51 protein-coding genes and 1 pseudogene (2 of these 52 only partly in view) are annotated in these 57364 nt (G+C 60.5%); 33 read left to right on the top strand and 19 right to left on the bottom strand.

Translation table 11 applies throughout. From position 1 onward, the window contains the following. The 5 genes and pseudogenes from gspM to H8B20_RS28285 all read left to right on the top strand — a co-directional run. Window positions 1-500, top strand: the 3' portion of a protein-coding gene (gspM, locus tag H8B20_RS13560; protein WP_210623408.1) for a type II secretion system protein GspM. Its footprint begins 49 nt before the window's first position; 500 of the gene's 549 nt are visible here — the last part of the coding sequence; its start codon lies off the left edge, out of view; the stop codon is at window positions 498-500. After that, complete coding sequence (gspD, locus tag H8B20_RS13555; protein ID WP_210623407.1) at window positions 497-2863, top strand: type II secretion system secretin GspD; 2367 nt, start codon at window positions 497-499, stop codon at window positions 2861-2863. Before gspM ends, gspD begins: the two co-directional genes overlap by 4 nt. 181 nt (window positions 2864-3044) lie before the next feature. After that, window positions 3045-4451, top strand: a complete 1407-nt coding sequence (gene gspE, locus H8B20_RS13550) for a type II secretion system ATPase GspE (protein WP_210623406.1) — start codon at window positions 3045-3047, stop codon at window positions 4449-4451. Next, window positions 4451-5662, top strand: a complete 1212-nt coding sequence (gene gspF / locus H8B20_RS13545) for a type II secretion system inner membrane protein GspF (RefSeq protein WP_210623405.1) — start codon at window positions 4451-4453, stop codon at window positions 5660-5662. Before gspE ends, gspF begins: the two co-directional genes overlap by 1 nt. A 108-nt stretch (window positions 5663-5770) precedes the next feature. Continuing rightward, a pseudogene (locus H8B20_RS28285) lies at window positions 5771-5908 on the top strand (hypothetical protein); the annotation flags it as partial. Between the two features lie 49 nt (window positions 5909-5957). Here the strand turns inward: H8B20_RS28285 and H8B20_RS13540 are convergent. Further along, window positions 5958-6905 (bottom strand): SphA family protein, encoded by a 948-nt coding sequence (locus tag H8B20_RS13540; protein WP_210623404.1) that lies wholly within the window; start codon window positions 6903-6905, stop codon window positions 5958-5960. A 210-nt stretch (window positions 6906-7115) separates the two neighbouring features. Here H8B20_RS13540 and H8B20_RS13535 point away from each other — a divergent pair, with 210 nt between their 5' ends. The 11 genes from H8B20_RS13535 (at window position 7116) to H8B20_RS13485 (ending at window position 17975) form a co-directional block, all read left to right on the top strand. After that, the gene (locus H8B20_RS13535) at window positions 7116-8213 is read left to right on the top strand and encodes an AraC family transcriptional regulator (protein ID WP_210623403.1); all 1098 of its coding nucleotides are present in this window, start codon (window positions 7116-7118) and stop codon (window positions 8211-8213) included. 182 nt (window positions 8214-8395) lie between these two features. Then, window positions 8396-9283: a Dyp-type peroxidase gene (locus H8B20_RS13530; protein ID WP_210623402.1), complete on the top strand. Its 888-nt coding sequence runs from the start codon at window positions 8396-8398 to the stop codon at window positions 9281-9283. Between the two features lie 19 nt (window positions 9284-9302). Beyond that, window positions 9303-10268, top strand: coding sequence for a Gfo/Idh/MocA family protein (locus H8B20_RS13525; RefSeq protein WP_210623401.1), 966 nt, complete (start codon window positions 9303-9305; stop codon window positions 10266-10268). 186 nt (window positions 10269-10454) lie between these two features. After that, window positions 10455-11207 carry a GntR family transcriptional regulator gene (locus H8B20_RS13520; protein WP_042559452.1) on the top strand — a complete coding sequence of 251 codons (753 nt, stop codon included), beginning with the start codon at window positions 10455-10457 and terminating at the stop codon, window positions 11205-11207. After that, complete coding sequence (locus tag H8B20_RS13515) at window positions 11204-12934, top strand: fumarate reductase/succinate dehydrogenase flavoprotein subunit (RefSeq protein WP_210623400.1); 1731 nt, start codon at window positions 11204-11206, stop codon at window positions 12932-12934. The genes H8B20_RS13520 and H8B20_RS13515 overlap by 4 nt, the downstream gene beginning before the upstream one ends. A gap of 26 nt (window positions 12935-12960) precedes the next feature. Then, complete coding sequence (locus H8B20_RS13510; RefSeq protein ID WP_042559450.1) at window positions 12961-13206, top strand: 4Fe-4S dicluster domain-containing protein; 246 nt, start codon at window positions 12961-12963, stop codon at window positions 13204-13206. Between the two features lie 213 nt (window positions 13207-13419). Further along, on the top strand, window positions 13420-14844 hold the full coding sequence (locus tag H8B20_RS13505; protein ID WP_181818483.1) for an ABC transporter substrate-binding protein: 1425 nt from the start codon (window positions 13420-13422) through the stop codon (window positions 14842-14844). A gap of 266 nt (window positions 14845-15110) precedes the next feature. Further along, entirely contained in the window at window positions 15111-15893 is a 783-nt protein-coding gene (locus H8B20_RS13500; RefSeq protein WP_042559448.1) for an ABC transporter permease, read from the top strand. Then, the gene (locus tag H8B20_RS13495) at window positions 15893-16741 is read left to right on the top strand and encodes an ABC transporter ATP-binding protein (RefSeq protein ID WP_210623399.1); all 849 of its coding nucleotides are present in this window, start codon (window positions 15893-15895) and stop codon (window positions 16739-16741) included. Before H8B20_RS13500 ends, H8B20_RS13495 begins: the two co-directional genes overlap by 1 nt. Then, window positions 16738-17700, top strand: coding sequence for a HEAT repeat domain-containing protein (locus H8B20_RS13490; protein WP_210623398.1), 963 nt, complete (start codon window positions 16738-16740; stop codon window positions 17698-17700). The genes H8B20_RS13495 and H8B20_RS13490 overlap by 4 nt, the downstream gene beginning before the upstream one ends. Then, window positions 17697-17975 carry a DUF971 domain-containing protein gene (locus tag H8B20_RS13485; RefSeq protein ID WP_042559445.1) on the top strand — a complete coding sequence of 93 codons (279 nt, stop codon included), beginning with the start codon at window positions 17697-17699 and terminating at the stop codon, window positions 17973-17975. Before H8B20_RS13490 ends, H8B20_RS13485 begins: the two co-directional genes overlap by 4 nt. 59 nt (window positions 17976-18034) lie before the next feature. On the opposite strand, the gene H8B20_RS13480 is transcribed toward H8B20_RS13485, so the two are convergent. Continuing rightward, complete coding sequence (locus H8B20_RS13480; protein WP_042559444.1) at window positions 18035-18772, bottom strand: TorF family putative porin; 738 nt, start codon at window positions 18770-18772, stop codon at window positions 18035-18037. Between the two features lie 145 nt (window positions 18773-18917). After that, on the bottom strand, window positions 18918-20660 hold the full coding sequence (locus tag H8B20_RS13475) for an amidohydrolase (protein WP_210623397.1): 1743 nt from the start codon (window positions 20658-20660) through the stop codon (window positions 18918-18920). A 103-nt stretch (window positions 20661-20763) separates the two neighbouring features. On the opposite strand from H8B20_RS13475, the gene H8B20_RS13470 reads away from it, so the two are divergent. The 11 genes from H8B20_RS13470 (at window position 20764) to H8B20_RS13420 (ending at window position 35450) form a co-directional block, all read left to right on the top strand. Further along, complete coding sequence (locus H8B20_RS13470) at window positions 20764-21702, top strand: LysR family transcriptional regulator (RefSeq protein ID WP_042559442.1); 939 nt, start codon at window positions 20764-20766, stop codon at window positions 21700-21702. A gap of 208 nt (window positions 21703-21910) precedes the next feature. Next, the gene (gene lexA / locus H8B20_RS13465) at window positions 21911-22528 is read left to right on the top strand and encodes a transcriptional repressor LexA (RefSeq protein ID WP_047301573.1); all 618 of its coding nucleotides are present in this window, start codon (window positions 21911-21913) and stop codon (window positions 22526-22528) included. Then, window positions 22528-23145 (top strand): translesion DNA synthesis-associated protein ImuA, encoded by a 618-nt coding sequence (gene imuA / locus H8B20_RS13460; RefSeq protein ID WP_210623396.1) that lies wholly within the window; start codon window positions 22528-22530, stop codon window positions 23143-23145. The genes lexA and imuA overlap by 1 nt, the downstream gene beginning before the upstream one ends. A gap of 7 nt (window positions 23146-23152) precedes the next feature. Continuing rightward, a complete protein-coding gene (locus tag H8B20_RS13455; protein WP_042559438.1) occupies window positions 23153-24568 on the top strand; it encodes a Y-family DNA polymerase in 1416 nt (471 codons plus the stop codon). Then, window positions 24544-27642 carry an error-prone DNA polymerase gene (locus H8B20_RS13450; RefSeq protein WP_210623395.1) on the top strand — a complete coding sequence of 1033 codons (3099 nt, stop codon included), beginning with the start codon at window positions 24544-24546 and terminating at the stop codon, window positions 27640-27642. Before H8B20_RS13455 ends, H8B20_RS13450 begins: the two co-directional genes overlap by 25 nt. Before the next feature lie 197 nt (window positions 27643-27839). Then, entirely contained in the window at window positions 27840-28526 is a 687-nt protein-coding gene (locus H8B20_RS13445; RefSeq protein ID WP_210623925.1) for a CsgG/HfaB family protein, read from the top strand. Window positions 28527-28555: 29 nt separating this feature from the next. Further along, window positions 28556-28924: a DUF4810 domain-containing protein gene (locus H8B20_RS13440; protein ID WP_047301565.1), complete on the top strand. Its 369-nt coding sequence runs from the start codon at window positions 28556-28558 to the stop codon at window positions 28922-28924. After that, entirely contained in the window at window positions 28921-29580 is a 660-nt protein-coding gene (locus H8B20_RS13435) for a DUF799 domain-containing protein (RefSeq protein ID WP_042559434.1), read from the top strand. Before H8B20_RS13440 ends, H8B20_RS13435 begins: the two co-directional genes overlap by 4 nt. A 271-nt stretch (window positions 29581-29851) precedes the next feature. Beyond that, complete coding sequence (locus H8B20_RS13430) at window positions 29852-30541, top strand: GntR family transcriptional regulator (RefSeq protein WP_210623394.1); 690 nt, start codon at window positions 29852-29854, stop codon at window positions 30539-30541. Between the two features lie 134 nt (window positions 30542-30675). After that, on the top strand, window positions 30676-32787 hold the full coding sequence (locus H8B20_RS13425) for a hybrid sensor histidine kinase/response regulator (protein WP_210623393.1): 2112 nt from the start codon (window positions 30676-30678) through the stop codon (window positions 32785-32787). A gap of 29 nt (window positions 32788-32816) precedes the next feature. Further along, on the top strand, window positions 32817-35450 hold the full coding sequence (locus tag H8B20_RS13420; protein ID WP_210623392.1) for an excinuclease ABC subunit UvrA: 2634 nt from the start codon (window positions 32817-32819) through the stop codon (window positions 35448-35450). Window positions 35451-35704: 254 nt separating this feature from the next. Here the strand turns inward: H8B20_RS13420 and H8B20_RS13415 are convergent, their stop codons facing one another. Genes H8B20_RS13415 through H8B20_RS13390 form a run of 6 tightly spaced genes read right to left on the bottom strand, consistent with a single transcriptional unit; the run spans window position 35705 to window position 41111 of the window. Next, the gene (locus H8B20_RS13415; RefSeq protein WP_210623391.1) at window positions 35705-37627 is read right to left on the bottom strand and encodes a response regulator; all 1923 of its coding nucleotides are present in this window, start codon (window positions 37625-37627) and stop codon (window positions 35705-35707) included. Further along, window positions 37617-38492 (bottom strand): sensor histidine kinase, encoded by an 876-nt coding sequence (locus H8B20_RS13410; protein ID WP_047301556.1) that lies wholly within the window; start codon window positions 38490-38492, stop codon window positions 37617-37619. Before H8B20_RS13410 ends, H8B20_RS13415 begins: the two co-directional genes overlap by 11 nt. Beyond that, entirely contained in the window at window positions 38485-39495 is a 1011-nt protein-coding gene (locus tag H8B20_RS13405) for an ATP-binding protein (RefSeq protein ID WP_210623924.1), read from the bottom strand. Before H8B20_RS13405 ends, H8B20_RS13410 begins: the two co-directional genes overlap by 8 nt. After that, window positions 39492-39896, bottom strand: coding sequence for an anti-sigma regulatory factor (locus tag H8B20_RS13400; protein ID WP_042559428.1), 405 nt, complete (start codon window positions 39894-39896; stop codon window positions 39492-39494). Before H8B20_RS13400 ends, H8B20_RS13405 begins: the two co-directional genes overlap by 4 nt. Continuing rightward, the gene (locus H8B20_RS13395) at window positions 39893-40255 is read right to left on the bottom strand and encodes an STAS domain-containing protein (protein ID WP_042559427.1); all 363 of its coding nucleotides are present in this window, start codon (window positions 40253-40255) and stop codon (window positions 39893-39895) included. Before H8B20_RS13395 ends, H8B20_RS13400 begins: the two co-directional genes overlap by 4 nt. 4 nt (window positions 40256-40259) lie before the next feature. After that, window positions 40260-41111 (bottom strand): STAS domain-containing protein, encoded by an 852-nt coding sequence (locus tag H8B20_RS13390; protein WP_210623390.1) that lies wholly within the window; start codon window positions 41109-41111, stop codon window positions 40260-40262. Window positions 41112-41362: 251 nt separating this feature from the next. Here H8B20_RS13390 and H8B20_RS13385 point away from each other — a divergent pair, with 251 nt between their 5' ends. Further along, window positions 41363-41641, top strand: coding sequence for a hypothetical protein (locus H8B20_RS13385; protein WP_042559425.1), 279 nt, complete (start codon window positions 41363-41365; stop codon window positions 41639-41641). Between the two features lie 63 nt (window positions 41642-41704). On the opposite strand, the gene H8B20_RS13380 is transcribed toward H8B20_RS13385, so the two are convergent. After that, a complete protein-coding gene (locus H8B20_RS13380) occupies window positions 41705-42226 on the bottom strand; it encodes a DUF4142 domain-containing protein (protein WP_042559424.1) in 522 nt (173 codons plus the stop codon). A gap of 205 nt (window positions 42227-42431) precedes the next feature. Between H8B20_RS13380 and H8B20_RS13375 the strand changes: the two genes are divergently transcribed. Together H8B20_RS13375 and H8B20_RS13370 are read left to right on the top strand one after the other, a co-directional pair. After that, window positions 42432-42674 (top strand): DUF465 domain-containing protein, encoded by a 243-nt coding sequence (locus H8B20_RS13375; protein WP_042559423.1) that lies wholly within the window; start codon window positions 42432-42434, stop codon window positions 42672-42674. Window positions 42675-42783: 109 nt separating this feature from the next. Continuing rightward, the gene (locus H8B20_RS13370; RefSeq protein WP_210623389.1) at window positions 42784-42948 is read left to right on the top strand and encodes a hypothetical protein; all 165 of its coding nucleotides are present in this window, start codon (window positions 42784-42786) and stop codon (window positions 42946-42948) included. Between the two features lie 132 nt (window positions 42949-43080). On the opposite strand, the gene H8B20_RS13365 is transcribed toward H8B20_RS13370, so the two are convergent. The 5 genes from H8B20_RS13365 to H8B20_RS13345 all read right to left on the bottom strand — a co-directional run bounded on the left by H8B20_RS13365 (window position 43081) and on the right by H8B20_RS13345 (window position 47596). After that, window positions 43081-44157, bottom strand: a complete 1077-nt coding sequence (locus tag H8B20_RS13365; RefSeq protein ID WP_210623388.1) for an SMP-30/gluconolactonase/LRE family protein — start codon at window positions 44155-44157, stop codon at window positions 43081-43083. After that, complete coding sequence (locus H8B20_RS13360; RefSeq protein WP_210623387.1) at window positions 44154-45299, bottom strand: SRPBCC family protein; 1146 nt, start codon at window positions 45297-45299, stop codon at window positions 44154-44156. Before H8B20_RS13360 ends, H8B20_RS13365 begins: the two co-directional genes overlap by 4 nt. A gap of 123 nt (window positions 45300-45422) precedes the next feature. Continuing rightward, window positions 45423-46286 carry a LysR family transcriptional regulator gene (locus H8B20_RS13355; protein WP_210623386.1) on the bottom strand — a complete coding sequence of 288 codons (864 nt, stop codon included), beginning with the start codon at window positions 46284-46286 and terminating at the stop codon, window positions 45423-45425. Between the two features lie 220 nt (window positions 46287-46506). Then, window positions 46507-46821, bottom strand: a complete 315-nt coding sequence (locus tag H8B20_RS13350) for an SCP2 sterol-binding domain-containing protein (RefSeq protein ID WP_007946492.1) — start codon at window positions 46819-46821, stop codon at window positions 46507-46509. Between the two features lie 64 nt (window positions 46822-46885). Further along, the gene (locus H8B20_RS13345; protein ID WP_042559419.1) at window positions 46886-47596 is read right to left on the bottom strand and encodes a histidine phosphatase family protein; all 711 of its coding nucleotides are present in this window, start codon (window positions 47594-47596) and stop codon (window positions 46886-46888) included. A gap of 204 nt (window positions 47597-47800) precedes the next feature. Here H8B20_RS13345 and sohB point away from each other — a divergent pair, with 204 nt between their 5' ends. Next, on the top strand, window positions 47801-48832 hold the full coding sequence (sohB, locus tag H8B20_RS13340) for a protease SohB (protein WP_042559418.1): 1032 nt from the start codon (window positions 47801-47803) through the stop codon (window positions 48830-48832). A gap of 70 nt (window positions 48833-48902) precedes the next feature. Here sohB and H8B20_RS13335 read toward each other — a convergent pair whose 3' ends face one another. Together H8B20_RS13335 and H8B20_RS13330 are read right to left on the bottom strand one after the other, a co-directional pair. Further along, window positions 48903-49397, bottom strand: coding sequence for a DUF934 domain-containing protein (locus H8B20_RS13335; RefSeq protein WP_042559417.1), 495 nt, complete (start codon window positions 49395-49397; stop codon window positions 48903-48905). Further along, window positions 49381-51039, bottom strand: a complete 1659-nt coding sequence (locus H8B20_RS13330; RefSeq protein ID WP_210623385.1) for a nitrite/sulfite reductase — start codon at window positions 51037-51039, stop codon at window positions 49381-49383. The genes H8B20_RS13335 and H8B20_RS13330 overlap by 17 nt, the downstream gene beginning before the upstream one ends. 524 nt (window positions 51040-51563) lie before the next feature. Between H8B20_RS13330 and H8B20_RS13325 the strand changes: the two genes are divergently transcribed. Beyond that, window positions 51564-52637: an ABC transporter substrate-binding protein gene (locus H8B20_RS13325; protein WP_210623384.1), complete on the top strand. Its 1074-nt coding sequence runs from the start codon at window positions 51564-51566 to the stop codon at window positions 52635-52637. 6 nt (window positions 52638-52643) lie between these two features. Here H8B20_RS13325 and H8B20_RS13320 read toward each other — a convergent pair whose 3' ends face one another. Next, the gene (locus tag H8B20_RS13320) at window positions 52644-52862 is read right to left on the bottom strand and encodes a DUF2970 domain-containing protein (protein WP_042559414.1); all 219 of its coding nucleotides are present in this window, start codon (window positions 52860-52862) and stop codon (window positions 52644-52646) included. 143 nt (window positions 52863-53005) lie between these two features. After that, entirely contained in the window at window positions 53006-56716 is a 3711-nt protein-coding gene (gene metH / locus H8B20_RS13315) for a methionine synthase (protein ID WP_210623383.1), read from the bottom strand. Window positions 56717-56873: 157 nt separating this feature from the next. On the opposite strand from metH, the gene H8B20_RS13310 reads away from it, so the two are divergent. Next, a protein-coding gene (locus tag H8B20_RS13310) for a fatty acid cis/trans isomerase (RefSeq protein ID WP_210623382.1) crosses the window boundary here: on the top strand, window positions 56874-57364 show its 5' end (the start). 1804 nt of this gene lie beyond the right edge of the window; 491 of the gene's 2295 nt are visible here — the first part of the coding sequence; the start codon lies at window positions 56874-56876; the stop codon falls past the right edge of the window.

Raw genomic sequence — 57364 nt, 5'->3', positions numbered from 1 at the left:
ACAGTCAGTTGCAGGCTCGTTGGCAGCCGTTGGCGTTGCGCGAAAAACGCATGGTCAGCGGTATGGCAATTGCGATGATCGGTCTGCTGGTCTGGGTCGCGCTGATCCAGCCACCGCTGAAGAAAATCACTTATTGGCAAAGCGAAACGCCGAAGTTGCGCGCTCAGACGCAAGCGCTGGAGCTGGTGCTGCGCGACGTCAGCGTGCGCCCGGACGGTCAAAGTCTCGGCCAGTCGCTGGAGCAATCCCTGCAAGCGAGCGGTCTGGCCGGACATTATCAATTACAGGCGGCGGATGCCGGTTCATGGCAGTTGACCTTCGACGTCGCGCCGGCCGACGCGGTGCTCGACTGGCTGCTGAGCCAGCCGGCACAACTTTCTCTGCAAGTGGTCGAGGCCCGTTTGCAACGCGCAGACGCGGCCACGACTGAAGTCACTGCCGGCACTTTGTCAGGCACCGTTCGCATGGATCAGGCGCTTGACGCTAAGGAAGCTTCATGATGGGGTCAGGATCCAAACCGACGCGCATGGCGTTGCCGCTGCTGCTGATGGCATTGAGCGCGTGCAGCAACACGTCCACGCCGAAAGATCAGCCACCGTTGCTGGTCGACAGCGAACTCGGCCGGCCGCTGGCCAACACTCAGCGCAGTGGCGATGCGGTGCTCGACCGTGAACGCATGCAGGCGCAAGCCAGGCCTGCGCCGAAGCAGTTGCACAACATCACCGAGCGCAGCCGTGGCGGCGGTGCTGCACGCGGCACTGCGTTGCCGAGCAACCCACTGGGCGATCAACCGGTGACGCTGAATTTCGTCGAGGCGGATATTCAAGCGGTGGTGCGCGCATTGTCGCGGTCAACCGGGCAGCAGTTTCTGGTCGATCCGCGGGTCAAGGGCAACTTGACGCTGGTCTCGGAAGGTCAGGTGCCGGCGCGTCAGGCGTACGACATGTTGCTGTCGGCGTTGCGCATGCAGGGCTTTGCCGTGGTCGATGTCGGTGGTGTTGCGCAAGTGGTTCCGGAGGCCGATGCGAAGCTGCTCGGCGGGCCGATCTACAGCGCCGACAAACCCGTGGGCAACGGCATGCTCACCCGCACCTTTCGCCTGCAATACGAGAACGCGGTGAACCTGATTCCGGTGCTGCGCCCGATTGTGTCGCCGAACAATCCGATCAACGCTTACCCCGGCAACAACACCATTGTCGTCACCGATTACGCCGAGAACCTGACCCGTGTCGCACAGTTGATCGCCGGCATCGATACGCCGAGCGCGATCGACACCGATGTGGTGCAGATCGAGAATGGCATCGCCGCCGACATCGCGCCGATGGTCGCCGACCTGCTCGACGCGCCGGGCAATGACCCGACGCAGAAAATCGCGGTGATTGGCGATCCGCGTTCCAACACCATCATCATCCGCGCCGGCAGCCCGGAGCGTACGGAGCTTGCGCGTAACCTGATCTACAAACTCGATAATGCACAGAGCAATCCGAGCAACCTGCATGTTGTTTATCTGCGCAACGCCCAAGCGGCAAAACTGGCCCAGGCACTGCGCGGTTTGCTCACCGGTGAAAGCGACAGCGGGACCAGCGACAGTGCGCGTTCGGTGCTCAGTGCAATGGGCAGCAATACCGGCAGTTCCGGCGGGCAAAACGGCCAGAGCAGCACGCAAACCAGCGGCACCACGTCGACCACTTCAACGGGCAGCACTGGCGGCAGTTACGCGCAGGGCAGTGGCGGTACCAGTGGCAATGGCGGTGCGCAGGCCAGCGAGCAGAACGTCGCTTTCAGCGCTGGCGGCGTGACGATCCAGGCTGACGCGACCACCAACACCTTGCTGATTTCCGCGCCGGAGCCGTTGTATCGCAGCCTGCGTGAAGTCATCGACTTGCTCGACCAGCGGCGCGCGCAAGTGGTGATCGAAAGCCTGATCGTCGAAGTCGGCGAGGACGATGCCAGTGAATTCGGCGTGCAATGGCAGACCGGCGATCTCGGCGGTAAAGGCGTGATTGGCGGTGCGAACCTCGGTGGTTCGGGTCTCAACACCAATGGCAAGACCAGTATCGACGTGCTGCCGCAGGGCCTGAACCTCGGCTACGTCAACGGCACTGTGGACATCCCCGGCATCGGCAAGATTCTGGATCTTAAAGTCTTGGCTCGGGCCTTGAAGAGCAAGGGCGGCACCAACGTGCTGTCGACGCCGAACCTGCTGACCCTGGACAACGAAGCCGCGAGCATCTTTGTCGGCCAGACCATTCCGTTTGTCAGCGGCAGCTACGTAACCGGGGGCGGCGGTACCAGCAACAATCCGTTCCAGACCGTGACCCGCGAAGAAGTCGGTTTGAAGCTCAACGTGCGCCCGCAAATTTCCGAGGGCGGCACGGTCAAGCTCGACATTTATCAGGAAGTCAGCAGCATCGACGAACGCGCCTCCAACAGTGCGACCTCGGCGGGCATCGTCACCAACAAGCGTGCAATCGACACCAGTATTTTGCTCGACGACGGCCAGATCATGGTGCTTGGCGGCTTGCTGCAGGACGGCTACAGCCAGAGCAATGACGCCGTGCCTTGGCTGTCGACCATTCCCGGACTCGGCGCGTTGTTTCGCAACGAACGCCGGGCGATCACCAAGACCAACCTGATGGTATTCCTGCGCCCGTACATCATTCGCGACAGCGAAGCGGGGCGCAGCATTACCCTCAATCGTTACGATTTCATGCGCCGCGCGCAGGGCGGTTTGCAGCCGGAGCGCAGTTGGGCAATGCCCGATATGCAGGCGCCGCAATTGCCTGCGGCGGAGCAGGGCGTGCCGGCGGTTTTACCGGGATCGGGTCCGCGCGCCAGTATCAAAGCGGTGCCCATCCAATGACTCCGCTATCGCCTCTTGATTCGGAAAACGGACCTGTAGGAGCTGCCGAAGGCTGCGATCTTTTGATCTTGCTCTTCGACGGACCCAAACGGCCAAAGATCAAAAGATCGCAGCCTTCGGCAGCTCCTACAGGGGATCGTATTGCCACGGGGGAGATCATTCGCGTTGGGGAGGGTGGGCGATGAGTGCGTTGCCCTACGCCTGGGCCAAGGCTCAGCGCATTTTGTTACGCGACGGGGTGCTGACGGTGTGTCCATCGACGCCGGGCTGGTCGATCAGTGAAGTGCGGCGGCAGTTTGGCGCGACCACGGTACAGCGCGTGCGCGATGACGAACTCGATGGCTTGCTCGCCGCCGCCTACGCCGATACTGGCAGTGCGGCGGCGGTGGTGGGTGCCGCAGAGAACGAGGTCGATCTCGATCGTCTCATGCAGGACATGCCGGAAATCACTGACCTGCTCGATACCCAGGACGGCGCGCCGGTGATCCGCATGATCAACGCCTTGCTCACGCAAGCGGCGCGGGATGAGGCCAGCGACATTCACATCGAGCCGTTCGAAACCCATTCAGTGGTGCGCTATCGCGTCGACGGTACGCTGCGTGACGTGGTCTCGCCGCGCAAGGCGCTGCACGGTGCGCTGGTGTCGCGGATCAAGATCATGGCCCAGCTCGACATCGCGGAAAAACGTCTGCCGCAGGACGGCCGCATCGCTTTGCGCGTGGCGGGACGGCCGATCGATATTCGTGTTTCCACGGTGCCTACCGGCCACGGCGAGCGGGTGGTGATGCGTCTGCTCGACAAGCAGGCCGGGCGTCTGCACCTCGAAACCCTTGGCATGGACGCGCAGGTGTTGGCCAAGCTCGATCACCTGATCCGTCAGCCCCACGGCATCGTGCTGGTCACCGGGCCTACCGGCAGCGGCAAAACCACCAGCCTTTATGCGGCGCTGGCGCGGCTGGATGCGAGCACCAGCAACATCCTCACCGTGGAGGACCCGGTGGGATACGACCTGCCGGGCATCAGTCAGATTCAGGTCAACGCCAAGATCGACATGACCTTTGCCCTGGCACTGCGGGCGATTTTGCGGCAAGACCCGGACATCATCATGATTGGCGAAATCCGTGATCTGGAAACCGCACAAATCGCCGTGCAGGCGTCGCTCACCGGTCACCTGGTGCTGGCGACATTGCACACCAACGATGCGGTGTCGGCGGTCAACCGCTTGATCGACATGGGCGTCGAGCCGTTTCTGCTGGCGTCTTCAATGCTCGGGGTTTTGGCGCAGCGACTGGTACGACGGCTGTGCAATCAATGCAAGGAAGAAGACCCCACCGCGCCCGGCACCTGGCGCCCGGTCGGGTGCGCAAACTGCAATCAGACCGGTTACAGCGGCCGCACCGGCATCCACGAGTTGTTCTGCATCGACGACGACATCCGCACGCTGATTCACCAAGGGGCAGGGGAGCAGGCCTTGCGTGCGGCGGCCAACAAGGCCGGGATGTTCAGCCTGCGTGAAGACGGTGAACGCTGGATACGCAGCGGCGCCACCGCGCCTGAAGAAATCCTGCGCGTGACACGGGACACCTGATGAATCGTTATCGTTTTGAAGCCGCCGATGCCACTGGCAAGATCGAATCGGGGCACCTGGAGGCCGACAGCCAGACTGCCGCGTTCAGTGCATTACGCGCGCGCGGTTTGACTGCGTTGGCAGTGCACAAGGAGAGCAATGTCGCCCAGCATGGCGGCGGTGGATTGTTCAGTGCGCGGCTGTCGGATAACGACCTGGCGTGGGCCACGCGGCAACTGTCGAGCCTGCTCGGCGCCAGTCTGCCGCTGGAGGCCGCGTTGAGTGCCACGGTCGAGCAGGCCGAGAAAAAACACATCGCCCACACCCTCAGCGCGGTGCGTGCCGATTTGCGCAGCGGCATGCGTCTGGCCGAATCGCTGGCGTCGCGGCCGCGGGACTTTCCCGAGATCTACCGCGCATTGATCGCGGCGGGCGAGGAGTCCGGGGATCTGGCGCAAGTGATGGAGCGGCTCGCCGATTACATCGAGGAGCGCAACAACCTGCGCGGCAAGATACTCACCGCGTTTATCTACCCCGGCGTGGTCGGGCTGGTGTCGATCGGCATTGTGATTTTCCTGCTCAGTTACGTGGTGCCGCAGGTGGTGAGCGCGTTTTCCCAGGCGCGGCAGGATCTGCCGGGCCTGACGCTGGCGATGCTGACGGCCAGTGATTTCATTCGTGCGTGGGGTTGGTTGTGTGCAGCGGTCATGGCCGGGGCGTTCTGGAGTTGGCGTTTGTATTTGCGCAACCCGGCGGCGCGTTTGAGCTGGCATCACCGGGTGCTGAAATTGCCGTTGATTGGTCGTTTTATTCTGGGCCTGAACACCGCGCGTTTTGCCTCGACCCTGGCGATTCTCGGCGGCGCGGGCGTGCCGTTATTAAGAGCCTTGGAAGCGGCGCGCCAGACCTTGTCCAACGACCGTTTGAGCCTGAGCGTCAGCGATGCCACGGCCAAGGTGCGCGAGGGCGTCAACCTCGCCGCGGCGCTGCGGGTCGAAAATGTGTTCCCGCCGGTGCTGATTCATTTGATCGCCAGCGGCGAGAAAACCGGTTCTCTGCCACCGATGCTGGAGCGCGCGGCGCAAACCCTGTCCCGAGATATTGAACGCCGGGCGATGGGCATGACGGCGTTGCTTGAGCCGCTGATGATTGTGGTGATGGGTGGTGTGGTGTTGGTGATCGTGATGGCGGTGTTGCTGCCGATCATCGAGATCAATCAGTTGGTGCAATAGCTCAGATTGGTGTTGTCGGATCGGGCCTCTTCGCGAGCAGGCTCGCTCCCACATGGAACCGCATTTCAAATGTGGGAGCGAGCCTGCTCGCGATAGGGCCAGTCCGCGCCATCCCGCGATGGCGCCAGTCGTGCAGCGGCGCCGGGCTACAACCCCAACAGTCCGGTGCAAGTACTGGGCGCCGGGGCGCTGGATGAACAGGCGAAACAGCAGCTGACCGAGGAGGAGCGTGGGCAACTGACGCTGCCCTTTTTTCAGCCAGTTGACGTAAATCCTGCAGGGGCGATGGTGGCTGTCAGAACGCGTAGGGAATGCTGATTTTGGCCCAGAGCATCTCGCCCTCGGGGCGGTTCTCGACATCGAATTCCTTGGCCCAGCGAATCTCCGCGCTGGCGTATTTGAGGAAGGTGAAGTACAGCGCCGGGCCAATTGCGAACACCTCGCCGCGCACCCCGTCGTCCACGTCTTGCCCGGCGAATTGCACGGTGCGGCCAAACTGTTTGTCGTCGGTGGTCTGCTTGAGGTAGTAGCCGTTGAGGCCGAGCATCAGATCGTCGGTGAGCTTGTAGCTGGCCGAGTAGTCGAAGTGGAAAATCTGCCCGGATTTGTAGTCGGTGTCCTTGTTCTTCTCGTTGAAGCTGTAGGTGGTCTTCATCGAGACTTCGCTGCGCTCGGTCGGCAACCAGGTGAAGGAGAACAGCGGCTTGTAGGTGTAGAAATTGTTGCTGGTGTTGGCCAGCCGGTCGACGCTGTATTCGCCGGTGGGTACGGTGATTTCCAATGCGGCGCCGAGGGTCAGGTCCTTGCCCATGTCCCACAGGATGATCGGCGCGACGGTGGTATCGCCCATACCTTCGCGGGTGTCGCTCAAGCCGAATACCGACACTTCCTGCTTCAGCCACGGTTGCGCGATGTACCCGGCCAGGCGTCCGCCAAAGATCCGCACCGGACTCAAGTAATCGATGCGCGGAATCACCGCCGTCGACTCGATTTCGACATTCGGCACCTTGCCGCCCAGCGAGCTGATATTGAGCTTCCTGGCCTTGTAATGGTTGTAGTAGACATTGAGCGCGACCATGTTTTCCGGAAGGCTGTCGACCTCCATCGGCAGCATGAAGAAGCCGTCGGTGCCGGTACCGATATTGTCGACGCCGGCTTCGGTAGCCAGGGCCGGAAGCGTCGCGGTGCAGCCCAGCAAAATCAGGGCCAGACGCAGGGGCAATGCCGCGTGGTTCGGGTGCATATCCGTCCTCATTATTATTGTTTTGGAGCGCAGTGCGGGCACGCAGGTCGCCCGGCACGATAGAAATAAGCGCTCTGGGCCCGACGGGGCAGGGTATTGGCGGACAGTTAGGGGGACTTCTGCGGACACTCGACGAACCCTGTGCTAACTTCCTTCGACATAACCGGTAACAAAAATAACAATCAAGCGTGATCCGGAATGTCAGCCCACATGAACGTAAAAGTCCAAGACCCGACCTTTGAACTGGCGCTGGTGTCGCCATTCCTCCTGCAAACCCTCGCCGAAGTCGCGCAGCACAAAGGCGTCGATCCCGAAAGCCTGTGCCGTGGCCTGGGGTTTACCCTTGAAGATCTGCAGGACCCGGCGCAGCGGATTTCCTATCGTCAGGCCGTGGCGATGATCCAACGCGCGCTCAAAGCCCTGCCGAACCAAGGGTTGGGCCTGTGGGTCGGCGCCCAGAACGTACTGGGCACGCTGGGGCTGCTCGGGCACGTGCTTTCACTGAGTAAAACCTTGCGCGATGCCTTTTCCGTGGGGATTCGCCATCAACACACCTCGGGCGGGATCGTGGTTTCCAGCGTCGATGTGGTCGGTGATCAGGTGCATCTCGATGCCGAATGTCGCCTGCCGTTCGCTGATGTGCAGGTGTTCGCGGTCGAGGAGTTTTTCGCCAGTTTGCTGGTGTACGGCCGCGCGTTGGCGGGTGCCGATTTCAAGCCGATCGCCGTGGAATTCGTGCATGCGGCGCCGGATTACCTGAGTGAATATCAGCGTCTGCTTGGGCCGCAAGTGCGCTTCGGTTGCTTGCACAATCGCATGCTGATTGATGTGCAATGGCTGGACGTCAACCTGCCCAATCATCATTCACTGGCGTTGCGTCAGGCGGTCGCGTTGCTGGAACTGGAAGCGGCGCAGGTGCACCAGAAAATCGACCTGATTCAAGCCGTGGAGCGTGCGATCGCCCGCGACCTGAGCCGGGGCAGTCATATCGAAAAGATTGCCGGCGACCTGAACATGAGCAGCCGCACTTTACGGCGGCGGCTGACCGAGCATGCGCTGACCTTTGAAGCGTTGCTGGAACAAGTCCGGCAGGCGCGGACGATGAGTCTGCTGGCAAATCCGGGCATGCCGATCGAGCGGATCACCGAAGAGGTCGGCTACAGCGATGTGCGCAGTTTTCGCCGGGCGTTCAAGCGCTGGACGGGTCTGAGCCCAAGTGCGTGGCGTAATGACGCAAACCCTCACCCCAGCCCTCTCCCAGAGGGAGAGGGGGCCGACCGAGGTGTCTTGCGTCATACATCGACCTGAAAGATTTTGGTCGATTATGGATTCGGTACAGCACTTTCAAGTCGGCGTATCTTCACAGCATCCCCCAATCAGTTCCCTCTCCCCCGGGAGAGGGCTAGGGTGAGGGGGCTTTTGACTCCATCCAAACCCACACAAAACCTCCGGCCACAGGTAAACTCCGCGCACTTTTTCAAGGAGTTCACATGAGTCACTACCAGCCGGGCATTCTCGCCACCCCCGTTCCATTGCAAGCACGTCATTTGTTTTTCGCCCTGGCCTCGATTGAAGCCTTGCCGCAGGCGATCGACAACCTGCTGAGCCTGGTGGACGGCAAATCTGCGGTGGTCGGTTTCGGTGAATCCCTGGCCAAGGCCCTCAACGTGGAAATCGCCGGTCTGCGCAGTTTCCCGGCCATGAGTGGCGTGGGCGTGAACAACCCGTCCACCCAGCATGCGCTCTGGGTCTGGTTGCACGGCGTCGACCGTGGCGACCTGCTCAATCGCTGCAACGCCATTGAAGCTGCGTTGGCTCCGGCTTTGCGCCTGGTAGAGATGCAGGAAGCCTTCCGCCACAAGGACGGTCACGACCTGACTGGCTACGAAGACGGCACTGAAAACCCTCATGACGAAGCCGCTATGGCTGCCGCGTTGCAAAGCGAAGGCGCTGAAGGCCTGATCGGTGGCAGCTTCGCCGCGATTCAGCAGTGGCAGCACGACCTCAAGGGTTTCCACAAACTGTCCGCCGACGACAAAGACAACATCATGGGCCGTCGCCTGAGCGATAACGAAGAGATCGACGACGCGCCGGTCTCCGCTCACGTCAAACGCACCGCGCAGGAAAGCTTCGCGCCTGAAGCGTTCGTCGTACGTCGCTCGATGCCGTGGATTGAAGGTGACCGCGCGGGGCTGATGTTCCTCGCCTTCGGTTTCTCGCTGGATGCCTTCGAAGCCCAATTGCGGCGCATGAGCGGTCTGGAAGACGGCATCGCCGATGGCCTGTACCGCATCAGCCGGCCGATCACCGGCGGCTATTACTGGTGCCCGCCGCTCAAGGACGGTCATCTTGATCTGCGCGCCTTGCGCATCGGCTGATTCTGCAAAAGGACTAAAGATGAACGTGGTGCGCTGGGGCATGATCGGTTGCGGCAGTGTCGCGGAACGCAAGAGCGGGCCAGCCTTTTACAAGGCGCCAGGGTCCGCACTGGTGGCGGTGATGGGCCGACGCCTTGAAGCCGTCAGTGATTACGCCGCGCGCCACGGTATCGCTCGGGTTTACACCGACGTCGATGCACTCATCAACGATCCCGAAGTGGACGCGGTGTACATCGCCACGCCGCCCGACAGCCACCGCGATTACAGTCTGAGAGTCGCCGCCGCCGGCAAACATTGCTGCGTGGAAAAACCCATGTCACTCAACGCCGGGCAAAGCCGCGAGATGCAGCAGGCGTTTGCCGACGCCGGTTTGCACCTGTTCGTTTCGTATTACCGCCGCTCGTTGCCGCGCTTCGCGCAGGTGCGGCAATGGCTGGAACAGGGACGGATCGGCGAAGTGCGGCATTTGAGCTGGACGCTGACCAAGGCACCGTCGCCGGCAGATGTGGATGGCCGCGACAATTGGCGGACCGACCCGGCGGTAGCGGGCGGCGGTTACTTCGCAGATTTGGCCAGCCACGGTTTCGACCTGTTCCAGTATTTGCTCGGCGACATCGTCGAGGTCGCCGGTTTCACCGCGCGGCAGGCCGGGTTGTACGCGGCGGAAGATGCGGTCAGCGCCAGTTGGCGCTTTGCCTCTGGGGCGCTGGGCATGGGCTGCTGGAGTTTTGTTGCCGATCGGCGCGAGGATCGGGTCGAGATCATCGGCAGCCTCGGCCGGATCAGCTTTTCAGTGTTTGATGAGCATCCGGTCGAGCTGCATGCCGATGAGCAGATCAGCCTGGACATTGCCCATCACGAACACATTCAGTGGCATCACGTGCTGGGCATGAATGCGCATATTCGTGGTGAATCGGAGCATCCGGCGATGGCCGAACAAGCGCTGAAGACCGATTGGGTCATGGACCAGATCCTCAAGCGCTAAGAGCAAAAGATCGCAGCCTTCGGCAACTACTACATGGGAATGCATTTCAAACTATAGGAGCTGCCGAAGGCTGCAATCTTTTGATCCTCGAACCCAAATCTAAGGTTATGCCCATTCGGTATTTCTCAACCTTGTCATCAGGTCTCTAAGATCACGTCATAACTCGTTATAACAAGTGATCCCGTGATGACCGATAACGTTCTCTCTCTAAGCAGCGTGCCGCTGCACACCCAACTGCGCGACGTCTTGCGCGCCCGCATCCTCGATGGCGAATACCCGCAAGACAGCCAGATGCCCTCCGAAAGCGAACTCGGTGCGCTGTTCAAAGTCAGCCGCATCACCGTGCGCCAGGCGCTGGGTGATCTGCAAAAGGAAGGGCTGATCTTCAAGATCCACGGCAAAGGCACTTTCGTCGCCAAGCCGAAAACCTTCCAGAACGTCAGCAGCCTGCAAGGCCTCGCCGAGTCCATGACCGGTCGTGGCTACGAGGTGATCAACCGCCTGCGCAGCTTCAAATTCATCCCGGCGGACAAGCGTGTCGCCGAGCGTTTGCAGGTCGCCGAGGGCGAAACCGTGGCGCAGATCAAACGCGTACGACTGATTAATCGAGAGCCGATCTCGCTGGAAATCACCTACCTGCCCAAAGCGATCGGCGAACGGCTGGAGAAGGCTGATCTGGTCACCCGCGACATCTTCCTGATTCTCGAAAACGACTGCGGCATCGCCCTCGGTCATGCGGATCTGGCCATCGACGCCGTGCTGGCTGACAGCGATTTAACCCAGGCACTCAACGTCGAGGCCGGCTCGCCGATCATGCGCATCGAGCGCCTGACCCACGACGCGCAGGGCCAGCCGCTGGACTTCGAACACCTTTACTACCGTGGCGATGCGTTCCAGTACCGCCTGCGGATCGACCGGCAAAAAGGGGAGCAGGCATGACACGCAACACGCTTGAGCAGGAATACGACATCGTCGTGATCGGCGGTGGCACGGCCGGGCCGATGGCGGCGATCAAGGCCAAAGAGAAAAACCGCGACTTGCGCGTGTTGCTGGTCGAGAAGGCCAACGTCAAACGCAGCGGCGCAATCAGCATGGGCATGGATGGCCTGAACAACGCGATCATTCCCGGCCACTCCACCCCTGAGCAATACACCAAGGAAATCACCATCGCCAATGACGGCATCGTCAATCAGGCAGCGGTGTACGCCTACGCGAAGCACAGCTTCGCAACCATCGAACAGCTTGACCGCTGGGGCGTGAAGTTCGAGAAGGACGAAACCGGTGATTACGCGGTGAAAAAAGTCCACCACATGGGCGCCTATGTGTTGCCGATGCCGGAAGGGCACGACATCAAAAAGGTTCTGTATCGCCAGTTGAAGCGCGCGCGAGTAAGCATCACCAATCGGCTGGTCTGCACGCGGTTGCTGACCGACGAGGAGGGCGCGGTGAACGGCGTGATGGGCTTCGATTGCCGCACCGCCGACTTCCATGTGATCAAGGCCAAGGCTGTAATCCTTGCCTGTGGTGCCGCCGGACGCCTCGGTCTGCCGTCCTCTGGCTACCTGATGGGCACCTACGAAAACCCGACCAATGCGGGCGACGGTTACGCGATGGCGTATCACGCCGGGGCTGAACTGGCGAATCTGGAATGCTTCCAGATCAACCCGCTGATCAAGGATTACAACGGCCCGGCTTGCGCCTACGTGACTGGCCCGTTGGGCGGCTACACCGCGAACAACAAGGGCGAACGCTTCATCGAATGTGACTACTGGAGCGGACAGATGATGTGGGAGTTCCACCAGGAACTGGAGAGCGGCAACGGCCCGGTGTTTCTCAAACTCGATCACCTGGCCGAAGAAACCATCCAGAACATCGAAGAGATTTTGCACAGCAACGAACGCCCGAGTCGCGGCCAGTTCCACGCCAACCGTGGCACCGACTACCGCACGCAAATGGTCGAGATGCACATCTCCGAGATCGGTTTCTGCAGCGGCCATTCGGCGTCTGGCGTGTGGGTCAACGAGCGTGCCGAAACCTCGGTGAAAGGCTTGTACTGCGCCGGTGACATGGCCGCCGTGCCGCACAACTACATGCTTGGCGCGTTTACCTACGGCTGGTTCGCCGGACACAACGCGGCGGATTTTGTCGCCGGGCGCCAGTTTTCGGCGTTGGATACCGCGCAGATCGAGAAAGAAAAAGCACGGGTCTACGCCCCGCTGGATCGCGAGCACGGTCTGCCGCCGGCCCAGGTCGAATACAAGCTGAGGCGCTTCGTCAACGACTACCTGCAACCGCCGAAAGTGACCAAAAAAATGCAGATCGGCTTGCAGCGCTTCAGCGACATCGAGCGTGATCTCGATCAGATGAAGGCCAACAACGCCCATGAGCTGATGCGCGCGATGGAAACCAGCGTGATCCGTGACTGCGCCGAAATGGCTGCCCGCGCCTCGTTGTTCCGCGCCGAAAGTCGCTGGGGTCTGTACCACTACCGGGTCGATCACCCGCAACGTAACGACAGCGAGTGGTTCTGCCATTGCCACCTGAAGAAGGGCGATGACGGTCAGATGACCAGTTTCAAGAAAGCCGTAGAGCCCTACATCATCCCGCTCGATGCCGAGGAAATACAGGCTTACGACCGCTTGCGGGTTGGCGCCTTCGCCGCGTGATGCATCACTAAAAGAGAGCCCGAACCATGGCCTATCAAGCTCAGGAAATCTTCTTCCGCTCCAACGCGCCCGTCACAGTGGACGAGGACAAATGTATCGCCGACAAGGGCTGCACCGTGTGTGTCGATGTCTGTCCGATGGACTTGCTGGCGATCAACCCCGCCACGCAGAAGGCTTACATGGCGTTCGATGAATGCTGGTATTGCATGCCGTGTGAAAAGGATTGCCCGACGGGAGCCGTGAAGGTCGATATCCCTTATTTACTGCGTTGACTGACAGGGCCTCATCGCTGGCAAGCCAGCTCCCACAGGTTTCTCTGGTGTTGCGAAATCTGTGTCCCATTGCAAATCCCTGTGGGAGCTGGCTTGCCAGCGATGAGGTCGGCCCAGTCAACCAAAGCCATCCGGAAAACCCGGACGCTGGATTCAAAAACACCCCTCGTTTCCCACCGCGCCCTGATCGTGGCGGAGACGAACATCCTATAAATGATTCGAGGGGAAACACTTATGTTACGTGCAGTAATCGCCGGTCTGGTACTGGCTTCGTTCACCCTGTCCGCCTCGGCCGAGACCATCCGCATCGCCATCGGCACCCAGGACACCACCATCAACTGCGCCGCCGGTGGGTTGTTGATCCGTGAACTCGGTTTGCTCGAAAAATACCTGCCCCACGACGGCGTATACAAAAACGCCAGCTACGACGTTCAGTGGAAAAACTTCACCAGCGGCGCGCCGCTGACCAACGAGATGGTCGCCGGCAAACTCGACTTCGGCGCCATGGCCGATTTCCCCGGCGCGTTCAACGGTGTGGCGTTTGAAACGGCCGGCAAACACAGCCTGTTCATCAGCGTGCTGTCGGGCAGCATCAAGGGCAGCGGCAACGGTATCGTCGTGCCGAGCGCGTCCGGCGTGCAGTCGCTGAGCGAACTCAAGGGCAAGACCATTTCGGTACCGTTCGCTTCGACGGCCCACGGCATGTTGTTGCGTGCGGTGGCGGAGCAGGGCTGGGATCCGCTCAAGGACGTCAACATCATCGCCCAGCCGCCGGAAGTCGCCGGCTCCGCGTTGCAGGCCGGCAAGATCGACGCCCACGCCGATTTCGTGCCCTTTGCCGAGTTGTTCCCGAGTCGTGGTTTCGCTCGCAAGATCTACGACGGCGCCCAGGCCAATGCGCCGACCTTCCACGGTGCGCTGGTGGATCAGGCCTACGCGAAAAAACACCCGGAGATCGTTGTCGCCTACCTGCGCGCGAGCATCGAGGCCAATCAACTGCTGGCCGCCGAACCGGAGAAGTACAGCGAACTGATCGCCAAAGTCACCGGCGTTGATGCCGAGGTCAATTACCTGTTCCACGGCCCGCTCGGCGTGCAGACCCGCGACCTGAGCTGGAAGCCTGAGTACCGTCAGGCGGTGGGTACGGCCATTGATACCTTGAAGCTCCTGAAGAAGGCCGATCGTGGTCTCGATTTGGACACCTTCATCGACGATCAATACATCCGTGCGGCGTTCAAGGCTTCCCATCTTGATTACGCCGCGCAGTTGGCCAACTACGCGCAGACGCCGCTCAAGCATGTGGATGCGGTCAGCGGCAAGGCCATCACTGACTTCAGCCATGTCGCCGAAATCTGGGTGCGTGGCGAAGACAAGGTGCGCCAGTACGCCTCCGCCGAATCGGCCTTCACCGCTTTGGCCGGTTTGAAGCAGGACGGCAAAACCATTCGTGCGGTGTATGCGCAGGCGAGCGACAGCGGGATCAAGTTGCTGGCCGATCAGGCGTGGTTTGCCAGTGATGCCAAGGGCCGTTTGAGCGCATTTCTGCTCAAGGGGCAGGCGCAGCAATTTGCAGCGGCGCAGGGCGGCAAGGTTTTCGATTTCACCGACGCCACGACCCAGGTTGTAGCCACCCGTTAACAGCAGATCAAGAGCCCCTCACCCTAGCCCTCTCCCGAAGGGAGAGGGGACTGATCGAGGTGTTTGGGCAAGGTACGCCGACCTGAAATACCGAGCCGAACTCAGGTTTTGAAAAGCATGAAGCTCGTCTCTATGCCGAGCCGAATTCAGGTTTTGAAAAGCATGAAGATCGGCTCCCTTTCCCCCTCGCCCCCCCTGGGGGAGAGGGTTGGGGTGAGGGGGTAAATCTCAGCCATCACACAGATCCAGAACTGGAAACCTGCTCCGTGAAATCATTCAAGAACCGCTGGGCCGTCAGATCCGCATCATTGCTGCTGTGCCTCCTATTCTGGCAACTCGCCGCGAGCCATCACTGGAACCTCGGCCTGGTCACTTTCGCCAACGTCCCCACGCCATTGGCCGTGATTGAAGCCGCGCTGGGCCTGGGCGACTCCGGCAAGCTGCTGCAACACCTGACTGCCAGCCTCGGCCGCGTGTTTGCCGGCTACCTCGCCGCGCTGGTGGTCGGCATTGCCCTGGGCCTGGCCATCGGCCGCTCGACATGGGCCGAAGACTTGCTGTTGCCTCCACTGGAAGTGCTGCGCCCGATCCCGGCCGTGGCGTGGATTCCGTTGGCGATCCTGATGTTCCCGTCGTCCGAGTTGTCGATGGTCTTCATCACCTTCACCGGGGCACTGTTCCCGATCCTGCTCAACACCGTGCACGGCGTTGAAGGCGTCGATCCACGCTTGATCGCCTCAGCGAAAAGCCTTGGGGCAGGGCGCCGGGCGATCCTGCTCGAAGTCATCCTGCCGGGCGCCGCACCGAGCATCATCACCGGCCTTGCGATCGGCATGGGCACTTCATGGTTCTGCCTGGTGACGGCGGAAATGATCTCCGGCCAGTTCGGCATCGGTTACTACACCTGGGAGTCCTACACCATTCAGAACTACGCCGACATCGTCGTCGGCATGTTGCTGATCGGTGTGTTGGGCATGGGCAGCAGTCTGTTGATCAAACGTCTGGGCGGCTTGTTCACGCCTTGGCATCGACCGCGAGGAAAAGCCTGATGAGCGTGATGCAAACCCCCGAAGGGCGGATCGATATTCGCCAGTTGTCGATCGTCCTCGGCGAAGGTCGTGAAGCATTCGAGGCGGTGCAGGGCCTCGATTGCCAGATCGAACCCGGCCAGTTCGTGTGCATTCTCGGCCCGTCCGGTTGCGGTAAGTCGACCCTGCTTGGCGCCTTGGCCGGGCACTTGAAGGCGCACGCCGGCAGCCTGAAAGTCGATGGCGGCGCGGTGTCCGGCCCTTCGCCGCAGCGTGGAATGGTGTTCCAGCATCACACACTGTTCCCGTGGCGAACGGTGCGCGACAACGTCGCCTTCGGCCTGAAGATGCGTGGCATCGGCAAGGCTGAGCGGTATCGCGCCGCGGACGATATTCTCCACCTGGTCGGCCTCGATGGCTTCGCGGAGCGCTGGCCCGATCAACTCTCCGGCGGCATGCAGCAACGGGTGGAAATCGCCCGGGTACTGGTCAATCGCCCGCGGCTGTTGCTGATGGACGAGCCGTTTGGCGCGCTCGATGCGCTGACCCGATTGAACATGCAAGCGCTGCTGCTGGACATCTGGACACGGATTCGTACCACCGTGGTGTTCGTCACCCATGACATCGATGAGGCGCTATTTCTCGCCGATCGCTTGCTGGTCATGAGCGCGCGGCCGGGACGAATCATCGAAGATCTTCGCCTCGACTTCGCTCGACCACGTACCAGCGATCTGGTCACCAGCGCTGAATTCTCCCGACTCAAGCGCCACTGTCTCGACCTGCTGCGCCATGACTTCGACCGACCGCTGCCGCGCCTCAATCCGCTCGGCCTGCCTCCCGAAAACCCTCTGCCGCGATTTGCCCTATGACCTCTATTTTTGCTGTGACCGATAACCCTGAAATCCTTGCCCTGCAACCACGCCTGACCGCTGAAGACGCTGGCGTGCGGCGCATTGCGCTGATTGAACTGGCGGATCTTGAAGAACCGGATGGTTTGCTCTGGCTGGTCGAGCGACTTTCCGACGATCCCGCCGAAGAGGTGCGTGCTGAGGCGGCGCGTCTGCTGGAAGCCTGGGAGGACGAACCGGTGGTTGAAGCCTTGTGTCAGGCGCTGACCGATCCATCGCCCGCCGTGCAATCTGCCGCAGCGCAAAGTCTGAGTTTGCTCAAGACCGAAGCGGCCGGGCGGGTGATTCTGCCATGGACCGATCATGCTGAAGTCAGCGTACGCAATGCCGTGTTTCGGGCCCTGCGCGAACTGCGCTTTGCCGATGCTGCGCCCGCTGCCATCGCGGCGCTGAATGATGCCGATGCCAACGTGCGCCGCGAGGCCGTGGGCGTGCTCGGCTGGCTCAAGCAACTCGACGCGCTACCGGCATTGGCCCGATTGGCCAGCGCTGACCCGGACACTGAAGTGCGCCGCGCTGCCACCGGTGCGCTCGGCCTGGCGTCCAGCGCTGAAGTCCTGCCACCGGTGCGCCAGGCCTTGCAGGACAACGCCTGGCAAGTGCGTGAAGAAGCCGCAACCACCTTGGGCAAAGTCGGCCACACCGACGCCGGCCCGGCATTGATCGAAGCCTTGAGCGACGACTATTGGCAAGTGCGTTTGCGCGCCACCCGCAGCCTCGGCCGCTTGCGTTTTGGCCCAGCGCTGGACGCCTTGATCGACACGCTCGGGCATCGCATCAGCAACCTGCGCAAGGAAGCCGCATTGGCCTTGGGTGAGTTGAATGATCGTGGCGCAGTGGCTGCGTTGCAGGCGGCGCAGGATGACGGCGATCCGGAAGTGCGCAAAGCGGTGCGGATTGCCTTGAGTCAGCTGCATTGAATCCGCTGGCGATCGGCAACTCGCAGGGCGAGCAAACCCTGCGCCTGAGTTGGCCGGACGGTCGTGAATCGGTGCTCGATCACGCCGAACTGCGCCGCCAGTGCCCATGCTCGCAATGCCGTGCGTTTCGCCTGCGTGGTTCGACACCATGGGTGGACGAGCGAGTCCGCATCATCGAACTCAACCCGCAGGGTTACGGCGTGCAATTGGTGTTCAGCGATGGCCATCAACGCGGCATCTACCCGTGGACCTACCTGGCACAACTCACCCCTTGAGCCCGATACTGCATGGGCTTACATGGCAAAAACTCACCCCCTGCAAAGGGATTGTCGTGTCAGAAAGATTTGCTCACGCTGGCAACCACGGTCGCCGTGCACACATCCTTGAAGCCCCAGTTGCTCAGGCACTGGGTTTGCGACAGATCGGTATCGATATAGCTCAGCCCCAGCAGCACCCCGGCCAGATTATGGGTGAGCTTGACCTCCCACTCGCGGTACGACTCTTCGCCATCACCGGAGGCCGAGTACAAGTGAGGGTCCTTGAAATCCATGTTGCCGTAACGCAACTTCAGCCCTGAGTCGAACGGCAATTGGGTTTCATAACTGACATAGCTGTAAAGCGAACTCTGCTGGCTGTCGAGCCCCGGCGCATCGCTTGAGTAATACGCCGCGAGCTTCACCCCGTAAGCGCCAATAATCCCGTAAACCTCACTCTGGTTGAACTGACTTTCCTTGGGGTAGGCGTACTTGATGTAACCCAGATCCAGGCTGACATCCTCGGTGGCCTGCCACAGCCAGCCGCCGTAGTAATCGACTTCCTGACGGGTTTTCAGGCCACCACCGTAATCGACGTTGGAACTCCAGGCCCCGAGGTACAGGCCGCTGCTGTGAGCGAGGGTCAGCCCGGCCTGTAGCGCCGGTTCGTTCTGGGTTTGCGAGATGCCGCGGGTGCGGTAATCAGTGGCCAGAGTCAGATCGACCAGCACGGCAAAATTGTCGTTCAAGGGGATCGCGTGGCTGCTCAAGGGCAGCGAGCTCAAGGAAACGAGGGCGAACAAAGGCAAGGCTTTCATGTGAAGTCCCGATGTTGTGATTGTTTTGGGGGCAGGAGGTAAACCTGTAGGAGCTGCCGCAGGCTGCGATCTTTTGATGTTGATTGTAAAAAACAAGATCAAAAGATCGCAGCCTGCGGCAGCTCCTACAGGGGGATCAATGTTGTTATTTTGCGGCGGTGTAGACCTCACGTCCGCCGAACCAGGTTTGCAGCACTTGAGTGTCGTGCAGGGCCTTGTCGTCGACGCTGAACACATCGCGATCCAGCACGATGAAGTCAGCCTGTTTGCCCGGCGTCAGCGAGCCGATCTGCTTGTCCAGACCGAGAGTGCGCGCCGCGTTGGCGGTGTAGGCGTAGAACATGGTTTCGCGGTCCAGACGCTCATCGGCGTTGAGCACACCCAGCGGACCGGTGCGGGTGATGGCCTGGGCCATGGCGTTGAACGGGCTTGGCGATGACACCGGCCAGTCGCTGGCGCCGGCAATCGTCGCGCCCTGTTTGAGCAGCGAATGCGCCGGGTACTGATAGCGGAAGGCGAGGGCGCTGACGTAGGGCTTGATCATCTCGGTGGTGTAGTCGTCGGCGCTGGCCCACAACAGTTGCATCGAGGCGATCACGTTGAGCGGTTTGAAACGTGCAAACTCTTGCGGATTGACCATTTGCAGGTGAGTGATCGAGTGTGTCACGCCGCTCTGCCGGTCCTTGCGCGCCTGGGCGATGCCATTCAGCGATTCGCGCACCGCGCGGTCACCGATGGCGTGGATATGCACCAGCCAGCCTCGCTGGTCGATGGCACTGACCAGTTCACCAAAGTGCTGCGGGTCGATCAGCAGTTCACCCTGTTTGTGCGAGTTGCTATAGGGGTCGATCATTGCCGCACTTTGCGCCGGGAATTCGATTACGCCGTCAGCGAAAATCTTCACGCCGGGCAGGGTGAGGTTGGGGATGCCCTGAAATTCCTGGCGTACTTTGTCGAGGGTGTCGAGATCGGCGGGCACGCTTTTCGAGTTGGCTACCAGCAGCGCAGCGACGTGGACGCTCATCTCGCCGCTCTCCGACAGCGCCTTGTAGGCCGGCAGCACACCGACGGTTTTCTCGGTGGGTTTGAGGGCGAATACCGGCTCGCCCGGCGCAGCGTTGGCGGCGGGGTCCATCCACGCCGTGATGCCAAGGCTGTTGTTGTAGCGCACCGCGGATTTCGCCGCGTTGAGCATGGCGGCGGGACTCGGCACCGGCATTTTCGAGGCCACCCGATCCCAACCGGCGTCGACGACAAAGCCGTTCGGCTCGCCGTTTGCCAGTTTGCCAATCGTGTCTTTTTCCGCGTCCGGCAAGCTTTTCAGCAGCGCGGCGTCGATGCCCGCGCGTTTGAGCATGACGTTGTTCGCCCACGCGGTGTGGTGGTCGCTACCGATGAATACCACTGGCACGCTGGCCCATTCGCCTTGATTGAAGGTTTTGCCCAAGGCCTCGGCCTGCGCCCAATACACCGAACTCATGCCAGCGATGCTCAGCACATCGCCGTGCCGGGCCTTGCCGTCGTCACGCCAGGCGCGCAGGTTTTTTTCCAGCTCATCGAGGGCGACGACTTCGTCTTCCATGTTCGCCGAGACCATTTCCAGGCCGCCGAAAATCGCGTGGGAGTGGCTGTCGATCAGGCCGGGCATCAACGCTTTACCTTGCAGGTCGATGACTTGGGTGCCGGGTTCGATCAACATTTTGATCTGTGCGTCGCTGCCGACCTTCAATACTTTGCCGTTCTCCACGGCCAGCGCCTGCACCTTGGGGTGGGCGCGATCGGCGGTGAAAATCTTGCCATTGACCAGCACCAGATCGGCAGCGGCCATGGCTTCCATCGAGGCAAAACTTACGGCAACCACTAACAGATTCGGGATGAATCTTTTCATTGAAGATTTCCTTGTTATTGCGTCTGATGGCCAGATTAGTGGCTGAAGCCGGCCGACAGAACGCCTTACTCACGAAAAACGTTTTTGCCTGAATGGAAAAAGCATGGACAAGTTGGGTGCATTGAAAATGTTTGTGGTCACTGCGCAACTCGGCAGTTTCAGTCGCGCCGCCGAACAGTTGGGCAAAACCCCGTCGGCGCTGACTAAAGCGGTCAATCATCTGGAGGCCGAACTCGGCGCGCGGCTGTTCGAACGCAGCACTCGGCGGATTCTGTTGACCGAGATCGGCCGGGTTTATCTGGAAACTGCACGGCTGGTGTTGCAGCGACTGGACGAGGCCAGCGAGGAAATCGAGCAGTTGCAGCACGGCTTGCGCGGCAGCCTGAAAATCACCGCGCCACTGGCGTACGGGCGGGCGTTTCTCGATCAGGTGTGTGACGGCTTTTTGCAGCAATACCCGCAGATCAGCCTGCAAGTGGATTTGTGCGACGAGTTCGTCAATCTGCTCGAAAGCGGTTATGACCTGGCGTTGCGCGAAGGCCATGACGACTTGCCGGGACTGATCGCCCGCGTCGTCGGCAGCAATCGTCTGGCCCTGTGCGGCAGCCCTGAATACTTGGCGCGCAAGGGCTTGGCAGTCAGTCCGCAAACCCTCGATCAGCACGAGTGGCTGCTTTATAAGCATCCGTTGCTCAGCCGCGAATTCTGGTGGGCCGAGCGCGACGGCCAGCGCCTGAGCCTGGCACAACCCACAACCCCTCGATTGCGCAGTGACAATTACGACTTGTTGCTGGCCAGTGCCCTGGCCGGGCGTGGTTTGCTGCACACGCCGCTGTGGAGCGCCGCGCCCTACATTGCAGACGGCCGACTGGTGCGGGTCATGGCTGATTATGAAATAGACCCCGACAGCTTTGGCCCGCACATTCTTGCGGTGTACCCGAGCCATCGCCGCGCCACGGCGAAAGTGGTGGCGTTCATCGATTACATCGCCGCTTTCCTCGCTGTACGCGGCTTGAGCTCACTGCACTCATTTGATGGTTGAACGCGGCTTTGGCTGACTGCACTTATTTTGATGGTTGAAGGCGTCCCCTGTAGGCGCTGCCGAAGGCTGCGATCTTTTGATCTGGTTTTTTAAAGGCGAGATCAAAAGATCGCAGCCTTCGGCAGCTCCTACATAGTTTTGCGTATCGGCAGGCCGTCGGCTTAGGCCGACTGGCGGTGCTTGTCAGGAAAATCCCACAGGAGTACAAATGTACTCCATGACAAACCTTACTCCCCGCCGTACCGCCATTCTGACTTTTATCCGCGAACGCATCGCCGAACACGGTCAGCCCCCAAGCCTCGCTGAAATCAGCGAGGCTTTTGGTTTTGCCTCGCGCAGCGTGGCGCGCAAGCATGTGCTGGCGCTCACCGAAGCCGGGTTTATCGAGGTCAACCCGCATCAGGCGCGGGGCATTCGCTTGCTCGGGCAACCGGCGCGACCGGAGTTGCTCGATATTCCCGTGCTCGGCCGGGTGGCCGCCGGTGCGCCGATTGGCGCCGATGCCGATCTCCATAGCCGTTTGCTGCTCGACCCGGCGCTGTTCTCCCGTACGCCCGACTACATGCTGCGGGTGCAGGGCGATTCGATGATCGAGGACGGCATTCTTGACGGCGATCTGGTCGGTGTGCGGCGCAATCCCGAGGCGCTCAACGGCCAGATCGTCGTGGCGCGGCTCGACGGTGAAGTCACCATCAAACGCTTTGAGCGCACGGGCGACGAGGTTCGCCTGCTGCCGCGCAACCCGGCCTACCAGCCGATTGTGGTGCGTGACGATCAGGATCTGGCTATTGAGGGAGTGTTCTGCGGTCTGGTGAGGCAAGGCTGATGGGCGCCATCGTTGCGTTGGATACGCTGTTCAATGGCGGCCAGGTCTGGAAAGGCCGGCCTGCGCCACCGGCCGCGAGCCCGCAACCGACCGGGCATGCCGCACTGGACGCAGCGTTGCCCAGTGGCGGCTGGCCGGAAGCGGCGCTGAGTGAAATCCTCCTGGCCGGCCCCGGGGTCGGCGAACTGCAACTGGTCTGGCCGACGCTGGCGCGGCTGTCGGCGGCGGGCGAGCGCATCGTGCTGGTGGCGCCGCCGTTCGTGCCCTACCCGCAAGCGTGGGAAAACGCCGGGGTCGATCTGCGACAGTTGTCGGTGATTCAGGCCAGTGAGCGCGATGCCTTGTGGGCGGCGGAACAATGCCTGCGCTCCGGCAGTTGCGGCGCGGTGCTGTGCTGGCCGCACAAGGCTGATGACCGCGCGTTAAGGCGTTTGCAGGTGGCGGCGGAAACCGGCCAGACCCTGGCCTTTGCCTGGCGCTCGCTGAGCGAGGCGATCAACCCGTCACCGGCGGCGTTGCGCATTGCCATTGATGCCAAACCTGCCCAGTTGCGCGTGCTCAAATGCCGTGGCGGCCTGGCTCGCGCGACGCCCATTGCCTTTGCCATAGGTCACTGAGGTCGTCATGCGCTGGGTGTGTATTCTGTTCCCGCAATTGGCCCTCGACGCCGTGCTGCGTCAGCGTCCCGAACCCGATGAACCGTTGGTGCTGCTCAGCGGCCCGGCCCAGCGCCGGGTGTTGCAAGCCGTAAATGGCGCGGCGCGCAAACTTGGCTTGCGCCCCGGCCAGTCCATGACCGCTGCGCAAGCCTTGAGCAAAGGCTTTGCCACCGCCGATTACGACGTCGCCGAGGTCGAGCACTGGCAGCAGTTTCTCGCCGCATGGGCCTATCGTTTCAGCTCACAGGTCAGCGTGCATTATCCGCGTACCGTGGTGTTCGAGATCGAATCGAGCCTGGGACTGTTCGGTTCCTGGGCGCAGTTCGAAGTGCGGCTGCGCAAAGAGCTGACCGAGCTGGGTTTTCGTCATCGCATCGTCGCCGCGCCCAACCCGGTGGCGGCACGAGTACTGGCCAATGCTTATGACGGTTTGGTGGTGCCGGACGGTGAAGCCTTGCAGCATCACCTGGGGCAATTGCCCATCGACCGCGTCGGCCTGGAGCCACACGTGGCCACGGCATTGTCGCGCATGGGCCTGCGCAGTCTTAGTCAGGTGCAGAGCCTGCCGCGTCAGGCCTTGGCACGGCGCTTCGAGGCGCAGATGCTCAAGCATCTCGACACCTTGTTTGGCGCACGTCCGCTGGCGCTGGCGTTTTATCTGCCACCGGATCGTTTCGATGTGCGCATCGAACTCAATTTCGACGTGCAGTCCCATCAGGCGCTGCTGTTTCCACTGCGGCGCCTGACCGGCGATCTATCGGCGTTCCTGTGTGGGCGCGACAGCGGCGTGCAGCGTTTCGATCTGCATCTGGAACATGCCGGGTTGCCGGATACGCTGATCAAGGTCGGCCTGCTCAGCGCCGAGCGCGACCCGGCGATGCTCTTCGAACTGGCCCGTGGCCGACTGGAACAAGTGCAGGTCGAGGCACCGGTGCGCGGCTTCCGGCTGCGGGCCGAAGATCTGCCGAGTTTCGTGCCGCAGTTTCAGGAATTGTTCGACGACCGTCCGCAGCAGACCTTGCCTTGGGAGCAATTACGCGAACGCCTGCGGGCAAGGCTGGGCGACGACGCGGTGCAAGGCCTGCGTTTTCAGGCCGACCATCGTCCGGAGTGCGCGTGGCAAAACGCCGTCGACAAACAGCGCTGCGCCGGTTTGCCGAGTGTCCAGCGTCCGGGCTGGTTGCTGGGCGAACCGCAGAGCGTACCGGAGGGTGCGGCACGGATCCTCATGGGGCCTGAGCGCATCGAATCCGGCTGGTGGGACGGTGACGATGTGCGCCGCGATTACTACCTGATCCAGAACCGCGCCGGACAGCAGGGCTGGGCCTATCGGGCGGTGGGCGAGGGCGGCCCGTTGTGGCTGCAGGGCTGGTTCGCATGAACGATGGCTACGCCGAGCTGCACTGCCTGTCGAACTTCAGTTTCCAGCGCGGTGCTTCCAGTGCGCTGGAGCTGTTCCAGCGGGCGAAAAAGCACGGCTATCAGGCGCTGGCGATCACCGATGAATGCACGCTGGCCGGGATCGTGCGTGCCTGGCAAGCGGCGAAATCCGTTGAACTGCCGTTGATTATCGGCAGCGAAATTCGCATCGAAAACGGCCCGAAACTGGTGCTGTTGGTGGAGAACCTTGCCGGCTATCAGGCACTGTGCGGCCTGATAACCCGCGCCCGGCGGCGTACGCAAAAAGGCCAGTATCAGGTGCTGCGCGAGGACTTCAGCGAGCCGTTGCCGGGGTTGCTGACGCTTTGGGTGCCGGACAGCGTCGATAACGTAGAAGAGGGGCGTTGGCTGCGACAAACCTTCGGCGAACGGCTGTGGCTGGCGGTGCAATTGCATCGCGGGCAGGACGATCAGCGGCGATTGGCGGCGTTGTTGAGCCTGGCCGCTGAGTTGGGGATTGCCGCGGTGGCCAGTGGCGATGTGCACATGCACGCCCGTGGCCGGCGTGCCTTGCAGGACACCATGACGGCAATTCGGCACCACGTGCCCGTGGCCGAAGCCGGATTGCGCCTGCACCCCAATGGCGAACGGCATCTGCGCAGCGTCGAGGTGCAGCGGGAACTGTATCCGCCGGCGTTGCTGGATGAGTCAGTCGCGCTGGCTCGGCGTTGTACCTTCGAGCTGAGTCAGTTGCGTTATCAATATCCGAAAGAGCTGGTACCGGACGGACACACCGGCAGTTCCTGGTTGCGGCACCTTACTAAAGCGGGCATCGCCTGGCGCTGGAAACAAGGCGCGCCCTTCAAGGTGCTGCGGCAGATCAACAAGGAATTAAAGCTGATCGCCGAACTCGGTTACGAAAGCTACTTCCTCACGGTGCATGATGTGGTGAATTTCGCCCGCGAACAGCACATCCTCTGTCAGGGCCGCGGTTCGGCGGCCAACTCGGCGGTATGTTTTGCCTTGGGCATTACCGAGATCGATCCGGATCGCACCACGCTGCTTTTTGAACGCTTCATGTCGAAAGAGCGCAACGAGCCGCCGGACATCGACGTCGATTTCGAACACGAACGTCGAGAAGAAGTCCTGCAATACGTGTTTCGTCGTTATGGTCGCAACCGTGCGGCGTTGACGGCGGTGGTCAGCACTTATCACGCGGCCGGCGCGGTGCGCGATGTGGCCAAGGCCCTGGGCCTGCCGCCCGATCAAATCAACGCGCTGGCCGATTGCTGCGGCCATTGGAGCGATGAAACGCCGCCGCTCGCGCGTTTGCTCGAAGGCGGGTTCGACCCCGACAGCCCGGTGCTGCGCCGGGTGCTGAGCCTGACCGGGCAACTGATCGGTTTTCCCCGGCACCTGTCGCAACATCCCGGCGGTTTCGTGATTTCCGAACAGCCGCTCGACAGTCTGGTGCCGGTGGAGAATGCGGCGATGGCTGACCGCACGATCATCCAGTGGGACAAGGACGATCTCGACGCGGTCGGGTTGCTCAAGGTGGATATTCTTGCGCTGGGCATGCTCAGTGCGATCCGCCGCTGTTTCGACCTGCTGCGCCGTCATCGCCATCAAGACCTGACACTGGCGACGATTCCTGCCGAAGACAAACCGACCTACGAGATGATCAGCCGTGCCGACACCATCGGCGTGTTCCAGATCGAGTCCCGCGCACAGATGTCGATGCTGCCGCGCCTGAAACCGGCGAAGTTTTACGATCTGGTGATCGAGGTGGCCATCGTCCGGCCGGGGCCGATTCAGGGCGGTATGGTCCATCCGTACCTGCGCCGCAGAAACAAGGAAGAGGCGGAAACCTATCCTTCGCCGGAACTGGAAGTGGTGCTTAAACGCACCCTCGGCGTGCCGCTGTTTCAGGAACAGGTGATGCAGATCGCCATCGTCGCCGCCGACTACAGCCCCGGTGAGGCCGATCAGTTGCGCCGCTCCATGGCTGCCTGGAAACGCCACGGCGGGCTGGAGCCGCATAAGGAACGACTCGCTGCCGGCATGAAGAAAAACGGCTACACACCGGAGTTCGCCGCGCAGATTTTCGAGCAGATCAAAGGCTTCGGCAGTTACGGTTTTCCCGAATCCCACGCCGCCAGCTTCGCCTTGCTGACGTATGCCAGTTGCTGGCTCAAGTGCCATGAACCCGCGGCGTTCGCCTGTGCGCTGATCAACAGTTGGCCAATGGGATTCTACAGTCCTGACCAGATTCTGCAGGACGCGCGCCGGCATCAGTTGCAGATCCGTGCGGTGGATGTGCGCGCCAGTGACTGGGATTGCAGCCTGGAACCGATCAGCGGTGCGCAACCGGCGATTCGCATGGGCCTGCGGATGATCAAGGGTTTTCGTGAGGACGATGCCCGGCGTATCGAGGCGGCGCGGGCACGCGGAGCATTTGCCGATGTCGCCGATCTGGGGGAGCGCGCCGGGCTCGACAGTCGGGCGCAGGCGTTGCTGGCAGATTCCGGGGCGTTACGCGGTCTGGCCGGACATCGGCATCGGGCGCGCTGGGAAGTGGCCGGGGTGCAGAAACAGCTTGGGTTGTTTGCCGGGTTGTCGAGTCAGGAAGAGCCTGACGTGGTGCTGCCCAAACCCAGTGTTGGTGAGGACTTGCACGCGGATTACACAACGGTCGGCACCACGCTGGGGCCGCATCCGCTGGCGCTGCTGCGCAATGAGTTGAAGGCGCGGCGCTGCCGCAGTTCGCAAGAGTTGCTCGATATCGAGCACGGACGCCCGGTCAGCATTGCCGGATTGGTCACGGGCCGGCAACGTCCGGGCACTGCCAGCGGCGTGACGTTTGTCACGCTAGAAGACGAGTTCGGCAACGTCAACGTGGTGGTCTGGCGCGACCTCGCCGAGCGTCAGCGCCAGGTGCTGGTCGGCTCGCAACTGCTCAGGGTCGATGGCCGCTGGGAACGCGAAGGCGAAGTGCGCCACCTGATCGCCGGACGCCTGAGTGATCTGAGCCCGCTGCTCAACGGCATCCGCGTGCAGAGCCGCGATTTTCACTGATCCGCTTTATATCTGCCGACACGAATCATTCGGGTGCGCGAGGACGAGCCAGTCGCGGTCATTTTGAGCCGATTAATTGACGTCAAAAAAATCTGTCGAGAATGATGGCACTTTGTCATAATGCCGCCCCTTTTCCGCTCCCCACCGCGTTGCTGTGCCGGGACACACCGTTTTTCAAGAAGGAATACACAGTGAGAATGATCTCCCGGATGTTGGTCTCAGGCGTTGCAATTGCGGTACTCGGCACGCTGGCTACCTCGCTCACCGGTTGCGCTACCGAAAGCTCCCGCGCGTTGCCGGTGGCCAAGGTTGAAAGTGCTTCTCAAGTCTGGAGCGGCGTGCGCGTGCCGATGGCGGTGGGCAAGTTCGACAACCGTTCCAGCTACATGCGCGGGATCTTTTCCGACGGCGTTGACCGTCTCGGCGGTCAGGCCAAGACCATCCTGATCACGCACTTGCAGCAGACCAACCGTTTCTCCGTGCTGGATCGCGACAACATGGGCGAAATCCAGCAGGAAGCGGCGATCAAGGGCCAGGCCCAGCGTCTCAAAGGCGCCGATTACGTGGTCACCGGTGACGTCACCGAGTTCGGCCGCAAAGAGACTGGCGATCACCAATTGTTCGGCATTCTCGGCCGTGGCAAGACCCAGGTCGCTTACGCCAAGGTCAACCTGAATATCGTCAACATCAGCACTTCGGAAGTGGTGTATTCGACCCAGGGCGCAGGCGAGTACGCCTTGTCCAACCGCGAAATCATCGGCTTCGGCGGTACCGCTGCCTACGACTCCACCCTCAACGGCAAAGTCCTGGATCTGGCCATGCGCGAGGCGATCAATCGTCTGGTGGATGGCATGAACGCCGGTGCCTGGAAACCGGGCAACTGATCGACGCCCATTGCAAGGAGCAACAACACATGAATTTGACTCTGTCGCGGTCGCTGCTGGCCTTGACTCTGGCCGCCAGCACCTTGCTGGCCGGTTGTGCCGGCCCGAAAACCCTGTACCAGTGGGAAGGCTACGAACCGCAGGTCTACGAATACTTCAAAGGCGAAGAGCCGAAAGAAGCCCAGGCCGAAGCGCTTGAGCGTGACCTGCAAAAAATCCGCTCCACCGGTAAGGCCGTACCACCGGGTTACCACGCGCACCTGGGCCTGCTCTATCTGAGCATGGGCAAGGATGATCAGATGGTGCAGCAGTTCCGTACCGAAAAGACGCTGTTTCCCGAGTCCGGCACGTACATGGATTTTCTGCTTAAAAACGCCAAGACCGGAGACGCCAAATGATCCCGCGTGCAGTGAAACTGCTGGTCGGTGTGCTGGCGCTGAGCGTGCTCGGTGGCTGCGTCAAGCCCAAGACCGTGGACTATTCGGCGTACAAGCAGGCACGGCCCAAGACCATTCTGGTATTGCCGCCGCTGAACACTTCGCCTGACGTCAAAGCGTCTTACAGCCTGCTGTCGCAGGTAACGTTTCCACTGGCCGAGGCCGGTTACTACGTATTGCCGATCACACTGGTTGACGAGACCTTTCGCCAGAACGGTTTGACCACGCCGGATGATATTCACCAGGCTCCGGCGAACAAGCTGCAGGAAATCTTCGGCGCCGATGCGGCGTTGTATATCACCGTGACCGAATACGGTACGCGTTACATGGTGATCAGCAGCGAAACCGCAGTCACTGCAACGGCGAAACTGGTTGACCTGAAAAGCGGCACCACGCTGTGGACCGGCTCGGCCCGTGCCTCGAGCGAAGAGGGCGGTAACAACGGTGGCGGCGGCTTGATCGGCATGCTGATCACGGCGGCGGTGAAGCAGATCATCAACAGTTCCACCGATGCCGGTTTCCCGATTGCCGGCGTGGCGAGTAACCGCCTGCTGTCGGCCGGGCATCCGGCAGGTCTGTTGTACGGCCCGCGTTCGCCGAAGTACGGCACGGACTAAAAACACCGATCAAAAGATCGCAGCCTTCGGCAGCTCCTACATTTGGAATGCATTTCCCTGTAGGAGCTGCCGAAGGCTGCGATCTTTTGCTTTCAGGGGGATCTCTCCACTCCCAGTGCCTCCGTCCGCGCTTGCAACGAGCGCATCAGCGGCAACGCTACCTCGCCCCATCAACTTGCAATCAAGACCCTGCATCTTCCGGCCGAAGGCGATATTCTGCGCGACAGTTCATGCGCCACTGCTGCGTTGCCAGCACTGAAGGAGCTTTCGAATGACCGAGAAAAAACCGGAAACCACGGTCGACCGTGTCTACCAAGGGGTTTACGAAGCGATCAGCAAGCGATCGTTGCGTCCGGGGATGAAGCTGGGCGAAGCTTCCCTGGCAGAATTGTTTAACGTCAGCCGCACGTCGGTTCGCGCCGCGCTCAAGCAGTTGGAGGCCGACGGACTGGTGACGACCGAGCCCAATAAAGGTGCGTCAGTGTCCTTGCCGAGCAATGAAGAGATTCGCTCGCTGTTCGAAACCCGGCGCTTGATCGAGATCGGCATCGTCACTGAGTTGTGCCGTCGCAAGGACACTGCGGCGATGCAAGCGCTGCGTGAACATCTGCTGCTGGAAGATGAGGCTCACGCGGCCGGGGACCATCAGCGGCTGATTTACCTGCTCGGTGAATTCCACATCAAACTCGCGCGCAGTCTCAATAACCCGGTGCTGCTCGACTGGTTCCAGAAGCTGATTTCCCGTGCCTCGCTGTATGCCGCTGCGCTGGACGACGACAGCCATGAAGTCTGCCGCGACGACGAACACCTGCGCCTGATCGAGTACATCGAGGCCGGTAATCAGAGTGCTGCCATCGAGTTGACCTGCACGCACCTCAACGGCATCGAGAAGGCGATTCTCGACGTCGCCGCGAAGATGAAAACTGGCTACCATCCGCTCAAACACCTGATCGGCGTTTAATCCTGAGCCGGCGTTGAAATCGGCTATACCTCTAATGAAACCAATGAGTCAGACGATGCTCGAAACAGACGTGCGATCGCAGAGATCTGGTTTCGCGATCATTCGGGCAAACACACAGGACACCGAGTCACTCGATGCAGTTTTTATCCGATAGCCACGGTTGTGAAGGCTGGAAAGGCGAAATGGCCGCACGCATCTGCGCGTTCGACTGGAGCCATACCGAGTTGGGCCCGCTCGATCGTTGGCCCGCCAGTCTGTGCTGCGCCGTACAGATGATGCTCGCCTCGCCGTTGCCGATGGTCATGCTCTGGGGTCGCGCCGGTTACATGATCTATAACGACGCCTACTCGGAGTTTGCCGGTGGCCGCCACCCTTACTTGCTTGGCGTGCCGGTGGAGTTGGGTTGGCCGGAAGTTGCCGAGTTCAATCGGCATGTGGTCGAGACTTGCCTGGCGGGTGGCACTTTGTCGTTTCGCAACAAAGAGCTGGTGTTGTTGCGCGACGGGGTTCCGGAAGACGTCTGGATGGATCTTTATTACAGCCCCGTGGCTAATGACGAAGGTCGCCCGTCCGGGGTGATGGCAATGGTGGTGGAAACCACCGAACTGGTGCGCTCCGAGCAATTGCGTCAAGCCGCGGAAGAAGCCTTCCGCGCCGACAACGAACGTGTACGCCTGGCGCTCAACGCCGGGGCTTTGCTCGGCTCGTTTGTCTGGGATGTGAAGAACAATGTGTTGTCGGCGGATGAGCGTTTTGCGCGCACGTTTTCTTACCCGCCGGAACATGATCTGAGCAATCTGGCACAACACTTTGTGCAATCGCGAATTCACCCCGATGACCGTGCCTGGGTTCAGGAAAATATCGACCATTGTGTCAAGACCGGCGCGCCGTACAACGTCGAATACCGCGTACTGCGCAGCGATGGCAGTTACCTATGGGTGCTGGCCAGCGGCGGTTGCGAGTTCGACGAACGCGGTGAAGCACTGCGTTTCCCCGGGGTATTGATCGACATCCATGAGCGCAAGAGCGCCGAAGAGTCCCTGCTCAAGTTCACCCGTAACCTCGAACAGCGGGTGGCCGATGAAGTCGAAGCGCGGCTCACTGCCGAAGAACAACTGCGCCAATCGCAAAAGCTCGAGTCCATTGGCGGACTTACCGGTGGCGTGGCCCATGACTTCAATAACCTGTTGCAGGTAATTGCCGGCAACCTGCACCTGCTGGCGCGGCATGAGCCGGATAACGCCAACGTGCAGCGGCGCGTCAGCGCTTCGCTGGCGGCGGTCGAGCGCGGGGCCAAGCTGTCTTCGCAACTGCTCGCGTTTGCCCGGCGTCAACCGCTGTCGCCGGCCGTGTGCAATCCGCAGCAAATCTTTGAAGGCGTCGGCGAGTTGCTGCAACGGGCGCTCGGCGAAACCATTCACATCGATGTGCAATTGCCACAAGCACCGTGGCACATCAACGTCGACCGCAATCAACTGGAAAACGCCATTCTCAACCTGGCAATCAACGCTCGCGATGCCATGAAAGGCGAGGGCACGATTGTGCTGAGCGCTTTCAATACGTTTCTGGACAGCACGTTTTGCGTCGGCAAAGGCATCGTCCCCGGCGAGTTCGTGCGGGTGACGGTCAGCGATACCGGCGCCGGCATTCCCGCGCAGATACTGGAGCAGGTGTTCGAACCGTTCTTCACCACCAAGGCCGATGGCCAGGGCACCGGGCTCGGCTTGAGCATGGTATTCGGTTTCGTCAAACAGAGCGGCGGGCATGTCGAGATCGACAGCAAGCTGGGCGAAGGTACGCGGGTCGAGCTGTACTTTCCGCGCAGTTTGCGGCCGATTCGCGAAGAGTGCCCCACCGCTGATGAAGTGTTGGGCGGGGGCAACGAGACCATTCTGGTGGTCGAGGACAACGACGCGGTGCGGGCCTCGGCAGTGGAATTGCTGCGCGATGAGGGCTATCAGGTACTGATCGCCGGCAACGGCGATGCCGCGATGCAGATGCTGCTGGAAGGCGTTGAAGTGGATCTGATTTTCACCGACGTGGTCATGCCTGGGCTGATCAAGAGTTCCGACCTGTTCGCCTGGGCCAAGGTGCAGAAGCCACCGGTGGCCGTGCTGTTCACCTCCGGGCATACCCGCGACATCATCTCGCGCAATCACCAGTTGAGTCCCGACACCCATTTGCTCGGCAAGCCGTATGGCCCGGAATCGTTGTTGCAGATGATTCGTTCGGTGCTAAGCGGCTGAGCTTGAAAACTTCCCACCAAGGCAGGCTGATGACTTCAAAACGCACCTCCAAAGCACCCGCCGGCATGGTTCGCGTGCGCGGCGCCCGTGAGCACAACCTGAAGAACGTTGACATCGACATCCCCCGCGATGCGTTGGTGGTGTTCACCGGCGTGTCCGGGTCGGGCAAGTCGTCCCTGGCGTTTTCCACTTTGTATGCCGAAGCCCAGCGACGCTACTTCGAATCGGTCGCGCCATACGCGCGGCGGCTGATCGATCAGGTCGGAGTGCCGGATGTCGACTCCATCGAAGGCCTGCCTCCCGCCGTGGCCCTGCAACAGCAGCGGGGCACGCCGAGCACGCGCTCCTCGGTGGGCAGTGTCACTACGTTGTCGAGCCTGATCCGCATGCTCTATTCCCGTGCCGGCAGTTACCCGCCGGGGCAGGCGATGCTGTACGCCGAGGACTTTTCGCCGAACACGCCGCAGGGCGCCTGCCCTGATTGTCATGGTCTGGGGCGGGTCTATGAAGTCACCGAAGCGTTGATGGTGCCGGACCCGAACCTGACCATTCGCGAGCGTGCCGTGGCTTCCTGGCCGCTGGCATGGCAGGGACAGAACCTGCGCGACATCCTCGTGACGATGGGCATCGACGTCGACATCCCATGGCGAAAGTTACCGAAAAAGCAGCGCGACTGGATTCTCTTCACCGAAGAAACCCCGACCGTGCCGGTGTACGCCGGGCTGACCCCGGAAGAGACCCGTGTCGCCCTCAAGCGCAAGATGGAGCCGAGTTATCAAGGCACCTTCACCGGCGCCCGCCGCTACATCCTGCACACCTTCACCCACTCGCAAAGTGCGCTGATGAAAAAGCGCGTGGCGCGGTTCATGCTCGGCAGTCCTTGCCCGTTGTGCGATGGCAAACGGCTGAAGCGCGAGGCGTTGGCGGTGACATTTGCCGGGTACGACATCGGTGAGTTGTCACAGATGCCGCTGCTGCAAGTCGCTGAAGTTCTAAAACCGGTGGCGGCTGCCAGTTATCTGGAGCACGCCGAGGAAACCGGCGAAACCCTCAGTCACGCGCAAACCCGCGACGCCCGTCAACAACGCGTCGCAAAGGGGGCCAGTGGTCACGCCAGCGCGCCAGATGTGCGCCACACACCGAACCTGTCACTGGAAAAACGCCTGGCGGCTCAGCGCATTGCCGAGGATCTGCTGGAACGGGTCACCACGTTGACCGAACTGGGTCTGGGCTATCTGGCTCTGGAACGCAGCACGCCGACCTTGTCGTCCGGTGAGTTGCAGCGCCTGCGATTGGCGACGCAATTGGGCTCGCAGTTGTTTGGCGTGATTTACGTGCTCGACGAACCCTCCGCCGGTTTGCACCCAGCCGATGGAGAGGCGTTGTTCGAAGCCTTGCAGCGCTTGAAGGCTGATGGCAACACGCTGTTTGTGGTTGAGCATGATCTGGAAACCATGCGCCGCGCTGACTGGTTGATCGACGTCGGGCCGGCGGCGGGTGAGAAGGGCGGTCAGGTGTTGTACAGCGGCCCACCTGCGGGGCTGGCCGACATCGAACAATCGCAGACCCGCGCTTATCTGTTCGCCGAAACGCCACGCCAGACGCGTGCTGCGCGCAAGCCGACGGCGTGGCTGAAGCTGGAGGGTATCACCCGCAATAACCTCAACAACCTCAGTGCCGAGTTTCCCTTGGGCTGTTTCACTTCGGTGACCGGTGTGTCCGGTTCCGGCAAGTCGAGTCTGGTCAGTCAGGCGTTGCTGGAACTGGTCGGTGCACAACTGGGACGGCCAAGCGCTGAGGCTGAGGCTGAAGAGCTGAGCCTTGAGGACGACGCGCCGCAAGTCAGCAGCGGCCAGATCACGGCCGGGCTGGAGTCGATCAAGCGCCTGGTGCAGGTCGATCAGAAACCCATCGGTCGTACGCCGCGCTCCAATCTGGCGACCTATACCGGGCTGTTCGACAACGTGCGCAAGCTGTTCGCCGCCACTCCCCAGGCGCGGGCGGCGGGCTATGACGCCGGGCAGTTTTCCTTCAACGTTGCCAAGGGCCGTTGCGCGACGTGCGAGGGTGAGGGGTTTGTCAGTGTCGAGTTGCTGTTTATGCCCAGCGTGTATGCGCCGTGCCCGACGTGTCATGGCGCGCGGTACAACCCGCAGACGCTGGCGGTTTTGTGGGAGGGGCTGAGCATCGCGCAGGTGCTGCAATTGACGGTCGATGAGGCGGTGGAAGTTTTTGTCGGGCAACCGGGGATTCGCCGTTCGCTGGAGGTGTTGCGCGATATCGGCCTTGGTTATTTGCGACTTGGTCAACCGGCCACGGAGCTGTCGGGCGGTGAGGCGCAGCGGATCAAACTGGCCACCGAGTTGCAGCGCAATCAGCGCGGCGCGACGTTGTATGTGCTGGATGAACCGACCACCGGCCTGCATCCGCGGGATGTCGACCGACTGTTGGAACAACTGGATTCGCTAGTGACAGCCGGGCACACGGTCATCGTGGTGGAACATGAAATGCGCGTGGTTGCGCAGAGCGACTGGGTGATCGACATCGGCCCGGGGGCGGGAGATGAGGGCGGCAAAATTGTCGTGGCAGGCATGCCGCAGAAAGTGGCTGCCAGCAAAAAGAGCCGGACTGCGCCATTCCTGGCCCGCGCCCTGAGCCGATAATGCCGTCAATCCCGATGGCCTGATCGCTGGCAAGCCAGCTCCCACAGGTTATTGTGGTTGTGCTGGGGTTCTGAGTTCCCTTCAATCCCTGTGGGAGCTGGCCTGCCAGCGATAGCGGTGGAGCAGGCAACATTGATGTTGAGCGAGCAGGCCTAATCGCTGGCAAGCCAGCTCCCACAGGTTTTTGGGATGTGCTCGGGTTTTGGGTTCCCTTCATTCCATGTGGGAGCTGGCTTGCCAGCGATAGCGGTGGTTCAGGCGCCGTCGAGTGTGCGGCGAACCTTGTCCAGCAATTCGCTGATCTGAAACGGTTTGACCAGCATGTCCATCCCTTCGCCGAGAAATACCTGACGGTTGAGCGCGGTTTCGGCGTAGCCGGTCATGAACAGAATCGGTAATTCTTCGCGCCAGCCTCGCGCAACATCTGCCAGTTTGCGCCCGCTCATGCGCGGCAAGCCGACGTCGCTCAGCAACAGGTTGATCGATGGATCGTTCTGCAAGCGATCCAGTGCCGTCTCGATGTCGCCGGCCTCAGTGCAGCGGTAACCGGCATCTTCCAACACTTCGGTGACGAACATCCGCACCGCAGCCATGTCCTCGACGATCAGCACATGCTCGCCGGTGCCCCGCGCATTGACCACCTCTGGTGAAGCTTCAACGCCGACCGGATGGCTGGTGGCCGGTAACATGATGGTCACTTCCGTGCCCCGTCGGGCCACACTGCGAATGTGCGCATCCCCGCCCGATTGCCGGGCAAAACCATAAATCGTCGACAAGCCCAGCCCGGTGCCCTGGCCCAAGGGTTTGGTGGTGAAGAATGGGTCGAAAACCTTGTCGATCACGTTGTGCTCGATACCGGTGCCGTCATCGCGCACCGACAACGCCACATAGGCGCCATCGGCCAGATTCGGATCACCATGGGAATACGCCGCGTAGGTGTTGACCCAGATGTTGCCGCCATGCGGCAGCGCATCGCGGGCGTTGATCACCAGGTTGAGCATCGCGCTTTCCAGCTGACTCGGATCGACCAACGCAATGGCCGGTTTGTTGGTCAACTCAAGCTTGAGCGCAATCCGCTCACCGATGGTGCGTACCAGCAGTTCTTCCAGCGACCGCATGTGCTCGTTGATGTCCACGGGCCGGGTGTCCAGCGGTTGCTGACGGGCGAACGCCAGCAAACGATGGGTGAGCGAGGCTGCGCTCATCGCGGAATTCAGCGCCGCTTCGGCATACAACTTGACCTTTTCCGGGCGATTGTCGTCGATGCGCTTCTGGATCAGCTCAAGACTGGTGATGATGCCGGTCAGCAGGTTGTTGAAGTCGTGGGCAATGCCGCCGGTGAGCTTGCCCAGGGCATCCATTTTCTGCACTTGCAGCAACTGAGATTCGGCGCGTTCCAGTTGTGAGGTCGTGTCATCCAGGCGTGCCAGATGCGTGCGTTCGCGATGGCGGTGTTCGGTGACGTCTTCTACGAATACCAGGCTCAGCTCGGGCGTGCGGTACGGCGAAATCTGCCACTCGGTCTCGCGAATCTCGCCTTGCACGCGCATGTTCAGCGTGCCTTTCCAGCGCTCGCCATCGACCAGGCGCAGGCGCAGTTCATTGAGAATCGCGTTTTGATCGTCGGCGAAGCATTCGCTCAGGGCCTGCGGGTCGCGGTTATCCAGAATCAACTGATTGAACGCGTGGTTGCACTCATGCACCTTGAGGTTCGCATCCAGCACCGCGATGGGCGCGGACACATTGACGAAAATCTCGCGGAATCGCGCCTCGCTTTCGCGCAATGCATTTTCTGTGTCGCGCACCCGCAGCAGGGTGCGCAGGGTGGCGAGCAGCACGTCCGGGTCGACCGGGTGAATCAGGTAGGCATCGGCACCGGCATTGAGGCCGGTGATGATGTCGCCGGTCTGGATCGATGCCGCCGAGACGTGGATCACCGGCAGCAGTGCGGTACGGGCATCGGCACGCAGGATGCGCACAATATCGAAGCCGCTCATGTCCGGCAGGTTGACGTCGAGTATCAGGGCGTCGAACGCTTCGCTCTCGATCAACGCCAGGCCGTCAGTGCCAGTGCCGGCCTCGAGGACTTCATAGTCGTGGCGTTCAAGACGTTTGCGCAGGGCATAGCGGGTGGCGACGTTGTCATCGACGATCAACAGGCGGATGTCACGTTTCATCGACGTTCTCCAAAGCGATCGCCAACGGAATAGTCACGTAGAAGGTCGAGCCGACGCCCGGTGCGCTGTCCATTCCGACCTCTCCACCCAACAGGGTCGCGAAGCGTTTACACAAGGAAAGTCCCAGGCCGGTGCCGCGCAAGCGTTTCTGCAGCGGCGAGTCGACCTGGGAAAAGTCCTCGAACAATGCACCATGCAGCTCCGCCGCGATACCAATACCTGTGTCGCTGACGGCAAAACGCACTTTGTCCGTGCCTTCAAGTCGTGCCGAAACCCGCACTTCGCCACGCGTGGTGAACTTCAGCGAGTTGGAAATGAAGTTGCGCAGGATTTGCGCGAGTTTCTTGTCGTCGGTGTACAGGCGCGGCAGGCCTTTGGGTTCCTCGAAGATCAGGTCCACTGCCGACGCATCGACAATGGGCCGAAACATCCCGCGCAGGGCGGAAAACAGATCGAACATGTCGAACCACGCCGGGGAAATGGTGATGCGTCCGGCCTCGATTTTCGCCAGATCGAGCAAGTCGTCGACCATGTCGCTAAGCTCGCGGGCTGCAGTGCTGACGAAGGCGACCTGTTTGTGTTGCTCGGGGCTCAGCGGCCCGTCCAGCTCGTCGGCGAGCAGGCTGTTGATGCTCAGGATCGAACCCAGCGGGGTGCGGAACTCATGGCTCATGTACGACAGGAAACGGCTTTTGAGGTCCGAAGCCTGGCGCAATTCTTCTGCCTGAATGTCGAGCTCGGCGTACAGCGCCAGCACGCCCTGATTGGTTTCATCAAGCTCTGCGCGCAAGGCTTCAGTTTCGCTCTGCAACTGGGCGATCAGCGCAGCCTGTTCGGCATTGCTCGCAAGGGGCGACTCAGCCATGGGCGGCCTCCAGAGCAACGACCAGTACCGTTACATCATCCCGACCGCGGCAGAAGTCGCGATGCAAAATGGCGGCTATCACGGCAGGGTGGCGGTGCACCAGGCCGGGGTAGTCTTGAAGATTCCAACGGGACTGCAAACCGTCGCTGTACATGATCAAAAGATGTCCGTTCACATGAGCATAGTCAAAGGGCTGGGCTTTCCGGTACTGGACGCCAACGATGCCAGGGTGCGAAGCCAGTCCGCGGGATTTGTCGGCAGCAATCAGACTGGCGCCGATATTGCCCACCCCGGTGAAACGGAGGCTGGCGCTATCGGCATGAAACTGCGCAAACGCCACCGCGCCGCCACGGGTGCCGATCATGTCCCGGTGCAGGTCTTCCATCAGCATCGTCGGTGTGCTGAAAGGCGCACGGGCGAACGCTCCCTCGCCGGCGCGGCCGGCAATTTCGGCGTCTTCACCATGGCCGAGGCCGTCAACGATCAGCGCGCTGATGTCTGCGCCGTGATACGCCAGATGCCAGACATCGCCGCAGGCCGGGTCGTCATGCAGCGAGTGCTGACTAACGCCGTAAAGCAGGTCAGGCTGACGGGTGTTGCGCGGGTACAAACGCGCGAGCAACACGGCTCCGCGGTGGTCGGCATACACGTCAAACACATCGGCCTGGCGTGACACCGCGCCAAGGCCGATGCCTTGGGTGCCGCCGGTAGAAAAGCCGTCAGTGAGGCATGCCTCCAGATCAAAGCCCTTGGCACGATCCACCGCCAGCAGTTCGATCCCCGCATTGCCCTGACGTGGCAGCACTCGCAAGTGCAGCTCGCCACGGCCGGCATGTTTGAGCAGATTGCTCGCCAGCTCGGTGACCACCAGTGCCACGCGTCCGGCATCGCTTTCAGTGAAACCGTGCTGTTCGGCAAGCCGTTGAGCCGTGCGCCTTGCATAGCCGATCTGGCTGCTGTCTTCGATCAGTAAGACTTGGGTCAGTGACCCGTTAATGTTCATGTCCATCGCGTAATCGTTATGCGGGTGCCCTTGCCGGGCTCCGTGTCCAGTTCGAACTCCTGGACCAGTCGTTTCGCACCGGTCAGACCCAGGCCCATGCCGCTGCCGGACGTCCAGCCGTCGGTCATTGCCAGTTTGATGTCGGCAATGCCCGGCCCCTCGTCGCGAAAGGTCAGGCGCAGACCGACCTTGTGATCCTCATCGAGGATCTGCCAGTCCATGTCGCCGCCACCCCCGTAAACCATGGTGTTGCGCGCCAGTTCGCTGACAGCCGTGACCATTTTGGTCAGGTCGATCAGGCGCATGCCGCACTCGGTGGCCAGTTTGCGTGCGGTCTGGCGGGCCAGCACCACATCCTGCTCAATGTGAATGGGTTGAGTACCGCTACTGCGCACGGTCATTGCTGACTTACTCGTTCCCGCAGCACTTTCATCCCACGCTCGACATTGAGCGCCGTGCTGACACCGGGCAGAGTCAGGCCGAGTTCGACCAAGGTAATCGCCACCGCCGGCTGCATACCAACCAGCATGGTTTCAGCGTCCATGATTTTCGACAGGCCGGAAATCGTGCTGATCATCCGGCCGATGAACGAGTCGACCATGTCCAGCGCCGAGATGTCGATCAACACGCCACGCGCCGAGGTTCTGCTGATGCGTTCGGACAGATCGTCCTGCAGGGTCAAGGCGAGTTGGTCATGCATGTCGACCTGAATGGTCACCAGCAGGAACTCGCCCATCTGAAGAATCGGAATTCTTTCCATGACGTCAGACCGCTTTGCTGAGGGTGATGCCCAGGCGTGTCAGGGCCAGTTTCAAAGCATCGGCAAGATTGGCCTTGGTGACCACGCCTTGCAGGTCAAGCCCCAGGTGCACGATGGTCTGCGCGATCTGCGGACGCACGCCACTGATGATGCAATCTGCGCCCATCAGGCGGATCGCGGTAACGGTTTTCAGCAGGTGCTGGGCGACCAGGGTATCGACGGTAGGCACACCAGTAATGTCGATGATGGCGATTTCCGAACCGGTATCGACGATGCGTTGCAGCAACGATTCCATCACGACCTGTGTGCGCTGCGAATCGAGGGTGCCGATCATTGGCAACGCCAGCACGCCGTCCCAAAGCTTGACCACGGGTGTGGAGAGTTCAAGCAGTTCTTCCTGCTGACGCTTGATCACCGCTTCGCGGGATTTCTGGAAGGTCCGAATGGTGTGCAGGCCAAAGGCGTCGAGCAATTCGGAAACTTCCCAGAGCTGCTCGGCGAGCAGCGCCGGTTGTTCTTTGTAGTGTGCTTGCAGCAGCCTGAATAGCGGGCCTTTCAGGGCGAAGATGAAACTCGCGGTTTGTTGCGAGTCCTGGCCGAGCAGGGCGCGGCTATGGGAAAGCTTTTCAAGGAACAGGCGGGTCGTTTCCCAACCTTGCGCATTGACGTTGGTGCCGTTGTCACTCTCAAGGCCCGTGACCACCAGTTGCAGGAATTCGCTGGTTTGCTGCTGCAGGTCGTGTTCTTTCAGATTGCGCGTGGCGCCGCTCGCTCCCAGGCCGTTGATCCATTCGCCCAGCAGTTGGGCCTGCTTGTTTTTCATCGCATCGAGTGTGCTGTTCTGCAGTGCTGCCATGTGCCTGTTGCTCCGTAACGAATGAGGGGCCGATTTCATCAAATTGATCGGCGCGAAGTCAGTGACCGTTGCCGTTTCAAATAGTTGTGCAGTCTTGCGAGGATATTTTTGATTTGCCTCAAGAAAGGCCCGAGTAACTCTAGTCGGCATGGCTGCAAGGCGCGAAGTTTTGAACGTTGGCGCGCTGACGGCTTCGAATCTGCAAGGCCCGACTGGTTTCAGTCGCGCTGGCGATGACTAAAGAGGTGCTTATGAACGAGCAATCGACACAGCAGAACAATCAATCCGGGGAACCGATCGATCGCAATGACCCGGCGATTGACCCGCAAGTGCCGGGGCAATCGGCGCCGACGCAGCCTGCGCAGCAACAGGGCGATACAGACCAGGCGCAAAGTGCTGATCCGGCAGTGGATCAGAAGAACCAGAACACCGATAACGACAACGAGTTCAGCCCCGGTTTCGAACCTGAGCCGGATCGGGCGAAGCCGGGTGAGGAGACCGACGCGGATATTGATACTGACGGGGGTTAATCAAGGCTGAAACGAGGAGGCCGCATCCATTGGATGCGGCCTCTTTTTTTGCCTGCCCGATACTTACTTGCTCGGATATTTGGCTTGCAGCTCTTTCGCCGCCGACAGATGTTTTTCCAGCCCTGGCAGCATTTTCTGGGCGAAGGCTTTCAGCTCGGTCGCGCCTTTTACCTTGTCATCCGTGACGGTATTGGCTTGCTTCTTGAACAACTCGATGGTGTCTTCGTGGGCCTTGACCTGATTGTTGGCGTAGGCCGCATCGAAGGATTCATCGCGCATTTCGAGGATTTTCTCTTTGGCCTGTTTGACCAGCGTGGTGGTGTCCGGCACCTCGATATCGTGAGCCTTGGCAATCGTCGCCAGTTCGTCATTGGCCTTGCCGTGATCGGTGATCATCATTTCGGCAAACTGCTTGATGTCGGCCGATTGGCTTTTTTCCAGCGCCAGGCGACTGGTTTCGATCTCGGCGATGCCACCGGCAGCGGCATTGTCGACGAAGTCATTGTCGGTAGCGGCAAATGCGCTGCCCATACTCGCACTCAGGGCAACGGCGAGAGCCAGGTGACGCAGGTTGAATCCGTCCATTTGGTGTATCTCCACGCAGGTTTTTGTGAGCGTTAAAGAGTGGAGAGGCGAGGGTGATCAAAGGTTTATCGCATTTGCGACAGGGCGACGAACGGCCACCGCTGGTCTGACAGGGAGTCGACAGAACGCCCCGACCGAGGCCATTCTGATGGCTGGCCAGCGCAATCGGTCGCGTTGGTCACCGATCAACTCACGGAGGTGTTCCATGCCGGTTCCCCATGACCTGTTTCAGGACTTGAGCTGCACGAAGGAAGAGATCCAGCAAAAACGCACCCAGGATCCGCGACTGGATTCATTGATCAACAAGTATTCTCAGGCTGATGCCGACGTGGTCAAGGCAGAGACAGCCACCTCGGACGCCCCCAGCGACGACGCATTGAAAAAACTCAAAGAGAAGCGTCTGAAGGTCAAGGATGAGATCGTCAGCCACTTGCAGGCGCCGTCCTGACCTTCTGGTTGTCCGCCGACCTACGGTTGCAAATGGACGGGAACGACAGCCCCTGCCGGCACCTCGAATGTACAGAGTCCGAATTCATCGACTTCTTGCGAGGTGCCTCATGAGCGATCCCAAATTCCCGAGTGAAGAGCAGGGCGCATTCGACCCGGTGCCGACGCATCCCGAGCCTAACAGCCCGGCGCATACCACGGCTCATCCAGATGAGCCAGTCGAGGATCTTCCTGAAGACGAAAACCCCGACAAGTTCGACAAGTCTTCCAACTGACAGACTGCTATCGCTGGCAAGCCAGCCCCCACAGGTATTGGGTCGTGCACATACTCTGTGAACTACATGAACCCCTGTGGGAGCTGGCTTGCCAGCGATGGCGTCATTCAATTCAACACAAAATCGAGAGGCTCACTTCAGCGCATCAGCCAACGGCATCCGCGCCATATGCATCGCCTTCAACGACCCGAAATACAACCAGTCCCCATACTCCCTCACCGTGGTGATCGGCGAATAATTGCCGTCGCTCGCATCCTGCAGATTGGTAATCACCTTGCCCTGCAAATCCAGCCCCAATACAAAACCGCGCTTCTCCACGGGTTTGGGCAACACGCTCAACGCCCGCACAATCATCTTGCGCACGAATGGATGCCCGGCCGTGCCATCGAGCAAGGCATTACGCGGTGCGTACAACGCAACCCAGAAACGATCGTGGCCATTGAATGACAGGTTGTCCGGCAGCCCCGGCAAGTTGTCGATAAACAGGTCATGGGTGCCCGCCTGGGGGCCTTTCAGCCAGAAGCGACTGATGCGGTAGGCGCCGGTTTCATTGACCAGCACATAGGCATCATCCGGGCCGAGGGTCACGCCGTTGGCGAACTGCAGTTTATCGAGCAGGATGCTGGTCTTGCCGGTCTGGAAGTCATAGCGCAGCAAACGTCCGTCACCGCCGTGCTCAATGATCGCCTCGCCGTCATGACCGTAGCCCCATCGACTGGAGGCATCGCTGAAGTAGGCGTAGTGCCCGGACTTGTCGATCGCCACATCATCGGTGAAACCGAAGGGCACGCCATTGGCCTCTTTGGTCAAGGCCGTCACCTGGCCCTGTGCATCGAGAGACAGCAAACCCTTGACCCCGTCGGCGATCACCAGCAGCCCATTGGGATGCCGCGCAAGCCCCAGCGGCCGGCCACCGGTGTCGGCCAGCACTTTGCGTTCCTTGCCATCAAGACTACTGCGGATCAGCCGACCGTCATGTAGACCGGTGATCAGGAATTCCCCTTCCAGCAGCAGCGCTTCCGGCCCTTCAATGTCACTGGGGCCGACCTGCACCGCACCTTTGAGGCGCTGGTTATCGGCGTAGATCCCTTCGCTCAACGAGGGTGCCGCCTGCGGTGTCCAGGCGACCGGCTCGACCTTGGTGGGCATCAGCAGCAGAAACGCGATGACGACGACAATCAGTAACAATAGAAACTGCCCCCACCTCATGCGCTGGCCCTCGCTGAAGCCAGATACTGCGTAGCCATGTCACGCAGCGCGAGCATGGATGCGGCGGACTCACGGTCGATCCGGCGCTTGAGCAGCAATCGATTGGCGATACGCATGCCCAAGCCGTCGAAACGATAATCCAGCGTGCGCACAAACCGCGTGCTGTCACCTTCGGCGTAGCACTCGTAAGTCAACGCCAGCGACAACCCGTGATCACCCTGGGCCCGCGCGCACCAGCGTCGCCCGGGCAGGTATTCGGTGACTGCCCAGCTCAGGTGACCTGCGCGGCCGCCGGCATGAATGTCTTCTTCAAAGCATGCGCCTGCATGCAGCGGGCCGCATGGGCCGTCGATCTTCAGCGATGACGGATGCCACTCAGGCCAGCGGCCGACACTGGCCGCGTAGGCGAGTACGGCAATCGGGTCGCCAGCGATATCGATCTGGTGCTGCATGCGGGTCATGGGCATTCTTGAATAGCTCAAAGGGGCGGCTTGCGGCTCCCAGTAAAGGGTGCCGAACAGGTAGTCCATCAGCGGTAGAACAATGTTGAAATTACGCTCTTGCATGCGCTCGCGACGGTGATGCAGCTCATGCAAATGGCGCATCTGACGGATCCATGGCAGGCGTGTCAGCGGGTTGTGCGGCGGCAAGTGTTCGGCGGCATGAAACACCTCGTAGGTCAGATAACCCAGCACCATGCTGCCAGCGAACAGCCCGGCGACGTTGGCGTTGAACTGCGCGAACAGCCACCACAACGGCAGGGTAATCACCAGCGTATGGATCACGATCAGCCACGCCGGAAACAGAATCACCCGCCAGTCGCGAGCACTGTCGTAGGTCATGTGGCCGGGCGTGAAGAAGCTGTGATGGTCCCCCGCATGCCGGGCGTAGAACATTTTGGCAAAGGTTTTTTTGTGGTGGCCGAGATGGCGATGGACCATGTACACGCCAAAGTTGAAAAACAGCAGGGTCAGCGGCACGCTCAGCCATTCCAGCCAGCTTGCCTGGTGCACGCTGCTCCAGAACGCGCCGATGGCCAGCACCCCGAACAGCAACACGAAGGCGCCGTGCAGCCACGGGTTGTAGCGCGGATGAATGGCCGCACGATAGCGGCTGCGGAATGCCTCGGTGGTCTGCCTCACTGCGTTCACCTGCGGGTATTTTGTTGTACCCGGCAGATTAGCCGATCCGGCCATCAATGCAGGCCGGACCTTGAGGCCACATGCGCCATGATCCGGTGTAAAGCGCCCACTCGGGCGTCTGGATCAGCTCAGCGGGTTCCAGCGTTGTGACCAATCGTCATCGGTGCGGATCACTTCACGCAGCAGATTGAAGGCTTGCTGCAATGTCGCCGAGTCGCGATCACGCGAATACACCAGATAGGTTGGATAGCCGAATTCCGGGGCTTTGGTAACCGTTTCCAGTGCGCCGCTTTCAAGATAGGTGCGCACCACACGGGTACGGAAATAGCCGCTGCCGCCGTTTTCCAGGATGTATTGCAGGGCGAGTGGGCCCAGGTTGAAACTCAGCGCGGCTTTGGCTTTTTCCGGCAGGGCGGCGTCGTGCTGGCGGCGGAAGTCCGGGCCCCAGTCGATATAAACGTAGGGATCCGGGCGATCAGGCGCGCGCACCAGAATCAGCTTTTCCTCCAGCACCTGCTCGACCTGCAACCCCGGCCAGTAATCCGGTTGATAGACCAGCGCCGCGTCGAGCACGCCGAGTTCGAGTTGACGCAGAAGGTTTTCACCGTCGCGGATTTCCATGCGCAGGGCATGTCCGGGGATTTTCTCGCGCAACTCGGCGGCCCAACTGAGCATCAGCGGGTTGCACAGGCTGACTTCGCCGCCGATGTGCAGCACGTTGTGATAACCCTCAGGCAGCGGCAGGTCGCGCCGCGCCGCTTCCCAGGTCTGCACCAGTTGATTGGCATAGACCACGAAGGCCTCGCCATTGGCCGTCAATTTCGCTCCGGCGCGATTGCGCACGAACAGCGTACTGCCCAACTGGCTTTCGAGTTTCTGCACCCGGGCGGTGATCGCTGTTTGGGTGACGAACAGCTTCTGCGCCGCCGCCGCGAGACTGCCGTGACGGACGATTTCCAGAAAGGTGCGAGCGAGGTCGATGTCCATGGGCGGGCCGGTGTTTGAGGTGGGGGCATTGTAAATGCAAAGAGCCCGTCACCCTAACCCTCCCGAAACGTCGGACAGCCCCGAGGGAGAGGGGACCGACCTCACCCAACCGCGCCGACGATTGCGGGGATGGCCTGTTCGCACACCGCCAGGTTTCTTTGCTCCAGAACGCAAAAATCCCGCCACAGGGGCGGGATTTTTTTGTCACTGAACAGCGGTATTACGAAGGGAACAGCTCGGACAGTTTCATCGCCAGCATCATGTCGCCTTCAGCGCGCAGTTTGCCGCCCATGAACGCTTGCATGCCGTCGGTCGAACCGTCAACGATGCCTTGCAGGGTTTCGCCGTCCATGACCAGAGTGACCTGGGCGTCCGGGTTCTCGCCTTCTTGCAGCTCGCAGGTGCTGTCTTTGACGATCAGCGAGAAGTTCTTGGTGTCGTCGATGCGGAAACCGAAGACCAGGTCCAGGCCGGCAGCAGCGGCTGGGTTGAACTTGGCTTTCATTGCTTGTACGGCATCAGCTACGGAGGTCATGGTTCGATCCTTTCTTGGGTAATAGGAGCTGGGTGATTACAGCAAGGGTCACAGTAATCCGGACTCAGCGGAAAGTGATGAGTTCCGGGGCCTTCAACAGTTGCAGATGGGCATGACTGTTGAAGGAAGCCAGGGCCACCTCGCGGCCGCGAAACTTCAGCTGGTTGAGCGAGGTGTTGACGATTTGCCAATTCAGTTCAAAAGCCTGTTTGGCAGGCATTTGTGTAATGAGGTGGAGCAGGGCGGTAATCGTGCCGCCAGAGGTGAACACCGCGATTTTCTGGTTTTGTTCGGCCTGTTCAATAATTCGATGCAACCCGGCCTGCACCCGTTCAACGAAACCCAGCCAGCTCTCCAGTCCCGGTGTGTCATAGGTGCCGGCCAGCCAGCGCTCGATGATCAGGGCAAAAATGCGCTGGAACTCGCCGCGGTTTTGCGCAGCGTTGCGCAAGATGTCGAGGGCTTCAGGCTCGTCTGGCAACATCGCCGGGAGCAGGGCGCGGATTACCGCGTCAGCATCAAATTCGTTAAACGCGGAATCGGTTTCCAGCGTCGGTACCGACAGGCCTTTGGCAGTGAATTGCTCCAGCGCACTGGTGGCCGTGTGTTGTTGGCGGCGCAGATCACCTGCCAGGCAGCGATCGAAGCGGATCCCCAGTTCAGCGAGGTGCTGACCGAGGATTTCTGCCTGACGCACACCGGTCGGCGACAGGACGTCATAGTCGTCTGCACCAAAGGAGGCCTGGCCATGTCGAATCAAATAGATGCTGCCCACGTCCGCGTCGTCCCGGTACGTTGAAGGTTTGGCGAGATTATGAGGATGCCGGGGAGCTGTCAATGAAAAAACATACGCTTGTTTGAAATGCCCGTTACAGGCGTGTTGCCAGAGGTTTCACGACTGGCCGACGAGCCGGCGCATGGGTATGCTGGGGCCATTACGCGTGGAAATCACATCCACGCTTCGTTTTGAGGAGTCTCTGTGGAGTTTTTCACCGAATACGCCAGTTTCCTGGCCAAGACCGTCACCCTGGTAATCGCCATTCTGGTTGTGCTCGCCAGTTTTGCCGCGTTGCGCAGCAAGGGCCGGCGTAAGTCGGCGGGGCAGTTGCAGGTCAGCAAGCTCAATGATTTCTATAAAGGCCTGCGTGAGCGCCTGGAGCAGACCCTGCTCGACAAGGATCAGCTCAAAGCCTTGCGCAAGGGCGAGGCCAAGTCCGAAAAGAGCGAGAAGAAGCAGAAGAAAAAACCCGAGGCCAAACCACGGGTGTTCGTGCTGGATTTCGACGGCGACATCAAAGCCTCGGCCACCGAGAGCCTGCGTCATGAAATCACTGCGCTGCTGACCCTCGCTACGCCGAAAGACGAAGTTGTCCTGCGTCTGGAAAGCGGCGGCGGCATGGTCCACAGCTACGGTCTGGCGTCTTCGCAACTGGCGCGTATCCGCGAAGCCGGCGTGCCCTTGACCGTGTGCATCGACAAAGTCGCGGCCAGCGGCGGCTACATGATGGCGTGCATCGGCGAGAAGATCATCAGTGCGCCGTTCGCCATTCTCGGCTCGATCGGTGTGGTTGCGCAGTTGCCCAACGTCAACCGCCTGCTGAAGAAGCACGACATCGACTTCGAAGTGCTGACCGCCGGTGAGTACAAACGCACCCTGACCGTGTTTGGTGAGAACACCGAGAAAGGCCGCGAGAAGTTTCAGGAAGACCTGGACATCACCCATCAACTGTTCAAGAACTTCGTTGCCCGCTACCGTCCGCAACTGGCCATCGATGACGTGGCGACCGGCGAAGTCTGGCTCGGCGTCGCGGCGCTGGACAAGCAACTGGTCGACGAACTCAAGACCAGCGATGAATACCTCTCGCAGAAGGCCAGGCAGGCTGAGGTTTACCACCTGCATTACGCCGAACGCAAAAGTCTGCAGGAGCGCATCGGCATGGCAGCCAGCGGTTCGGTAGATCGCGTGCTGCTGAGCTGGTGGAGCCGTCTGACCCAGCAGCGCTTCTGGTAAGTCAGTCAGGCATAAAAAAACGCCGGTCAATGACCGGCGTTTTTTTGTCCGCAGCTTTTGTGGCGAAGACTCAGCGGCGACGGAACAGCGGCAGCGGTTCGTCAGTGGCGGCCTGATAGGTCACCGAAAAATCCTTGAGACCTTCAAGCGCTTCGTGCGGATCTTTATCTGCACGCACGGCAAAGGCGTCGAAACCGCAGCGGCGCATGTAAAACAGCTGATCGCGCAGCACGTCGCCAATCGCTCGCAGCTCGCCTTTGAAGCCATAGCGATCACGCAACAGGCGGGCGTTGGAGTAGTTGCGCCCGTCAGTGAATGCCGGGAAGTTCAGCGCGATCACCTGGAACTTATCAACGTCCTCACCGATTTCCTCTGCTTCCTCGTCCGCGTCGAGCCACACGCCCAGACCGCCGTCGCGAGCCATGAGCATGCGGCTGTGTTCACGCCACAGTTGCAGCGGAACGATCAGATCGTCGCAGTTGCTGATCTCGTCGATGTTGAAATCCTTGGGCAGCAAGTGCCAGGTTTCGTCGACGACTTCGTTGTTCTTAATGATTCGCTGCATAGACGCGTTCCTTGAAGAGGTCGATGCCAATACGCTGATAGGTGTCGATGAAGCGCTCGTCTTCGGTACGTTGTTCCACGTACACGTCAATCAGCTTCGAGATCACGTCAGGCATGACTTCCTGTGCGAAGGACGGGCCGAGAATCTTGCCCAGGCTCGCATCACGGCTGGCGCTGCCGCCGAGGGAGACCTGATAGAACTCCTCACCTTTCTTGTCCACCCCCAGGATACCGATGTGGCCGACGTGGTGGTGACCGCAGGCGTTCATGCAACCGGAGATGTTCAGGTCCAGTTCACCGATGTCGAACAGATAGTCCAGGTCATCGAAACGGCGCTGGATCGATTCGGCAATCGGGATTGACTTGGCGTTCGCCAGCGAGCAGAAATCACCGCCAGGGCAGCAGATGATGTCGGTCAGCAGGCCGATGTTCGGCGTGGCGAAACCACCTTCACGCAATTCGCCCCACAGGGCGAACAGTTGGCTTTGCTCGACATCGGCCAGAATGATGTTTTGCTCGTGGGAGGTGCGCAGTTGACCGAAGCTGTAGCGGTCGGCCAGATCGGCGACGGCGTCAAGCTGCTTGTCGGTGATGTCGCCCGGCGCTACGCCAGTCGGTTTCAGCGACAGGGTCACGGCCACATAACCCGGCTTCTTGTGCGCCAGGGTATTGCGGGTGCGCCAGCGGGCGAAGCCTGGGTGTTCTTTGTCCAGATCGGCCAATTGCGCGGTCTGGTTTTCCAGCGCTTTGTAGTCCGGATCGACGAAGTGCCTGGCGACGCGCTGCAGTTCGGCTTCGGTCAACGTGGTCTGGCCACCGCGCAGGTGTTCCATTTCCGCATCGACTTTCTGCGCGAACACTTCAGGGGTGAGCGCCTTGACGAGAATCTTGATCCGCGCCTTGTACTTGTTGTCGCGACGACCATAGCGGTTGTAGACCCGCAGGATGGCGTCGAGATAGCTCAACAGATCCTGCCACGGCAGGAACTCGTTGATGAACGAGCCCACCACTGGCGTACGACCGAGGCCACCGCCAACCAGGACGCGGAAACCGAGTTCGCCAGCTTCGTTGTGCACCGGCTCAAGACCGATGTCGTGTACTTCGATGGCCGCACGGTCAGCGGTCGAACCGTTGACGGCGATCTTGAATTTGCGCGGCAGGTAGGCGAATTCCGGATGGAAGGTCGTCCACTGACGAACGATCTCGCACCATGGGCGCGGGTCGATCAGCTCGTCGGCAGCGACACCGGCGAACTGGTCGGTGGTGACGTTGCGCAGGCAGTTGCCGCTGGTCTGGATCGCGTGCATCTGCACGGTGGCCAGTTCGGCGAGGATGTCCGGGATGTCTTCCACCGCCGGCCAGTTGAACTGGACGTTCTGCCGTGTACTGATGTGGGCGTAGCCCTTGTCGTAGTCACGGGCAATCTTGGCCATCATGCGCATCTGACGCGAAGTCAGTTGGCCGTAAGGCACCGCCACGCGCAGCATCGGCGCGAAGCGCTGAATGTAGAGGCCATTTTGCAGGCGTAGCGGGCGGAATTCTTCTTCGCTCAGCTCACCTGCCAGATAGCGTCGGGTCTGATCACGGAACTGCTTGACGCGGTCCTCGATGATCCGCTGATCGTACTCGTCGTATACGTACATATAAGTCCTGTTCTCAGGCTTTGGGCTACTCGGAAAACGCTGCGTTTTCGCTTGCTGGAGTCCGATGTTGCCTCTGCAATTCTGCGCGCACGGCCGCGCGCTCCCTAAGGGAGCCGGGGCAATATACCCGTTTGCAGTTATGCGCAAAAGTGATGTTTGAGTATATGTAAAGAACCAAATCGCCTAACGCTAACAGTTATTAACTAATCCACATTTGTCGTGCGGACAATCATCGTCTTAACTGTGGTCGAGTCTTTCTGCAATCACCGATAAAACCGATAAGAGGCGATGCAATGAGCAACCCGACCAAGGCAAGAAAAAACGATAGCAGCGTTGATGCGTGGGCCATTTTGTTCCTGATCATTCTCGTCGTAGGAACAGCGGTGTTCTGGGTCAGCCACCAGTAAACGACCCGTCCGGGCCCGCTTCCGACGATTGTCGGACAAAAAGCGGGATCAGGCGTCAATAGCCGGGGTTTCAATGGCTATAATGCGCGGCCATTTTTCCTCGGGCCCGGATGCTTCATGTTCAAGTTTCTCTACATCAGCCTTGCCCTGTTCGGCGCATTTTTCGCGAATGCTGTGCGAGCCGAGTCCGTGCTGTTTCTGAATCCCGGTTACACCGACGAAACGTTCTGGGTCAGTTATTCGCAATTCATGCAGGCAGCCGCCCGGGATCTGGGCATCGATCTGCAAATCCTCTATTCCCAGCGTCAGCCTGAATTGACTCTGGCTCAGGCACGTCTTGCATTGCTGGGCCCCAATCGTCCTGATTACCTGATGTTCGTCAACGAGCAATACGTGGCGCCGCAGATCCTGCGCCTGGCGCAGAACAGTGGCGTGAAACTGTTCATGGTCAATGCGGCGCTGACCCCTGATCAGCAGGCGCTGATGGGCAAACGCAGCGACCGGATCGGCAGTCTGGTGCCCAACGATGAGGAGGGCGGCTACCTGATGATGAAGGAGTTGATACGGTTGCACCCGCCCGTGAGCAAGGGTGAGCAGATTGAAGTGCTGGCTTTCTCCGGTCTGAAAATCACTCCGTCGGCGCAATTGCGTGAGAAGGGCATGCAGCGCGCACTGGCCGAGCATCCGCAAGTGCGTTTGCGTCAACTGGTCTACAGCGGCTGGACGCAGCAGCGGGCCTATGAACAGGCCAAACAGCTGTTCGCCCGGTATCCGCAGGTGTCACTGGTGTGGTCGGCCAACGATGAAATGGCATTCGGAGCGATGCGTGCCTACGCCGAGAGCGGCAAGGTTGCGGGCAAAGATGCTTTATTCAGTGCGGTCAACACGTCTCGCACTGCATTGCAGGCGGTGGTTGACGGGCGCCTGAGCGCGTTGGTCGGCGGGCACTTTACCCTTGGCGGCTGGGCGCTGGTCGAATTGCATGACTATGAGCAAGGCGTTGATCTGGAGCAGTACGGCGGCCGCGACCGCCAGTTGCCATTATTGCAACTGATCAACAAAACCCAGGCTCGGCAATTACTCGCCATGGGCGACTCGCCGGGCTACAACGTGAATTTTCGCAAGCTCTCGGCCAAGGGACGGCCGATTTCCTACCGCTATCCGTTTACGCTGCAGACCCTGATGCGCTGAAGCCCGTCAAACCCCGGCGAAATGCAGCACCAGTTTGACGATGGCAAACAGCGTCAAAGCGAATACCGCCGTGAACAGAATGCCCAACAGCACGAAATGGCTGGGCTTGCCATGTGTGAAGTCCCTTGCCCGGTTTTTGCCACTCTGCACCCCGAACGCCGCCGCCATCACGCTGTGCAGCATCTGCCAGAAGCTCGGCGGTTTGTTGTCGACTGGATCGTCCATAAATCCCTCGTCTGCCGTGTGTGTCAGACAAGCATAGCCAACCCACTGAAGAACACCGCAAAACCCCTGAAGAGGTCAGTTCAATCACAATCCCTGTGGGAGCTGGCAAGCCAGCTCCCACACGGTAATGCGCTGAAACTGGATCAGTTGTCGTAACCCAGATTCGGCGCCAGCCAGCGTTCGGTCACGCTGAGCTCCTGAGCTTTACGCGAGGTGTAGCTCTGCACCTGATCCTTGTCGATCTTGCCGACAGCAAAGTACTGCGCCTGCGGGTGGGCGAAGTACCAGCCGCTGACCGCCGCAGCCGGGAACATGGCGTAGTGTTCGGTGAGAAAAACCCCGCTGCGACCGGCACGCATTTCTTCTGCTTCAGGGTCGAGCAACGCAAACAACGCGGCTTTCTCGGTGTGATCCGGGCAGGCCGGGTAGCCCGGAGCAGGGCGGATACCCGAATACTGCTCTTTGATCAGTGCGTCGTTGTCGAGCACTTCGTCCTTGGCATAACCCCAGTGTTCTTTACGCACCTGCTGGTGCAACCATTCTGCGCAAGCCTCGGCCAAACGGTCGGCGAGGGCCTTGACCATGATCGAGTTGTAATCGTCGCCAGCATCCTGATAAGCCTTGGCCACTTCTTCGGCACCGATGCCGGCAGTGGTGATGAAGCCACCGACGTAGTCAGTGACTTCGCTGTCTTTGGGCGCGACGAAGTCGGCCAGCGAGAAGTTCGGCTTGCCGTCGGTCTTGATGATCTGCTGGCGCAAGTGGTGCAGCCTGGCCAATGGCTTGCCGTCATCGCCGTACAGTTCGATGTCGTCGTCATGCACCTGATTGGCCGGCCAGAAGCCGAACACCGCGCGGGCGCTGATCAGTTTCTCGTCGATCAGCTTGGCGAGCATCTCCTGCGCGTCCTTGTAAAGCGCAGTGGCGGCTTCACCGACCACTTCGTCTTCGAGGATGCGCGGGAATTTGCCGGCCAGGTCCCAGGAGATGAAGAAGGGCGTCCAGTCGATGTACTCGGCCAGCACCTTGAGGTCGATGTTGTCCAGAACGCGGGCACCGGTAAAGGTCGGTTTGACCGGGGCGTAGGTGCTCCAGTCAAATTGCGGCTTCTTGGCGATGGCGGCGGCATAGCTCAAACGCTCGGTACGGGCGCTGCGGTTGGCCGTGCGCTCACGCACTTCAACGTATTCGGCGCGGGTTCTTTCGACGAAACCGGCCTTCAGTTCTTTGGACAGCAACTGCGTCGCCACGCCGACGGCGCGGGAGGCGTCGGTCACGTAGACCACCGCGTCGTTGCTGTATTTGGGTTCGATCTTAACCGCCGTGTGGGCTTTGGAGGTGGTTGCGCCACCAATCATCAGCGGCAAGTGGAAGTCCTGACGCTGCATCTCACGTGCCACATGGACCATTTCATCCAGCGACGGCGTAATCAGGCCGGACAGGCCGATGATGTCGCACTTCTGTTCTTTGGCGACCTGGAGGATCTTCTCCGCCGGCACCATCACGCCGAGGTCGACGATGTCATAACCGTTGCAACCGAGCACCACGCCGACGATGTTCTTGCCGATGTCGTGCACATCGCCCTTGACCGTGGCCATGAGGATCTTGCCCTTGGCTTCCGGCTTGTCGCCTTTTTCCAGTTCGATGAACGGGATCAGGTGAGCCACGGCCTGTTTCATCACGCGGGCGGATTTCACCACCTGCGGCAGGAACATTTTGCCGGCACCGAACAGGTCGCCAACGATGTTCATGCCGGACATCAGTGGGCCTTCGATCACCTCGATCGGGCGGGCGAACGACAGGCGCGACTCTTCAGTGTCTTCAACAATGTGCGTGGTGATGCCTTTGACCAGCGCGTGTTCCAGACGCTTGTTGACCGGCCAGCCGCGCCATTCTTCGGTCTCGGCTTCCTTGACGCTGCCGTCGCCCTTGTACTTGTCGGCGATGGCGAGGAGGGCGTCGGTGCCGTTCGGCGTGCGGTTGAGCACCACGTCTTCGACAGCATCGCGCAGCTCGACAGGGATCTGGTCGTAAATTTCCAGCTGACCGGCGTTGACGATGCCCATAGTCAGGCCGTTGCGGATCGCGTACAGCAGGAACACCGAGTGAATCGCCTCACGCACCGGGTTGTTGCCACGGAACGAGAACGACACGTTGGACACGCCGCCGGAGGTCAGCGCATACGGCAGCTCGTCGCGGATGTAGGCGCAGGCATTGATGAAGTCGACAGCGTAGTTGTTGTGTTCTTCGATGCCGGTGGCCACGGCGAAAATGTTCGGGTCGAAGATGATGTCTTCCGGCGGGAAGCCGACTTCGTTGACCAGAATGTCGTAGGAGCGTTTGCAGATTTCTTTTTTGCGCGCCTCGGTGTCGGCCTGGCCGGCTTCATCAAACGCCATCACCACTACCGCCGCGCCGTAGCGCTTGCACAGTTTGGCGTGGTGGATGAACTGCTCGACGCCTTCTTTCATGCTGATCGAGTTGACGATGCCCTTGCCTTGAATGCACTTCAGGCCGGCTTCGATCACTTCCCATTTCGAGGAGTCGATCATGATCGGTACGCGGGAGATGTCCGGTTCACCGGCGATCAGATTGAGGAAGGTGACCATCGCCTTCTTCGAATCGAGCATCCCTTCGTCCATGTTGATGTCGATCACCTGGGCGCCGGCTTCGACCTGTTGCAGGGCGACTTCGAGCGCTTCGGTGTAGTTGTCTTCACGAATCAGACGGGCGAACTTGGCCGAGCCGGTGATGTTGGTGCGCTCGCCAACGTTGACGAACAGCGAGCTGCGATCAATGGTGAACGGCTCAAGACCGGACAGGCGGCAAGCCTTGGGGATGTCCGGAATCTGGCGCGGTGTGTAACCGGCCACGGCTTTGGCGATGGCTTCAATGTGGCCGGGCGTGGTGCCGCAGCAGCCGCCGACGATGTTAAGAAAGCCGCTCTGGGCGAACTCTTCGATGACTTTGGCGGTTTCGATCGGCAGTTCGTCGTATTCGCCGAACTCGTTCGGCAGGCCGGCGTTCGGGTGCGCGGAAACGTGGGTGCTGGCCTTGTTCGACAGCTCTTCCAGATACGGACGCAATTCACTGGCGCCGAGTGCGCAGTTCAGGCCGACCGAAATCGGCTTGGCGTGGGCCACGGAGTTCCAGAACGCTTCGGTGGTCTGGCCCGACAAGGTGCGGCCGGACGCATCGGTGATGGTGCCCGAGATCATGATCGGCAGTTCGATGCGCAGCTCTTCGAACACGCCTTGCACGGCGAAGATCGCCGCTTTGGCGTTGAGGGTGTCGAAGATGGTTTCGATCAGGATCAGATCGGCGCCGCCCTCGATAAGGCCCTTGGTGGCTTCGGTGTAGTTCTCCACCAGCTCATCGAAGGTGACGTTGCGGTAGCCGGGGTTGTTGACGTCAGGCGAGAGCGAGCAGGTGCGACTCGTAGGACCGAGCACGCCGGCGACAAAACGTGGCTTGTCGGGGTTTTCTGCGGTCTTGGTATCGGCAACCTTGCGCGCCAGGCGTGCGCCTTCTACGTTTAGCTCGTAGGCCAGCTCTTCCATGCCGTAGTCGGCCATGGAAATGCGTGTGGCGTTGAAGGTGTTGGTTTCCAGAATGTCGGCGCCAGCATCCAGATAGGCTTTTTCGATGCCGCCGATCACGTCAGGACGGGTGAGCACCAAGAGGTCGTTGTTGCCCTTGACGTCACTCGGCCAGTCCGCGAAGCGTTTGCCGCGATAATCCTGCTCTTCGAGCTTGTAGCTCTGGATCATCGTGCCCATGCCGCCGTCGAGTATCAGGATGCGCTCTTTGAGAGCTTGCTTGAGAGCTTGAAGGCGGACGCTGCGATCGGACATTTGGACTACTCGGAAAGACCATTACGAAGGAGCGGGATCATAACAAACCTGTGCGGTTTTGGAGCATGTGCAGGTTTTGCATGAATATCGCTCATGTTGGTACGAGCGTCAGAACTGTAGAATCGCAGCGTTTTTCTTCAGGATCGGGATTCCGGGCATGTCATACCGCGTCATCAGCATTTTCTTGCTGTTCATAAGCTGGGGCGCCGCTGCGCAAGATCCTTCGATCTCATCCTCAATTTCATACAGCCGCGACATTCAGCCTATCTTCACCGAGAAGTGCGTGGCCTGCCATGCGTGCTACGACTCTGCCTGCCAGCTCAATCTGGGCAGTGGCGAGGGCGCCGGGCGTGGCGCGAGCAAAATGCCGGTCTACGACGGCGAGCGCAGTCAGGCGGCGCCGACCACGCGATTGTTCTACGACGCTTTCGGCCAACGCGCCTGGCAGCAGAAAGGCTTTTACTCGGTGCTCGACGCCCAGGGCAGTCAGGCTGCGCTGATGGCGCGCATGCTGGAGCTGGGGCACAAGACCCCGCTTGAGCCCAACGCCAAACTGCCAGAAAACATAGTCTTGGGTCTCAACCGCCCGAACATGTGCGCGATGCCCGCGGAATTTGACGGCTATGCAGGCGCTCACCCGAAAGAAGG

It is taken from the genome of Pseudomonas sp. P42 (assembly GCF_017973755.1).
In the GTDB taxonomy this organism is placed as follows: domain Bacteria; phylum Pseudomonadota; class Gammaproteobacteria; order Pseudomonadales; family Pseudomonadaceae; genus Aquipseudomonas; species Aquipseudomonas iridis.
This window is presented reverse-complemented; position numbering and strand designations above follow the sequence as displayed.

Excerpts from the sequence above, each read along its gene's own strand:
- H8B20_RS13515 (WP_210623400.1), top strand. The coding sequence starts at position 11,204 with ATGACACGCAACACGCTTGAGCAGGAATACGACATCGTCGTGATCGGC.
- metH (WP_210623383.1), bottom strand. The coding sequence starts at position 56,716 with ATGTCCGATCGCAGCGTCCGCCTTCAAGCTCTCAAGCAAGCTCTCAAA.
- H8B20_RS13525 (WP_210623401.1), top strand. The coding sequence starts at position 9,303 with ATGAACGTGGTGCGCTGGGGCATGATCGGTTGCGGCAGTGTCGCGGAA.
- H8B20_RS13425 (WP_210623393.1), top strand. The coding sequence starts at position 30,676 with ATGCAGTTTTTATCCGATAGCCACGGTTGTGAAGGCTGGAAAGGCGAA.
- H8B20_RS13445 (WP_210623925.1), top strand. The coding sequence starts at position 27,840 with ATGATCTCCCGGATGTTGGTCTCAGGCGTTGCAATTGCGGTACTCGGC.
- H8B20_RS13420 (WP_210623392.1), top strand. The coding sequence starts at position 32,817 with ATGACTTCAAAACGCACCTCCAAAGCACCCGCCGGCATGGTTCGCGTG.
- gspF (WP_210623405.1), top strand. The coding sequence starts at position 4,451 with ATGAATCGTTATCGTTTTGAAGCCGCCGATGCCACTGGCAAGATCGAA.
- H8B20_RS13430 (WP_210623394.1), top strand. The coding sequence starts at position 29,852 with ATGACCGAGAAAAAACCGGAAACCACGGTCGACCGTGTCTACCAAGGG.
- H8B20_RS13440 (WP_047301565.1), top strand. The coding sequence starts at position 28,556 with ATGAATTTGACTCTGTCGCGGTCGCTGCTGGCCTTGACTCTGGCCGCC.
- H8B20_RS13320 (WP_042559414.1), bottom strand. The coding sequence starts at position 52,862 with ATGGACGATCCAGTCGACAACAAACCGCCGAGCTTCTGGCAGATGCTG.
- H8B20_RS13330 (WP_210623385.1), bottom strand. The coding sequence starts at position 51,039 with ATGTACGTATACGACGAGTACGATCAGCGGATCATCGAGGACCGCGTC.
- H8B20_RS13335 (WP_042559417.1), bottom strand. The coding sequence starts at position 49,397 with ATGCAGCGAATCATTAAGAACAACGAAGTCGTCGACGAAACCTGGCAC.
- H8B20_RS13400 (WP_042559428.1), bottom strand. The coding sequence starts at position 39,896 with ATGACCGTGCGCAGTAGCGGTACTCAACCCATTCACATTGAGCAGGAT.
- gspD (WP_210623407.1), top strand. The coding sequence starts at position 497 with ATGATGGGGTCAGGATCCAAACCGACGCGCATGGCGTTGCCGCTGCTG.
- H8B20_RS13350 (WP_007946492.1), bottom strand. The coding sequence starts at position 46,821 with ATGACCTCCGTAGCTGATGCCGTACAAGCAATGAAAGCCAAGTTCAAC.
- H8B20_RS13520 (WP_042559452.1), top strand. The coding sequence starts at position 10,455 with ATGACCGATAACGTTCTCTCTCTAAGCAGCGTGCCGCTGCACACCCAA.
- H8B20_RS13390 (WP_210623390.1), bottom strand. The coding sequence starts at position 41,111 with ATGGCAGCACTGCAGAACAGCACACTCGATGCGATGAAAAACAAGCAG.
- H8B20_RS13480 (WP_042559444.1), bottom strand. The coding sequence starts at position 18,772 with ATGAAAGCCTTGCCTTTGTTCGCCCTCGTTTCCTTGAGCTCGCTGCCC.
- H8B20_RS13375 (WP_042559423.1), top strand. The coding sequence starts at position 42,432 with ATGCCGGTTCCCCATGACCTGTTTCAGGACTTGAGCTGCACGAAGGAA.
- H8B20_RS13540 (WP_210623404.1), bottom strand. The coding sequence starts at position 6,905 with ATGCACCCGAACCACGCGGCATTGCCCCTGCGTCTGGCCCTGATTTTG.
- H8B20_RS13495 (WP_210623399.1), top strand. The coding sequence starts at position 15,893 with ATGAGCGTGATGCAAACCCCCGAAGGGCGGATCGATATTCGCCAGTTG.
- lexA (WP_047301573.1), top strand. The coding sequence starts at position 21,911 with ATGTACTCCATGACAAACCTTACTCCCCGCCGTACCGCCATTCTGACT.
- H8B20_RS13535 (WP_210623403.1), top strand. The coding sequence starts at position 7,116 with ATGAACGTAAAAGTCCAAGACCCGACCTTTGAACTGGCGCTGGTGTCG.
- H8B20_RS13355 (WP_210623386.1), bottom strand. The coding sequence starts at position 46,286 with ATGGACATCGACCTCGCTCGCACCTTTCTGGAAATCGTCCGTCACGGC.
- H8B20_RS13530 (WP_210623402.1), top strand. The coding sequence starts at position 8,396 with ATGAGTCACTACCAGCCGGGCATTCTCGCCACCCCCGTTCCATTGCAA.
- H8B20_RS13410 (WP_047301556.1), bottom strand. The coding sequence starts at position 38,492 with ATGGCTGAGTCGCCCCTTGCGAGCAATGCCGAACAGGCTGCGCTGATC.
- H8B20_RS13380 (WP_042559424.1), bottom strand. The coding sequence starts at position 42,226 with ATGGACGGATTCAACCTGCGTCACCTGGCTCTCGCCGTTGCCCTGAGT.
- H8B20_RS13365 (WP_210623388.1), bottom strand. The coding sequence starts at position 44,157 with ATGAGGTGGGGGCAGTTTCTATTGTTACTGATTGTCGTCGTCATCGCG.
- H8B20_RS13455 (WP_042559438.1), top strand. The coding sequence starts at position 23,153 with ATGCGCTGGGTGTGTATTCTGTTCCCGCAATTGGCCCTCGACGCCGTG.
- H8B20_RS13475 (WP_210623397.1), bottom strand. The coding sequence starts at position 20,660 with ATGAAAAGATTCATCCCGAATCTGTTAGTGGTTGCCGTAAGTTTTGCC.
- H8B20_RS13325 (WP_210623384.1), top strand. The coding sequence starts at position 51,564 with ATGTTCAAGTTTCTCTACATCAGCCTTGCCCTGTTCGGCGCATTTTTC.
- H8B20_RS13385 (WP_042559425.1), top strand. The coding sequence starts at position 41,363 with ATGAACGAGCAATCGACACAGCAGAACAATCAATCCGGGGAACCGATC.
- H8B20_RS13510 (WP_042559450.1), top strand. The coding sequence starts at position 12,961 with ATGGCCTATCAAGCTCAGGAAATCTTCTTCCGCTCCAACGCGCCCGTC.
- H8B20_RS13405 (WP_210623924.1), bottom strand. The coding sequence starts at position 39,495 with ATGAACATTAACGGGTCACTGACCCAAGTCTTACTGATCGAAGACAGC.
- H8B20_RS13470 (WP_042559442.1), top strand. The coding sequence starts at position 20,764 with ATGGACAAGTTGGGTGCATTGAAAATGTTTGTGGTCACTGCGCAACTC.
- H8B20_RS13370 (WP_210623389.1), top strand. The coding sequence starts at position 42,784 with ATGAGCGATCCCAAATTCCCGAGTGAAGAGCAGGGCGCATTCGACCCG.
- H8B20_RS13415 (WP_210623391.1), bottom strand. The coding sequence starts at position 37,627 with ATGAAACGTGACATCCGCCTGTTGATCGTCGATGACAACGTCGCCACC.
- imuA (WP_210623396.1), top strand. The coding sequence starts at position 22,528 with ATGGGCGCCATCGTTGCGTTGGATACGCTGTTCAATGGCGGCCAGGTC.
- gspE (WP_210623406.1), top strand. The coding sequence starts at position 3,045 with ATGAGTGCGTTGCCCTACGCCTGGGCCAAGGCTCAGCGCATTTTGTTA.
- H8B20_RS13435 (WP_042559434.1), top strand. The coding sequence starts at position 28,921 with ATGATCCCGCGTGCAGTGAAACTGCTGGTCGGTGTGCTGGCGCTGAGC.
- H8B20_RS13395 (WP_042559427.1), bottom strand. The coding sequence starts at position 40,255 with ATGGAAAGAATTCCGATTCTTCAGATGGGCGAGTTCCTGCTGGTGACC.
- H8B20_RS13490 (WP_210623398.1), top strand. The coding sequence starts at position 16,738 with ATGACCTCTATTTTTGCTGTGACCGATAACCCTGAAATCCTTGCCCTG.
- H8B20_RS13505 (WP_181818483.1), top strand. The coding sequence starts at position 13,420 with ATGATTCGAGGGGAAACACTTATGTTACGTGCAGTAATCGCCGGTCTG.